The organism is Amycolatopsis sp. NPDC003676, from assembly GCF_053587275.1.
On sequence record NZ_JBSFNS010000057.1, the window covers coordinates 1 to 49,479 of the forward strand.

The 49,479-nt window shown below is 68.9% G+C and carries 37 protein-coding genes and 1 rRNA gene; 12 read left to right on the forward strand and 26 right to left on the reverse strand.

Features of this window, described 5'->3' with window-relative positions:
- The 4 genes from ACWDNU_RS27930 to ACWDNU_RS27945 all read right to left on the reverse strand — a co-directional run.
- Positions 1-178: ribosomal RNA gene (locus ACWDNU_RS27930) — 16S ribosomal RNA — on the reverse strand; the annotation flags it as partial.
- A 678-nt stretch (positions 179-856) separates the two neighbouring features.
- Positions 857-2,443: an amidase gene (locus ACWDNU_RS27935; RefSeq protein WP_449671081.1), complete on the reverse strand. Its 1,587-nt coding sequence runs from the start codon at positions 2,441-2,443 to the stop codon at positions 857-859.
- Between the two features lie 43 nt (positions 2,444-2,486).
- The gene (gene glnA / locus ACWDNU_RS27940) at positions 2,487-3,830 is read right to left on the reverse strand and encodes a type I glutamate--ammonia ligase (RefSeq protein ID WP_370940157.1); all 1,344 of its coding nucleotides are present in this window, start codon (positions 3,828-3,830) and stop codon (positions 2,487-2,489) included.
- Positions 3,831-3,894: 64 nt separating this feature from the next.
- Positions 3,895-5,175 (reverse strand): MFS transporter, encoded by a 1,281-nt coding sequence (locus ACWDNU_RS27945; RefSeq protein ID WP_370940158.1) that lies wholly within the window; start codon positions 5,173-5,175, stop codon positions 3,895-3,897.
- A 92-nt stretch (positions 5,176-5,267) separates the two neighbouring features.
- Between ACWDNU_RS27945 and ACWDNU_RS27950 the strand changes: the two genes are divergently transcribed.
- Positions 5,268-5,903, forward strand: a complete 636-nt coding sequence (locus tag ACWDNU_RS27950; protein WP_449671082.1) for an LppX_LprAFG lipoprotein — start codon at positions 5,268-5,270, stop codon at positions 5,901-5,903.
- On the opposite strand, the gene ACWDNU_RS27955 is transcribed toward ACWDNU_RS27950, so the two are convergent.
- Together ACWDNU_RS27955 and ACWDNU_RS27960 are read right to left on the reverse strand one after the other, a co-directional pair.
- The gene (locus ACWDNU_RS27955; protein WP_449671083.1) at positions 5,900-7,306 is read right to left on the reverse strand and encodes an alpha/beta hydrolase; all 1,407 of its coding nucleotides are present in this window, start codon (positions 7,304-7,306) and stop codon (positions 5,900-5,902) included. The genes ACWDNU_RS27950 and ACWDNU_RS27955 overlap by 4 nt on opposite strands.
- A gap of 2 nt (positions 7,307-7,308) precedes the next feature.
- Positions 7,309-8,931: an alpha/beta hydrolase gene (locus ACWDNU_RS27960; protein WP_449671084.1), complete on the reverse strand. Its 1,623-nt coding sequence runs from the start codon at positions 8,929-8,931 to the stop codon at positions 7,309-7,311.
- 100 nt (positions 8,932-9,031) lie between these two features.
- On the opposite strand from ACWDNU_RS27960, the gene secA2 reads away from it, so the two are divergent.
- The 3 genes from secA2 (at position 9,032) to ACWDNU_RS27975 (ending at position 14,212) form a co-directional block, all read left to right on the forward strand.
- Positions 9,032-11,371 carry an accessory Sec system translocase SecA2 gene (gene secA2, locus ACWDNU_RS27965; RefSeq protein ID WP_449671085.1) on the forward strand — a complete coding sequence of 780 codons (2,340 nt, stop codon included), beginning with the start codon at positions 9,032-9,034 and terminating at the stop codon, positions 11,369-11,371.
- A gap of 103 nt (positions 11,372-11,474) precedes the next feature.
- The gene (locus tag ACWDNU_RS27970; protein WP_354744692.1) at positions 11,475-13,196 is read left to right on the forward strand and encodes an NAD+ synthase; all 1,722 of its coding nucleotides are present in this window, start codon (positions 11,475-11,477) and stop codon (positions 13,194-13,196) included.
- A gap of 482 nt (positions 13,197-13,678) precedes the next feature.
- Positions 13,679-14,212, forward strand: a complete 534-nt coding sequence (locus tag ACWDNU_RS27975; RefSeq protein ID WP_449671086.1) for a methylated-DNA--[protein]-cysteine S-methyltransferase — start codon at positions 13,679-13,681, stop codon at positions 14,210-14,212.
- 738 nt (positions 14,213-14,950) lie between these two features.
- On the opposite strand, the gene ACWDNU_RS27980 is transcribed toward ACWDNU_RS27975, so the two are convergent.
- The 3 genes from ACWDNU_RS27980 to lysX form a co-directional block, all read right to left on the reverse strand.
- Positions 14,951-15,532 carry a DinB family protein gene (locus ACWDNU_RS27980; RefSeq protein ID WP_370940165.1) on the reverse strand — a complete coding sequence of 194 codons (582 nt, stop codon included), beginning with the start codon at positions 15,530-15,532 and terminating at the stop codon, positions 14,951-14,953.
- Positions 15,533-15,539: 7 nt separating this feature from the next.
- Entirely contained in the window at positions 15,540-16,148 is a 609-nt protein-coding gene (locus ACWDNU_RS27985; protein WP_370940166.1) for a hypothetical protein, read from the reverse strand.
- A 1,159-nt stretch (positions 16,149-17,307) separates the two neighbouring features.
- A complete protein-coding gene (gene lysX / locus ACWDNU_RS27990; protein WP_449671087.1) occupies positions 17,308-20,631 on the reverse strand; it encodes a bifunctional lysylphosphatidylglycerol synthetase/lysine--tRNA ligase LysX in 3,324 nt (1,107 codons plus the stop codon).
- 298 nt (positions 20,632-20,929) lie between these two features.
- Between lysX and panB the strand changes: the two genes are divergently transcribed.
- Positions 20,930-21,820 carry a 3-methyl-2-oxobutanoate hydroxymethyltransferase gene (panB, locus tag ACWDNU_RS27995; RefSeq protein ID WP_370940168.1) on the forward strand — a complete coding sequence of 297 codons (891 nt, stop codon included), beginning with the start codon at positions 20,930-20,932 and terminating at the stop codon, positions 21,818-21,820.
- Positions 21,821-21,867: 47 nt separating this feature from the next.
- On the opposite strand, the gene ACWDNU_RS28000 is transcribed toward panB, so the two are convergent.
- On the reverse strand, positions 21,868-22,806 hold the full coding sequence (locus ACWDNU_RS28000; RefSeq protein ID WP_449671088.1) for a cytochrome c oxidase assembly protein: 939 nt from the start codon (positions 22,804-22,806) through the stop codon (positions 21,868-21,870).
- A 16-nt stretch (positions 22,807-22,822) separates the two neighbouring features.
- Positions 22,823-23,770 carry an undecaprenyl-diphosphate phosphatase gene (locus ACWDNU_RS28005; protein ID WP_449671089.1) on the reverse strand — a complete coding sequence of 316 codons (948 nt, stop codon included), beginning with the start codon at positions 23,768-23,770 and terminating at the stop codon, positions 22,823-22,825.
- A 233-nt stretch (positions 23,771-24,003) separates the two neighbouring features.
- Between ACWDNU_RS28005 and ACWDNU_RS28010 the strand changes: the two genes are divergently transcribed.
- Together ACWDNU_RS28010 and pip are read left to right on the forward strand one after the other, a co-directional pair.
- Positions 24,004-24,978 carry a hypothetical protein gene (locus tag ACWDNU_RS28010; RefSeq protein ID WP_449671090.1) on the forward strand — a complete coding sequence of 325 codons (975 nt, stop codon included), beginning with the start codon at positions 24,004-24,006 and terminating at the stop codon, positions 24,976-24,978.
- 96 nt (positions 24,979-25,074) lie between these two features.
- Positions 25,075-26,016: a prolyl aminopeptidase gene (gene pip / locus ACWDNU_RS28015; RefSeq protein WP_370940172.1), complete on the forward strand. Its 942-nt coding sequence runs from the start codon at positions 25,075-25,077 to the stop codon at positions 26,014-26,016.
- Here the strand turns inward: pip and ACWDNU_RS28020 are convergent.
- The 6 genes from ACWDNU_RS28020 to ACWDNU_RS28045 all read right to left on the reverse strand — a co-directional run bounded on the left by ACWDNU_RS28020 (position 25,961) and on the right by ACWDNU_RS28045 (position 32,299).
- Positions 25,961-26,671, reverse strand: coding sequence for an alpha/beta fold hydrolase (locus tag ACWDNU_RS28020; RefSeq protein ID WP_449671091.1), 711 nt, complete (start codon positions 26,669-26,671; stop codon positions 25,961-25,963). The genes pip and ACWDNU_RS28020 overlap by 56 nt on opposite strands.
- Before the next feature lie 41 nt (positions 26,672-26,712).
- Entirely contained in the window at positions 26,713-27,516 is an 804-nt protein-coding gene (locus ACWDNU_RS28025; protein ID WP_370940174.1) for an ABC transporter permease, read from the reverse strand.
- Between the two features lie 15 nt (positions 27,517-27,531).
- Positions 27,532-28,413: an ABC transporter permease gene (locus ACWDNU_RS28030; protein WP_449671092.1), complete on the reverse strand. Its 882-nt coding sequence runs from the start codon at positions 28,411-28,413 to the stop codon at positions 27,532-27,534.
- Between the two features lie 126 nt (positions 28,414-28,539).
- Positions 28,540-29,748 carry an ABC transporter substrate-binding protein gene (locus ACWDNU_RS28035; RefSeq protein ID WP_344288425.1) on the reverse strand — a complete coding sequence of 403 codons (1,209 nt, stop codon included), beginning with the start codon at positions 29,746-29,748 and terminating at the stop codon, positions 28,540-28,542.
- A gap of 26 nt (positions 29,749-29,774) precedes the next feature.
- On the reverse strand, positions 29,775-30,851 hold the full coding sequence (locus ACWDNU_RS28040; RefSeq protein WP_370940176.1) for an ABC transporter ATP-binding protein: 1,077 nt from the start codon (positions 30,849-30,851) through the stop codon (positions 29,775-29,777).
- Positions 30,852-30,883: 32 nt separating this feature from the next.
- A complete protein-coding gene (locus ACWDNU_RS28045; RefSeq protein WP_449671093.1) occupies positions 30,884-32,299 on the reverse strand; it encodes a gamma-aminobutyraldehyde dehydrogenase in 1,416 nt (471 codons plus the stop codon).
- A gap of 113 nt (positions 32,300-32,412) precedes the next feature.
- Between ACWDNU_RS28045 and ACWDNU_RS28050 the strand changes: the two genes are divergently transcribed.
- Together ACWDNU_RS28050 and ACWDNU_RS28055 are read left to right on the forward strand one after the other, a co-directional pair.
- Positions 32,413-33,156, forward strand: a complete 744-nt coding sequence (locus ACWDNU_RS28050) for a FadR/GntR family transcriptional regulator (RefSeq protein ID WP_344288431.1) — start codon at positions 32,413-32,415, stop codon at positions 33,154-33,156.
- Positions 33,157-33,188: 32 nt separating this feature from the next.
- Positions 33,189-33,929 (forward strand): cache domain-containing protein, encoded by a 741-nt coding sequence (locus ACWDNU_RS28055; RefSeq protein WP_370940178.1) that lies wholly within the window; start codon positions 33,189-33,191, stop codon positions 33,927-33,929.
- On the opposite strand, the gene ACWDNU_RS28060 is transcribed toward ACWDNU_RS28055, so the two are convergent.
- Positions 33,919-35,340, reverse strand: coding sequence for a PucR family transcriptional regulator (locus ACWDNU_RS28060; RefSeq protein ID WP_449671094.1), 1,422 nt, complete (start codon positions 35,338-35,340; stop codon positions 33,919-33,921). The two genes, ACWDNU_RS28055 and ACWDNU_RS28060, sit on opposite strands and share 11 nt — an antisense overlap.
- Positions 35,341-35,493: 153 nt before the next feature.
- Between ACWDNU_RS28060 and gabT the strand changes: the two genes are divergently transcribed.
- Positions 35,494-36,849, forward strand: a complete 1,356-nt coding sequence (gene gabT, locus ACWDNU_RS28065; RefSeq protein WP_449671095.1) for a 4-aminobutyrate--2-oxoglutarate transaminase — start codon at positions 35,494-35,496, stop codon at positions 36,847-36,849.
- The gene (locus tag ACWDNU_RS28070) at positions 36,846-38,273 is read left to right on the forward strand and encodes an aldehyde dehydrogenase family protein (protein WP_370940181.1); all 1,428 of its coding nucleotides are present in this window, start codon (positions 36,846-36,848) and stop codon (positions 38,271-38,273) included. Before gabT ends, ACWDNU_RS28070 begins: the two co-directional genes overlap by 4 nt.
- Here ACWDNU_RS28070 and ACWDNU_RS28075 read toward each other — a convergent pair.
- Together ACWDNU_RS28075 and ACWDNU_RS28080 are read right to left on the reverse strand one after the other, a co-directional pair.
- Positions 38,254-39,018, reverse strand: coding sequence for a helical backbone metal receptor (locus tag ACWDNU_RS28075; protein ID WP_449671096.1), 765 nt, complete (start codon positions 39,016-39,018; stop codon positions 38,254-38,256). The two genes, ACWDNU_RS28070 and ACWDNU_RS28075, sit on opposite strands and share 20 nt — an antisense overlap.
- Positions 39,015-40,433 (reverse strand): RNB domain-containing ribonuclease, encoded by a 1,419-nt coding sequence (locus tag ACWDNU_RS28080; RefSeq protein ID WP_449671097.1) that lies wholly within the window; start codon positions 40,431-40,433, stop codon positions 39,015-39,017. The genes ACWDNU_RS28075 and ACWDNU_RS28080 overlap by 4 nt, the downstream gene beginning before the upstream one ends.
- Positions 40,434-40,546: 113 nt before the next feature.
- Here ACWDNU_RS28080 and ACWDNU_RS28085 point away from each other — a divergent pair, with 113 nt between their 5' ends.
- Complete coding sequence (locus ACWDNU_RS28085) at positions 40,547-41,506, forward strand: ATP-binding protein (protein WP_449671098.1); 960 nt, start codon at positions 40,547-40,549, stop codon at positions 41,504-41,506.
- Positions 41,507-41,665: 159 nt separating this feature from the next.
- Here ACWDNU_RS28085 and ACWDNU_RS28090 read toward each other — a convergent pair whose 3' ends face one another.
- The 6 genes from ACWDNU_RS28090 to ACWDNU_RS28115 all read right to left on the reverse strand — a co-directional run.
- Positions 41,666-41,863: a hypothetical protein gene (locus ACWDNU_RS28090; protein WP_370940185.1), complete on the reverse strand. Its 198-nt coding sequence runs from the start codon at positions 41,861-41,863 to the stop codon at positions 41,666-41,668.
- Between the two features lie 24 nt (positions 41,864-41,887).
- Positions 41,888-43,870 (reverse strand): hypothetical protein, encoded by a 1,983-nt coding sequence (locus ACWDNU_RS28095; RefSeq protein WP_449671099.1) that lies wholly within the window; start codon positions 43,868-43,870, stop codon positions 41,888-41,890.
- Between the two features lie 121 nt (positions 43,871-43,991).
- Positions 43,992-44,990 carry a C40 family peptidase gene (locus tag ACWDNU_RS28100; protein WP_370940559.1) on the reverse strand — a complete coding sequence of 333 codons (999 nt, stop codon included), beginning with the start codon at positions 44,988-44,990 and terminating at the stop codon, positions 43,992-43,994.
- A gap of 2 nt (positions 44,991-44,992) precedes the next feature.
- Positions 44,993-45,592 (reverse strand): hypothetical protein, encoded by a 600-nt coding sequence (locus ACWDNU_RS28105; RefSeq protein WP_370940187.1) that lies wholly within the window; start codon positions 45,590-45,592, stop codon positions 44,993-44,995.
- A 3-nt stretch (positions 45,593-45,595) separates the two neighbouring features.
- Positions 45,596-47,674, reverse strand: a complete 2,079-nt coding sequence (locus ACWDNU_RS28110) for a magnesium transporter (protein ID WP_449671100.1) — start codon at positions 47,672-47,674, stop codon at positions 45,596-45,598.
- Between the two features lie 46 nt (positions 47,675-47,720).
- Positions 47,721-49,479, reverse strand: a 1,759-nt coding sequence (locus tag ACWDNU_RS28115) for an ATP-binding protein (protein ID WP_449671101.1), incomplete at its 5' end; no start/stop codon positions are given.

A 49,479-nucleotide genomic window follows, 5' to 3' on the forward strand; every position in this document is an offset into this window, starting at 1 on the left:
GTCATATCCGGTATTAGACCCAGTTTCCCAGGCTTATCCCAGAGTACAGGGCAGATTACCCACGTGTTACTCACCCGTTCGCCACTCATCCCCGGCCGAAACCGGTTCAGCGTTCGACTTGCATGTGTTAAGCACGCCGCCAGCGTTCGTCCTGAGCCAGGATCAAACTCTCCAACAATGCTGTAAAGTTCGATCGAGACTACTTCTCAATCATTCTCAAAGGAAACCCCGACGAGGGGGTTTCATATTAAGCTCTACTGGCTTAGTTCACTAGCACACTGTTGAGTTCTCAAGCAACACACCCCGAACCAGCCCCGGAATCAACCAGGCCCAACTCGATGCGTTATTTCAAGCTTTTGGTCGAGCATGCCGGTACCTACAAGCTAGTCGTAGGGAGTCGGCGGCCGCTCGTGGGCCGACGCTGAACATTACCTGGTCCGTTTCGCGGTGTCAACCCGCTCGGCCCTGGCTCCTGGTCGGTGAGGCTTTCGGCCCCGCCGGCCCGGTGTTCCTGGCGACGAAGAGAAGATTACATGCCTTCCAACCACCCGAAAACAGGGGGGTCACTTAACGGCATCGACGCTGGTCAGCGCCTTGACAGCGGGCCGATTCGACCGGTTCGCGGGCGCTCGGGAGCGTCCGGAAGGGCTCCGGAGCGCCCTCGAGTGACCCAGGTCTCCGCCCGGACGCCCTCGAACCAGCCCAAGTCCACCCCTTCGCGCCCGCCCGCGCAACCCGATTACGCAGGTCAGCCGACTGCCCGGCCCGCTCGATCCCCAGCGAAACCTGCCAAAAACGAAAGCCGCCGGCCAGTGCAGTGCACTGACCGGCGGCCACAAACCGTCACCCCGAAGGCTTACCCAGGCAACCGGGGCAGGTACCGAGGCGGAACCCGAACCGGCGCGACCCGCGTGTAGTCCGCGGCCAGGGCGAGCATCTTCCCGTCCGTCCACTGTCCGCCCATGAACGAAATCCCCACCGGCAGCGGTCCGACCGAACCGGCCGGGACCGTGACAGCCGGGTACCCCGCCACCGCGGCCGGGGTCGACGACGGGATCACGTCGTTGTCGCCGACCTTGCAGTCCGTCTTCCAGGCCGGCGGGTTCGTCGGCGACGCGATGGCGTCCAGGTCGTACTTCGCGAGGGTCTCGTCGAGGGACCGGCGCGCCAGGTCGGTCAGCTCGGCCCGGTTCTTCAGGTAGGCCGGATCCTGCGGGCCGGGCGCGGCGAGCGCCTGCTCGAACAGTTCCTGACCAGCGAAGCAGGTGCGTTCCAGCGGGTCAGCGCGGTTGTACGCGATGAGGTCGGCCAGGTTCCGCGGGCCGGTGGGACGGGTGGCGAGGTAGGCATCGATGTCTCGGTGGAACTCGGTCAGCAGCGCCGGGAACTCCAGTTCCGAGAGCCGGTCCTGGTACGGCAGGTTGACCTCGACGACCGTCGCGCCGGCGCGTTCCAGCGAAGCCTTCGTCTTGCTGACCACGGCGTCCGTGTCCGGGCCGAGCACCGGCAGTCGCCACAGGCCGATCCGGGTGCCGTGCAGGACGCCGGGGCGGAGGAGTTTCGCGTAGTCGGTCGGCTGGGTCGACGGGTAGCGCAGAGTGGCCGGGTCGGACGGGTCGCGGCCCTGCAGCACCGAGAGCGTCAGCGCGGTGTCGACGACGTTGCGCGCGATGGGTCCCGCCGTGTCCTGCTCCGCGGAGATCGGCACGACGCCGGTGCGGCTGACGAGCCCGAGGCTCGGCTTGTGCCCGACGGTCGCGGTCATCCCGGCCGGGCACACGATCGACCCGTCGGTCTCGCTGCCGATCGCGACCTGCGCGAGCGACGCGGCGACGCCGGCCGCGGACCCGGCGGAGGAACCGCACGGGTTGTGGTCCAGGACGTACGGGTTGTTGGTCTGGCCGCCGACGCCGGACCAGCCGGAAGTCGGCTTCGCGGCGCGGAAGTTGGCCCATTCCGACAGGTTCGCCTTGCCGAGGATCACCGCGCCCGCGTCGCGCAGCCGGGTGATCAGCGTGGCGTCCTTGGCCGGACGGCTCCGCAGCGCGCGCGAACCGGCGGTGGTCTGCTGGTCGTGGGTGTCGACGTTGTCCTTGACCAGCACCGGGATCCCGTCGAGCGGACCGCGGGTGCGGCCGGTCCGGTGCCGGACGTCGCTGGCCGCGGCTTGCGCGAGCGCGGCCGGGTTGAGCGCGAGGACGGCGTTGACCTTCGGGTCCAGCACCCGGATCCGGGCGAGGTACGCGCTGGTCAGCCGGGTCGGAGTGAGCTGGCCGGCCGCCATCCGGTGCTGCAGGAACGGGATGTCGGCGCGGTCGAGGTCGAAGTGCAGGCCCGCCGCGTCGACCGCGGGTTCATCCTGCATCGCGACCGCCGGCGGCGCGGTGGCCAAGCCCGCCGCCGCGACCAGTGCGGCGAGTACGGCGGGCAGTCTTTTTCCCATGTTCCGATGCCTCCCCAACGTCGGAGCACGGCCCGGGGGCCCGTCAGAGCATCGGCAACAGGGTCCGGAGCTCGTACGGAGTGACCGCGCTCCGGTAGTTGTCCCACTCGACCCGCTTGTTGCGCAAGAAGAAGTCGTAAACGTGCTCGCCGAGCGCTTCCGGCAGCAACTCCGACTTCTCCATCTCGGCGAGCGCCTCGCCGAGGTTCTGCGGCAACTGCGAGTAACCGGCGGCGCGGCGTTCGGAGTCCGACAGCTGCCAGATGTTGTCCTCGGCGGGCGGCGGCAGCTCGTAGCCCTTTTCGATGCCCTTCAGCCCCGCGGCCAGTATCACCGAGTAGGCCAGGTACGGGTTGCACGCCGAATCGAGCGTCCGGATCTCCACGCGCCGCGACGACGCCTTGCCCGGCGAGTACATCGGCACGCGCACGAGCGCCGAGCGGTTCGCCCTCCCCCACGACACCGTCGTCGGGGCCTCGCTGCCGCTGATCAGCCGTTTGTAGGAATTGACCCACTGATTGGTGACCGCGGAGATTTCCTTGGCGTGGTGCAGGACCCCGGCGACGAACGCCTTGCCGGTCTCGGAGAGCTCGTGCGGGTCCTCGGCGTCGTAGAACGCGTTGCGATCGCCTTCGAACAGGCTGACGTGGGTGTGCATGCCGGAGCCGGGCTGGTCGGTGAACGGCTTCGGCATGAAGGTCGCGCGCACGCCCTGGGTCAGCGCGACCTCCTTGACGACGTAACGGAACGTCATCACGTTGTCGGCCATGGTCAGGGCGTCGGCGTAGCGAAGGTCAATTTCCTGCTGCCCCGGCGCGCCCTCGTGGTGGCTGAACTCGACCGAGATGCCCATCGCCTCGAGGGTTTCGATCGCGTGCCGGCGGAAGTGCGTCGCGGTGGCGTGGCTGGCTTGGTCGAAGTAGCCGCCGTTGTCGGCGGGCTCGGGCTCGCTGCCGTCGTCGGGGAGGTTGGCGAGCAGGAAGAACTCGATCTCCGGGTGCACGTAGCAGGTGAACCCGGCTTCGCTGGCCTTCGACAGCTGGCGGCGCAGCACGTGCCGCGGGTCGGCCCAGGACGGCGAACCGTCGGGCATCGCGATGTCGCAGAACATCCGCGCGGAGTACGGGCCGCCGTCGGGGGTCTCCCACGGCAGCACCTGGAACGTCGACGGGTCGGGCTTGGCGACCATGTCCGACTCGTAGACGCGCGCGAAGCCTTCGATGGCCGAGCCGTCGAACCCGATGCCCTCGCTGAACGCGCCCTCCAGTTCGGCGGGCGCGACCGCGACGGACTTCAGAAATCCCAGCACGTCGGTGAACCACAGGCGAACGAAACGGATGTCGCGCTCTTCCAAAGTGCGGAGCACGAATTCCTGCTGGCGATCCATGGCCGAACCCTAACCAGCACGTGTTAACGCCATGTTTCACGGGTCACCCACATCGGAGACGGGTTCACGCGAGTTGTGCGAGCTGGGGTTTCCTGGACCGGCTGATCGACAGGGACGCGACCGAGGCGACGACCGCGAGCCCGGCGGCGACGTACCAGGCGACCGCGTAGTCGCCGAGCTGGTCGCGCACCGCGCCCGCGGCGGACGCGGCGAACGCCGCGCCCAGCTGGTGGCAGGCGAAGACCCAGCCGAACACGATCGGACCGGCTTCCCCGAAGGAGCGGATGCAGAGCGCGACCGTCGGCGGGACGGTCGCCACCCAGTCGAGGCCGTAGAAGAGGATGAACGCCCACATGCTCGGCTGGACCGAGTCCGTGAACAGCTGCGGCAACAGGGCGAGCGAAACTCCCCGCAACGCGTAGTAGACGCCGAGCAGGATCCGTGGGTCGACCCGGTCGGTGAGCCATCCCGACGCGATCGTTCCCACCACGTCGAAGACACCGACCAGGGCGAGCAGGCTCGCCGCGGTCGTCTGCGGCATGCCGTGGTCGTGCGCGGCCGGGACGAAGTGCGTGCTGACCAACCCGTTCGTGGTCGCCCCGCAGATGGCGAAGCCGATAGCGAGCAGCCAGAACGTACGGGTGCGCGCGGCCTGGAACAGCACCGTCAGCCCTCGGCGGACAGTGCCGACCTTCGGCGCGGGGCGCTCCACTTCGGTGCCTTCGGGCGCTCCGTACGCGACAGCGCCGACGTCGGCAGGGTGATCGCGTACAGCCAGCAGCACGACCGGGACCACCGCGAGAGCCGCGATGGCGATGACCATGGACGCCGTGCGCCAGCCGTCGTCCACCGCGAGCGACGCGATCAACGGCAGGAAGATCAGCTGTCCGGTCGCTCCGGCGGCGGTCAGTACGCCGGTAACGACGCCGCGGTGGCGCACGAACCAGCGCGTCGCGACCATCGCGGCGAAGCTCATCGCCATCGAGCCGGTGCCGAGGCCGACGAGCACGCCCCAGCAGAGGATCAGCTGCCAGCTGGCGCTCATGAAGACCGTGCCGCCCGCGCCGAGAGCGACAACGCACAGTGCGGTAGCCGCGACGCGGCGAATGCCGAACCGCTCCATCAGCGCTGCGGCGAAGGGCGCGAAGAGGCCGTACAGGACGAGGTTGACTGAGACGGCGGAGCCGATCGTGGCGCGGGACCAACCGAACTCTTGGTGCAGCGGATCGATCAGGACACCCGGCGCGGCGCGGAAGCCGGCGGCGGCGAGGAGGGCGACGAACGCGGCCGCCGCGACGAACCAGGCGCGGTGCAGGCGGCGGGCAGGACGAGTCTCAACGGTCACGAGCAGTAAGTCTGGTGCGCCCGGAACTCTGTCGACAGTGGCCGGAAGGACACCATCCGAAAGGATCGGGCCAACCAAGTAGGCTCTCGGCCATGCTCAGCCGACGTGTCCTGCCGGCGCTGCTGCTCCTCGGGCTGGTCGGCGGTTGCACCGCGGCACCCCCCTTGCCCGCGGCGGACGGATTGCTCGCCGCCGCCAAGGAGAACTTCTCCAAGGTCGCCAGCCTGCACTTCTCGGTCGGCGTCAACGGCGTGCTGCCCGGCCTGCCGATGACCAAGCTCGTCGGAAACGCGACCCTCAAGAGCGGCGGCCAGGCGAGCGGCAGCGCGGAATTCACCGATCGGTCGTTCTCGTTCACCGTCTCCGGGCACACCGCGACCACCAAGGACACGAAGGGTCGCGAAACGAACGGCCCCACGCCCTTCACTGTCGGCCGGTTCCTCGGCCCGCACGGAGGCCTGATCCGTCTCCTCGGCTCGCTCCAGCAGCCGAAAACCGAAATCCGCGAGACGATCCAGCACGTCGACGGCTACCGCGTCGGCGGAACCGTGCCCCAGGCTGTCGCGGCGACGCTGATTCCGCAGATCCACGCGGACGTCAACGTGAAGATCTGGGTGACGGCGGCCGAGCCGCGCCGCTTCGCGCGGATGTGGCTGCAGGTGCCGCCAGCGACGGTCCGGGATAGCCCGGTGATGTACGAAGTCCTGCTGACGGATCAGCAGCCCTAGCAGTTGCCGTCTCGGGCGATGGCCGTGCTGAGGTACGTCGTTGCCGCCTTGTCGACGCAGGCGTTGCCTTTCAGGAACGCTGCGTGCTGTACGTCGTCGACAGTCAGCAGTGCGGCGTTGAGGTCTTTCGCGAGCGCTATGCCCTGGCGGTAGGGCGTAGCCGGGTCATGCGTGGTCGAGATGACGAGCGTCTTCGGCAGGCCGGGCGCGGACGGACTGTGCGGCCGTGAGGTCGGCGGTACGGGCCAGGTCGCGCAGGTGTCGAGTTCGTGCGCGTCGGGCGAGCTGCCGGTGAGGAACGGTGCGCCGGTAAGCATTTGGCTGTGCGCGGCGTCGATGACCGTGCGGTCGGTGACGCGGGCGTAGTCGACGCAGCGGACGGCGTAGTAGGCGTCGAAGGCTCCGCTGTAGTGGCCGTTCTCGTCGCGTTGGTAGTAGTCGTCGGCCATCTGAAGCAGCTTCGCGCCGCTACGCCTGGTCGCTAGTTCTTCCAGTGCTTGCTGCAAATTCGGCCACTGCGCGCGGGAGTAGAGCGCGGCTTCCGTCGCGGTGACGGTGTCGGCGAAGGACAGCGTGCGGCCGGGCAGTGCGGAGACCGGAGGGCGGGCGATTCGCTGGAAGGCGGCGGTCGCGTCGCCGATCAGTGGGCACCCAGGCCGCTTCGCGCACCACTGCGCGAAGCGGGTGAAGGCGTCCTGAAACCCGGCGGTCTGCGCGATCAGCGTCTGCGGCAAGTTCTGTGCGGGGTCGATGGCGCCGTCGAGGACCATGGCGCGCACCTTGTCCGGATACGCCTCTGCATACGCCGAACCGATCTGCGTGCCGTACGAGTAGCCGAGGTACGTGAGCTTCGCGTCGCCGAGGGCGACACGAAGCGCGTCGAGGTCGCGTACGACCTCTCGCGTGCCTACGTGAGCGAGAAACTCCCCGCCGGTCTTTTCAAGACAGCCAGCGCTCCCGGCATCTGACGTACGAGCGGCGTCCTGCTCGGCATCCGACTGGCAACGGATCCGAGGCTCGCTCGCGTGAACACCGCGAGGATCGAAGCCGACCAGGTCGAATTGCCGGGCAAGAGTTCCGGCAGGCTGCGCCAATGTGGCCGCCGCGGTCATCCCCGAACTGCCCGGCCCACCGGGGTTGAGCACGAGAGAGCCGATCCGGTGTGCCGGATCGGTGGCCCGATGCCGCAGCAAACCGATCGATACCGTTCGGCTCTGCGGGTTCGCGTAGTCGAGCGGCACCGTCAGCCGGGCACAGTCGACCGACTCGTCCGCGTACAGGCCCTTCTCGAAAGCAGTCTGCGCGTACGGCGCACACGGTCCCCAATCGAGCGCTGCCCGCTGGCTCGCGCAAGCCGTAGCGGCGAGCATCATCGCCACCACAACCGTCGCGAGCCAGCGCAACCTCAGTTGGCCTTACAGCGAGTGCCGTCGGGCGGCGTCGTGCCGTCGATCAGGTACTCCGCGCCCGCCTTGTCGACGCACGCGTTGCCCTGAAGGAACACCGTGTGCTGCGTCCCTTCGAAGGTCAGCAGCGAACCCTTCAGCGCCTTCGCGAGATTCACGCCCGCCTGGTACGGCGTCGCGGGGTCGTTCGTCGTCGAGATCGTCAGGGTCTTCGGCAGGCCCTCGACGTTCGGCTCGTGCGGCTTCGACGTGTTCGGCACCGGCCAGAACGCACACGCGTCGCGGGCGGAGCTGGCCTGGCGGCCGTCGTCGAGGAACGGTGCCGCCTTTACGTATTTCTCCTGGCCTTCGAGGATCTGCTTCGGATCGGTGACACGAGGGTCGTCGACGCAGCGGATCGCGATGAAGGCGTCCTGCGTGGTGCCGTAGCTGCCGTCCGGATTGCGCTCGTTGTAGATGTCGGCGAGCTTCTCCAACGTCGTGCCGCGCTGCAGCTTCAGCTCGTTCAGCCCGGTGTTCAGGTACTCCCAGAGATTTTGCTGGTAGAGGGACTGTATGGCACCAGTGGTCGCGTCGTCGTACGACAGCTTGCGGCCGTCGCCCACCGGCACCGGGAAGTCGATCAGCCGGCGCGTGAGGTCTTGAAACTGCTTCGTCGCTTCAGCCGGGTTGTTGCCGAGCGCGCAGTCCTGACGCGCCGCGCACCACTTCGCGAACTCGTTGAACGCTCCGCCGAAACCTTGGCCCTGTGCGACGAGTGAGTCTTCCGGGCTCTGCGTCGGGTCGACAGCGCCGTCGAGAACGAGCGCGCGCACGTTCTTCGGGAAGGTCTCCGCGTACGTGGACCCGATGCGCGTGCCGTACGAGTAGCCGAGGTACGTGAGCTTCTCGTCGCCTAGGACGCTTCGCAGCACATCCATGTCCTTAACGACGTCGCGCGTGCCGACGTGCGCGAGCATGTCGTCGCCATACTTCGTCCGCTGTGTGCACTTCGCGGCGAAGTCCTTCTGCTCCGCCTCCTGCTTCGCGACGCCAGCGGGAGAACCGTCGGTCTCGCTGTCGTCGGCGCGGTCGGCGTCGCGCTCGGGTCCGGTCAGGCATTTGATCTGCGGTTCGCTGGCCCCGATCCCCCGCGGGTCGAAGCCGACGAGGTCGAACCGGTCGCCCAGATCGGACTTCGACACCTGGTCCGTCAGGCCCGCCGCGGCGACCATGCCCGAAGCGCCCGGTCCGCCCGGGTTCACCACGAGCGAACCGATTTTCTGGCCCGGATCGCTCGCGCGGTGGCGCAGCACGCCGATGGTGATCGTCTGCCCGTCCGGTTTGTCGTAGTTCAACGGGACCGTGAGCCGTCCGCACTCGATTCCCTGCGCTTTGAAGGCGGATCGCGCGTCGTCCGAGGTCGCGTAGGGTGCACACGCGGACCAGGACACGCTCTGCCCGTAGAACCGCTCCAGTCCGGCGGGCACCGGGCCCACCGGCGCGTGCGATTCGACCGTCGGAGCTAGCGCGGCCTGGTCGGACTTCGACGAGCACGCCGCGAGCGTGGTCGCGAGCAGGCCGGCAGCCGCTAACGCGACGAACGGATGGACTTTCGGGCTGGCGCTGGGATGACGTGGCACGGTTTGATCGTGCCATCCGGGCGCGGAACTCGAACGCACCGTCGGCGCGTTGGGCAGTGCGGGGTGCGACCGGAGACACATCGACACGAGGAGACCAGGGGTGGCACTGATCAGCCGGGTGGGCAAGCGGCTCCGCCGGATCATCCAGCGGCCGGGCAGCGTCGAGCTGACCCGTTACGAAGCGCTGCTGCCCGCCGTCGAGAAGCTCGAACCGGAGCTGGAGAAGCTCGAGGACGCCGAGCTCACCGAGCGCGCGGGCAAGCTGCGGGACGCCATCGGCGGGGCCGCCTCGTTCACCGACAGCCAGCTGATCGAGATCTGCGCGCTCGGCCGCGAGGCCGCCCGGCGCAAGCTCGGCGAGCGGGCCTTCGACGTCCAGTTGCTCGGCACCATGGGCCTGCTCACCGGGCACGTCGTGCAGATGGAGACCGGTGAGGGCAAGACGCTCGCCGGCGCGCTGGCCGGGGCCGGGTACGCGCTGCGCGGCCGCCGGGTGCACGTGGTCACGGTCAACGACTACCTCGCCCGCCGCGACGCGGAGTGGATGGGCCCGGTGTACGACCTGCTCGGCGTCACCGTCGGCTGGGTCGAGCCGGCGCACTCGAAGGAGGAGCGCAAGGAGGCCTACGGCAAGGAGGTCACCTACGGCGCGGTCGCCGAGATCGGCTTCGACGTGCTGCGCGACCGCCTGGTCACCAACGCCGACGACCTCGTGCAGAAGGCCCCCGAGGTGGCGATCGTCGACGAGGCCGACTCGGTGCTGGTCGACGAGGCACGCGTGCCGCTGGTCATGGCCGGTTCGATCGACCACAACGACGCCGACGAGGAGGTCGCCAAGATCGTCCGGCGGCTGCGGCTCGGCCTGCACTACGAGACCGACTCCGAGGGCCGCAACGCGTGGCTGACCAGCGCCGGCGCGTCGGTCGTGGAGAAGTCGCTCGGCGGCGTCGACCTGTACGACGAGTCCGGTTCGGACCGGCTCGCCGCGGTGAACGTCGCCCTGCACGCGCACGCGCTGCTCACCCGCGACGTCGACTACCTGGTCCGCGACGGCAAGGTGCAGCTGATCAACGCCGCCCGCGGCCGCGTCGCCGAACTGCAGCGCTGGCCGGACGGCCTCCAGGCCGCGGTCGAGGCGAAGGAGCAGGTCACCGCCACCGACCGGGGCGAGATTCTCGACTCGATCACCGTGCAGGCGCTGCTCGCGCGCTACCCCGAGGTCGCGGGCATGACCGGTACCGCCGTCGCGGTCGCCGAGCAGCTGCGCGAGTTCTACAAGCTCGAGGTCGCGGTGATCCCGCCGAACACCCCGAACGTCCGCGAGGACCTGCCGGACCGGGTTTTCGCCTCGCCGTCGCAGAAACTGCGCGCGATCGAGGAGGAGATCCGCACGGTGCACGAAACCGGGCGGCCGATCCTCGTCGGCACCCAGGACGTCGCGGAGTCCGAGGAGCTGGCGGAAAAACTGGCGAAGGTCGACTTGCCGTGCGTCGTGCTGAACGCGCGCAACGACGCCGAAGAGGCTGCGATCATCGCCGAGGCGGGCAAGAAGGGCGCGGTCACCGTGTCCACGCAGATGGCCGGCCGCGGTACCGACATCCGGCTCGGCGGCAGCGACGGCGCGACCCGCGAAGAGGTCGCCGAGCTGGGCGGCCTGCACGTGATCGGCACCGCGCGGTATCCGTCGAGCCGTCTCGACGGGCAGCTGCGCGGGCGGTCCGGACGACAGGGCGACCCGGGCAGCGCGATCTTCTTCGCGAGCCTCAACGACGACCTCGTGCTGTCGAACGCGCCAGATCTGCCGGACGGCATCGACGCGGACACCGAGACCGGCGAGATCACCGACCCGGCCGCGCACCGGCAGCTCAACCACGCCCAGCGCGTGGCCGAGGGCGTCGACCTGGAGATCCACCGCAACACCTGGCGTTACACGCGGCTGATCGAGCGGCAGCGCGCCGAGCTGCTGGAACACCGCGACAAGGTGCTGCACACCGGGCTCGCGGCCGAGGAGCTGGAGAAGGCGCAGCCGGAGAAGTTCGCCGAGCTGAAGGAAAAGCTGGACGACTCCGACCGGCTCGAGCAGGTGTGCCGCGAGGTCCGGCTGTTCCACCTCGACCAGCTGTGGTCGGACCACCTGGCGTACCTCACCGACGTGCGCGAGAGCATCCACCTGCGCGCGCTGGCCCGCGAGACGCCGCTGGACGAGTTCCACCGCGCGGCGATCCCGGAATTCCACAAGATCATCGCCGAATCCGCCTCGCGCGCGGCGAAGACGCTCGAGGAAGCCGAGATCACCGACAACGGCCTCGACCTCGAGGACGTCGGCGTGCGGCGGGCGAACACGACGTGGACGTACCTGGTGCACGACAACCCGTTCGACTCGGACTTCGAGCAGACGGTCAAGAAGGTGCGCAGCATGATGCGGATGAAGAAGTCCTGATTCCTTCTTTCGAAGGGCCCCTCGCCGCGGGTGAGGGGCCCTTCGCCGTTCTCTGGCTCACCTCTGCGTAGTTTCTGTCGGTGCGGTGGGACAGAATGGCGGCATGCCGCAACTGCGCATCGCACTGGCCCAGGTCAACACCACCGTCGGCGACATCGACGGGAACACCGCGCTCACCGTCGAGTGGACCCGCAAGGCCGCCGAGGCGGGCGCGCACGTCGTCGTGTTCCCGGAGATGTCCCAGACCGGTTATCCGGTCGAGGACCTCACGCTCCGGCGCACGTTCGCCGACGCGTCCCGGCGCTCGGTGACCGAACTGGCGCGCCGGCTCGACGAGGCAGGCTGCGGCGACGTGCTCGCGTACGTCGGCTATCTCGACCACGACGAAATCGGCCCGCGCGACGCGGCGGCGGCGCTCTACCGCGGCGAGGTCGTCGCCCGGCAGTTCAAGCACCACCTGCCGAACTACGGGGTGTTCGACGAGCACCGGTACTTCAAACCGGGCACCGAACTCGAGGTGCTGCGGCTGCACGGCGTCGACATCGGCATGGTGATCTGCGAGGACATCTGGCAGGACGGCGGGCCGATCTCCGCGCTGGGCAAGGCCGGAGTCGACCTGGTGGTCGCGCCGAACGCGTCGCCGTACGAGCGCTCGAAGGACGAACAGCGGCTGCCGCTGATCGCCCGGCGCGCGGCCGAGGCGGGCGCGCCGCTGGTGTACACGAACCAGGTCGGCGGACAGGACGACCTGGTTTTCGACGGCGACTCGCTGGTGGTCGGCGCGGACGGGACTCTGCTCGCGCGGGCGCCGCAGTTCGTGGAGCACCTGCTGGTGCTGGACTTGGATCTGCCTGTTGCTAGTGCTGCTGCCACTGGCTCTTTCGACGGGCTGGAAGTGCACCGGCGGGTGTTGAATGACTCGCCGCTGGTTGAGTACTCGCCGCTGGTCGCCCCGACGATCAGCGAACCGCTGTCGGACGAGGCCGAGGTGTGGTCGGCGCTGGTCGTCGGGCTGCGCGATTACGTGCACAAGAACGGCTTCTCGTCGGTTACGTTCGGCTTCTCCGGCGGAATCGACTCGGCGGTCTGCGCGGCGCTGGCTGCGGACGCACTCGGCGGGGACAACGTGTACGGCGTTTCGATGCCGTCGAAGTACTCGTCGTCGCACTCGCGGGATGACGCTTCCGACTTGGCGGAGCGGATCGGTGCGCACTACCGGGTCGAGCCGATCGGCGACATGGTTGACGTGTATGTCAATCAGCTGCAGCTGACCGGGCTCGCGGAGGAGAACATCCAGGCGCGGGTGCGCGGGATGCTGCTGATGGCTTTGTCTAATTTGGACGGACACCTGGTGCTGGCGACCGGCAACAAGACCGAACTGGCCGTCGGCTATTCGACTATTTACGGTGACGCGGTCGGAGCTTTCGCGCCGATCAAGGACTTGTTCAAGACGCACGTGTGGCAGCTGGCGCGGTGGCGGAACGAGGAAGCGGCCAAGCGCGGGGAAACGCCGCCGATCCCGGAAAACTCGATCACGAAGCCGCCGTCGGCGGAGCTGCGGCCGGACCAGAAGGACTCGGATTCGCTGCCGGATTACGAGTTGCTGGACGACGTCCTGGACGATTACGTCGAGAACGACCGCGGGTATGCGGATCTGATCGAGGCGGGCTTTGATCCGGAGACCATCGACCGGGTCGTGCGGCTGGTCGACCGAGCCGAGTACAAGCGGCGGCAGTACCCGCCGGGCACGAAGATCACGTTCAAGGCCTTCGGCCGGGACCGGCGGCTTCCGATGACGAACGGGTGGCGGGAACGGAAGTCCTGACCGGGATTTCCGACCCCCGGGCATCGGAGCCGGGCGACGGAACGGTGTGCTGACCGAGATTTGCGACGCCGCCGGGCATCGGAGCCGGGGGACGGAGCGAAGTGCTGACCGGGACTTCCGGTGCCGCCGGGCGACGGAGCCAGGCGACGGAACGGCGTGCTGACCGGGATTTCCGGCTTCGCTTCGGAGGCGGGTGCCCGGCGTGACTGGCTGGCAGCCGGACGCTGGAACCTGGTGTGCCGTCGGCCGAGTCCTGAGGCCCGGCTATCCGGGCCTCTTGCTGCAACCCGGTTCCAGCGTCCGGCCGAGGTCTCCAGGCTCGATACGCTGGCTTCGGCTCGACCGGCGGAAGCTTCGGGTGCCGTTCGCCATTGCCATTGCCAGACGCGCTCGGCTGGGTTGCTCAGGGCGATGGTCGCGAGTGCAGGGTCGTGTCGTTTTCTCGCCAGTTTCTGTCGGTGCCGGGTCGTACGCTGGGCGGCATGACGGTTGGGTACACGGTGTTCGACACCCCGATCGGGGCGTGCGGCCTCGCCTGGCGGGACGGTGCGGTGATCGGAACCGCACTGCCGGGAAGCACGGCTGAGCGGACGCGCGCGCATCTCGCGACGCGCTTCCCGGATGCGGCGGAATCGCCGGTGCCAGACGAACTTCGCGCGGTGGTGGAGGATGTCGTCGCACTGCTGTCGGGAGAGGCTCGCGATCTGCGTGCGGCACCGTTGGATTACCGGGACGTGCCGGACTTCAACCGGCGCGCGTACGACGTCGCGCGGGCTATTCCGCCGGGGAAAGTCCTGACGTACGGGGATATCGCGCATCAGCTGGGCGCGCCAGGCTCCGCACAGGCCGTCGGGCAGGCGATGGGGAACAACCCTTTTCCGATCATCGTGCCGTGCCACCGGGTTTTGGGAGCAGGCAAGAACACCGGCGGCTTCTCAGCACCGGGCGGGGTCGAGACGAAGCGGCGGATGTTGGTGATCGAAGGGGCTTTTCCGGAGGAACCGACGCTGTTCTGACGGGGTCGGCGCGAGAACTGGCCTGCCTTGAGGATCGGTAGAAGGCTTGCCCGGCCGCCGTGCGAAAGCCGCTTGGTCGGGCTGGAGCTTTGGCGCACTCGGCCGGAATCCAGCCGCACCCCCAGTGCGGCAGGTTCCCCACCGAGTGCACCCGCTTGCCGAAGCTCGCAGCCAGTCGAAGCCGCCCGGTCGACGACTCTGGCCCCGCGCCAACGAGCCAACGAGCCGACGTCCGCGACTAGTCCGGCACGATCCGGCACGGTCCGACCCGCCTGACTCAGTCATCTCAGCCAGCCGAAAGCCCACTCCCCCTGGCTCAGTCATCTCAGCCAACCGAAAGCCGCTCCCCCCTGGCTCAGTCATTTCGGCCAGCCGAAAGCCGCTCCCCCTGGCTCGTCCGTCGCCAGCCAGCCACCGACCCGTCCAGGACAGCCCCGTCGCCAGCCAGGCCAGTGAGCTGACCAGCGCAGCCGAGCGAGGCAATCCCCTCGGAGGTGACCACCGCAGCCGAGCGAAGCAGTCCGCTCGAATGAATCACTCGTCCCCGTTGGCCGACCGACCCAACCGTTACGGTCAGCGGCATCCAGTCCCACAGCCGACTGACCGGGAACCAAGCCGCCTGGACTAACTCGGCCGCTGCGACTGACCGGCGATCCACCCTTGAGCCCGCCAACCCAACCCCGCTCGGATTGGCTCGGCCATCGCGGCTGGCTGGGCGAACGTTCAGCGAAACTCAGCTCATTCCGCCGGTTTCCACGGCTTCAGCCAGTCCGTCTCCGGCCAGCCCTCCGCCGCGGCTTGCAGGGGCATGGCGGTGGCGCCGTCCAGGGATTCGCGGACGATGTCGGCGTGACCGGCGTGGCGGGCGGTTTCCTCGATCAGGTGCAGGAGCACCCAGCGGACGGACCAGGCCGACACATCGTCCGGGAACCAGGGCACGTCCTTCGGGACCGGGACTTCCTGGTTCAGGTCCTCGATCCCGGCGATGACCTCTTCGGTGCGGGCGGCCACCTGGTCGTAGGCCGCGATGGCCGACTCCAGCGTCTCGTCCGGGCCGAGGCGGTAGTTTTCCTGGTAGGTCGCCATGCTTTCGGCGAAGGGCTTCGGCGGGATGCGCAGCACATGGTCGATCCAGCCGCTTTCGGTGGACGACACGTGTTTCAGCAGCCCGCCCACGCTCAGGGCGCTCGCGCTGGGCACGGCGCGCGCCTGGTCGTCGGTCAGGCCGTACGCGGCGGTCTTCACCGCTTGCCGCTGCTGAGCCAGGAAACCGAGCAAACCGCCGCGTTCGTCGGGGGTCGGGGAGACTTTGCCAGCCATGGTGGCCTCACTTCCGGTGTCTGTTGCTCCGCAGCATCGCACCCGCCACCGACAATTTTCGGCCGCGGACCGGGACCGGGGTCTGCATGACGTACGCGCCGCCGATCACGACCTGCGCCGCGTGCACCACCAGCTGAACCCGGGTGAACACGCCCTCCAGATGCCCGGCCAGCGTCGACGCCACCACCAGCCCCCACGCGACCAGCACGACCACCAGGCAACCCACCGCACAAGCTCGCCAACCGGACGGCCACCAGAAGATCAGGCTGAACGCGCCGACGGCGACGGCCGCGCTCAGCAGGTTCGGCGTCACCACCGTCTCCGGGACGCCCGCGCACACCATCAGCACGATCCCGAACACCGACACCGAAACTGATGTCAGCCGGCCGCTCCAGTGCGCCGGCGCGAGCCGCATCAGGGCGGGTCCGGTGAGGAAAAAGGCCACGCCGCCGATGCCCGCCGCGACTTGGAAGACCGGCTGCGCGTAGAACAAATCCCAGACCGGCTGTTCGGTCGGCGACACCCCGGTCTGCATGAAGAACTCCAGCAGCCACGCGGAATATCCCGCCAAACCCAGTCCGAGCAGGACTATCAAAGCCACCCGCGCAGCACGCACTTGCCCACCCTAAGCGAATCTCTGCGACGAAGTGCCGGATGGTGTCACACCCGTGACTTACCGGAGGTTCCGGACACCATCCGCTACCACGAACTCACGCACCGAATCCTTGGGGAGGTTACCGGATCATGGTTGACGGGCCGCCAATACCCGCCTCGAACGTGAAGGACGTTCAGGACTTGGCCGGGGATCGCGGAGACGAGGGCGGGAGCAGGGAGGGGACACCGCGGGGCGGCTCGGCGTGGTGGGAGGACAGGGGCGGAGAGGCCGGACGGCTGCCGGGCTTGAGGCGGCTGGCCGCGGAAGGCACCGGGACCGCGGCTGGTCACCGGGGAAGACAGGGGCGGCGAAGCCGGACGACTGCGGGGCTTGAGGCGGCTGGCCGCGGAAGGCACCGGGACGGCGGCTGGTCACCGGGGAGGACAGGGGCGGCGAAGCCGGACGACTGCGGGATTTGAGATGGCTGGCCGCGGAAGGCACCGGGACAGCGGCTGGTCACCGGGGAGGACAGGGGCGGCGAAGCCGGACGACTGCGGGGCTTGAGATGGCTGGCCGCGGAAGGCACCGGGACAGCGGCTGGTCACCGGGGAGGACAGGGGCGGCGAAGCCGGACGACTGCGGGGCTTGAGGCGGCTGGCCGCGGAAGGCACCGGGACGGCTGGTCACGGGGATGGACTGGGCGGCTGGCCGAGGGCGATGATCTCCACGTGGTGTGCCAGGCCACGGGTCGTGTGCGAATGGCAGTCGCGTGTCTCCAGCTGCCGACATCGGCGGGGCCGACGGCAGCGGCGAGGCGACTACGACCACGAATTCTTCGGGTGGCTGGCCGGGCACTACGTCTGCAGTCGCTGACACCGGTGGCCAAGGGCGGACCGCTGGGGCATGTCGGCGAGTGCCGGCATCTGCGAGCCAGCGGAAGCAGGAGTTCTGGCGACTGCGGATTTCGGCGAACAGTGGCGCGGTGTCTTCAACTGCCGACACGGCTCACGGCTGCAAAGCACTGCATCAGCCCCCGTCCAACTCCGTGCGAGAGCGAGTCGGAGTCAAGCAGACCAAGCCCGCCAGACGTCAGCTCCGCCTGGCGGGGAGATCCGGAGCAGTGGCCGTCTCCCCCGACGTGGTGCCGAGGCAGAAAGCCCCGGCACCACCGAATCCGGCCTCACCCCTGCGGACGGACGAACGGGAAAAGCACCGTCTGCCGAATGGACGTTCCGCTCAGCATCATCAGCAGCCGGTCCACCCCGAGCCCCAGACCGCCGGTCGGCGGCATTCCGTGTTCCAGAGCGAGCAGGAAGTCCTCGTCCAGCTCCATCGCCTCGACATCGCCGCTCGCCGCGCGCAACGACTGTGCCTCCAAGCGGCGACGCTGCTCTAGCGGGTCGGTCAGCTCCGTGTACGCAGTCCCGACTTCCGAGCCGAACGCGATTAGGTCCCAGCGTTCGGCCAGGAGCGGGTCCGTGCGGTGCTGGCGGGTCAGCGGGGAGACCTCGGTCGGGTAGTCCGTGTAGAAGGTCGGCAGGACCGTCGAGCCCTCCACCAGGTGCTCGTGCGCCTTCAGGACCAGGTCGCCCGCGCTGGCTTCCTCGGGCACCGGGACTCCGGCGGCGGCGCACAGCTTCCGCAAAGTGGCGATGGGCGTGTGGGAGTCGATTTCCTCGCCTAGAGCGTCCGACACGGCCTTATGCACGGGGATCACCGGCCAGTCGCCGGAGATGTCGTGTTCGACGACGCGGCCGTTGGCGTCGGGGCGTCGCACGATCTGTGCGCCGTACGCGGCTTCGGCGGCGTGCTGGATCAGGTCGCGCATCAGGTGGCGCATGGCGTTGTAGTCCGCGTACGCCTGGTACGCCTCCAGCATCGTGAATTCCGGGTTGTGGGTCGCGTCCACGCCCTCGTTCCGGAAGTTCCGGTTCAGCTCGAAGACCCGCTCGACGCCGGCCACGCACAGGCGCTTCAGGTAAAGCTCCGGAGCGATCCGCAGATACATCCGCATGTCGTACGCGTTGATGTGCGTGACGAACGGCCGTGCGTTGGCGCCGCCGTGGATGGTCTGCAGCATCGGGGTTTCGACTTCGAGGAAGTCGCCTTGGTGGAGGCGTTCGCGGACGGCACGGACGACCGTCGAGCGCAGGCGGAGCATGTTCGCGGAGTCAGGGTTGACCGCAAGGTCCAGGTAACGCTGGCGTACTCGCGTCTCCGGGTCGGTGAGGCCCTTTCGCTTGTCCGGCAACGGATGCAGGCACTTCGCGGTGACGGTCCACTCGTCCACGAGCACGGACAGCTCGCCCCGGCGGGACGTGATTACCTCGCCGCTCACGCCGACGTGGTCGCCCAGGTCTACGCCGGTTCGCCACCCGGTCAGGTCGAGGACCTTCGCGTCGAGCATCAGCTGCAGTTCGCCGGAGAAGTCCTTGATCCGCGCGAAACACAGGCCGCCGAGGGTGCGCAGGGCGAGCACTCGCCCGGCTACCCGGACGCGTTTTCCGGTGTGGGAATCGGGTTCCAGTCCGGAAAACGTGTGCACGATGTCGCCGAGGTGGTCTTCGCGGGAGAAGCCGACGGGGTACGGATCCACCCCGAGCTCCCGCAGTTTGTCCACTTTGGCCACTCGCACGCGCACCTGTTCCGGACGCCGCTTGGGCCGCGGCACGACCTGCGCCGCTTCCTCGTCGATGCGCCGGACCTGCGCGACGAAGTCCTCCCCCACGTTCTCCAGCCGCAGCGAACGCGCGCGTCCGGTGGGCACGAAGCCCTCCAGCGCGCCCGCGACGATGCCGACCCGCGGGAGCCGCCGCGCCGAGGAGTAGCAGAGGAACCGCGGTTCCCACTCCGGGCCGTACTTGGCGTTGGACCGGTACAGCGATTCCAGCTGGAAGAACCGCGACGCGAGGCCGAGCACCGCGCGCCACGCGCGCAGCACCGGCCCGGCGCCGATGCGCTCGCCTTCGGAGAACACCGCGCGGAACATCGCGAAGTTCAGCGAGATCCGCTGCGCGCCGACGTGCTGCGCGGCCGCGACGACCTCGGCGACCATGAACTCGTTGAGCCCGTTTTCGGCGTCCCGGTCACGGCGCATCAAGTCGAGCGAGAGGCCCCGTCGGCCCCACGGCACGAACGACAGCAGGCCGCGCAGTTCGCCGCGCGCGTCGTACGCCTCGACCATCACGCTGCGACCGTCGCTCGGGTCGCCGAGACGGCCGAGCGCCATCGAGAAGCCGCGCTCGGTCTCGTCGACGCGCCACTGCTGCGCGCGTGCCAGCAGCTGCACCATCTCGTCTTCGGGGATCTCGCTGTGCCGACGGACCTGCGCGGTGTACCCGGCGCGCTGAATCCGCTTCACCGCCTGTCGCACGGACTTTCGCTCAGGCCCGGTAAGCGAGAACTCTCGGACGTCGAGGACCGCTTCGTCGCCGATCTGCAGCGCGCGCAGCCCTGCCGCGGCGTACACCTTCGCGCCCTTCTCGCTCGCACCGAGTACGCCTGGCGTCCAGCCGTACGTACGCGCTTCGTGGAGCCACGCCTGCACCGCGTCCGGCCACGCGTCGGGGTCGCCGATCGGGTCCGCGCTCGCCACTGTGGTGCCGGCGAGCACGCGGTACGTCACCGCGGCGCGGCCGTTGGGCGCGAACATGACGCTCTTGTCGCGACGCGTGGCGAAGTAACCGAGAGAGTCGTCTTCGCCGAACTCGCCCAGCAGACGGCGCAGCTGCAGTTCTTCGTCGTCTGTCCGAATGCGACGGCTGCGTACGCCGCGGAAGAGCGTGTACAGCGCGGCAGTGGACACGAAGGTCGCGCCGAGGTCGAGGACGACGTCGATCCACGCCGGGCCTTCGCCGACGCCGATGCGGCGCAACTGCAAGTTCTCGCCGGTCGCGTGGTTGACCACCCAGGCGAACCGCTCCCACGCGTCGCCAAGGCTGCCCGGGAATACCTCGGTGAGTGCCCAGCCGCACACGATCACCGCGAGGAACCCGATGAACAGCACGGAAAGGCCGTTCCACCAGGCACCGGGGGCGAGCCGGGCGGGGAACGCGGGCCGCAGCGACAGCAGGAACACGATCAGCAGGATCGAGATGGCGTCGGCCACCGCGAGCGCGCCCACCTGCGTCGGGATGTGCCGCATCTGCCGGGCGGTGAGAGTCAGCAGGTCGGGAGCCCACAGCAGCAGCGCCTGCAGGACCAGCGTGGTGACCAGGCCCGCGACCTGGAACAGCACGAGCACGTACAGCGCGGCCTTCTTGCGCCTGCGCAGCGCCGCGCCGAGCACGACCAGCAGCAGCACGATCACCAGGCTCGAACTGGTCGGCACGCTCACCGCGCCGAACGCCATGTCGATGCCGTTCAGCAGGTGCCCGTGCCGTCCGCCGGCGAGCAGCAGCACGATCGAAAAGATCGCCGCGAGCTGGACGACAGTGGCCACGAGACCGCCGGCGCGCGCCTTCCAGCCAAGGCTGCGCGGGCGGGCGCTCACTGGGGTTCCCATTGGATCCTTTCCGTGCGGCTCCGCCGCTCCGTTGAGGGAGGTGGTGGGGCGGTAGCCGGGCTTTCTTGCGGCGCAGCCGCTCCGTCGAGGGAGGCGCCGGACTTTCTCACCACCGGGCGCATATCGGTCCGGTGCCTATCAAGACGTCACAGGAGGCAAAACGGTTGTCGCTACCCGGCCGTGTGAAGCTGGTCGCACGACCTTGGGGCCCTTCCGCGCGCGTGTCAGGCTGTGTCCGGTACTGACTCCACGACCCGGGGACCTCCGCGAGGCCTCGAGGGAAGGACGGTCGACGACGATGTCTGCCCAGTCTGCCCAACCCGATGGCGCCGCCGGCGAGGTGGCCGCCCCTTACGGAACCGGACCCGCGAGCGGCGCCGGTCCGGCGAAGCCGCGAAAAGTCCGGATCCACCATCTGCGCGAGCTGAAGGACCGCGGCGAACCGTGGCCGATGCTCACCGCGTACGACATGTATACCGCCGAGCTTTTCGACGAAGCAGGCATCCCCGTGCTGCTGGTCGGCGACTCCGCGGCGAACAACGTGTTCGGTTACGACACGTCGCTCCCGGTCACGGTCGACGAGCTGCTCCCGCTGGTCCGCTCGGTCACCAGGGCGGCCAAACGCGCGCTCGTGGTGGCCGATCTGCCGTTCGGCTCCTACCAGCTGTCGCCGGAGCAGGCGCTGGCCACGTCCGTTCGGTTCATGAAGGAAGGCCGCGCGCACGCCGTCAAGCTTGAGGGCGGGCACCGGTTCGCGCCGCACGTCGAGGCGCTCACCTCGGCCGGGATCCCGGTCATGGGCCACATCGGCTTCACCCCGCAGAGCGAGCACAACCTCGGCGGCTACCGGGTGCAGGGGCGCGGCGAAGCGGCGGAGAAGCTGCTCGCCGACGCGCTGGCCCTGCAGGAAGCCGGCGCGTTCGCGGTCGTGATGGAGATGGTGCCCGCCGAGGCGGCCAAGCGCGTCACGCACGAGCTGCAGATCCCGACGGTCGGCATCGGAGCCGGTCCGGACTGCGACGCCCAGGTGCTGGTCTGGCAGGACATGGCCGGGCTGCGCCGCGGCAAGGCGCCGCGGTTCGTGAAGCGGTACGCCGATGTCGCCGGGGTGCTGCAGAGCGCCGCGACGGCGTTCGCCGAGGACGTCCGGCGCGGCGAGTTCCCCGCACCTGAACACGCGTTCCACTGAGCTGCTGCCTCGTGAGTGCTGTTCGCGGTTAGAACCGTGATCAGCACTCACGAGCGGCGGAACCGTTCGGCGAGTTCCGGATCGTTTTCCCACCACAATCCCTTCGCCGGTGCTTCGCCTGCCGCTGCCTCCTCGTCCAGTTTCCGGTCGAGCCGTTTCGCCCGTTTTTCGTCGTCGCGGGCCCACCTGATGAAGAGCGCGCCGACGAACGGCAGCCCGGCGACGTCTCCGCCGATCCACAGCACGCCGGCACCGATGATCTGGTCCGTGCGCCGGTCCGGTCCCCAGTCGCGGTGCACCGCGTCGTAGTGCGCGGGCGCGAGCAGCGGGCCAAGCCACAGCACGAGGCCGAGCGCGCCGTCGAAGACCACTTCGGTGAACGAGATCCACACGGACACCAGGTGCGAGCCGTTGCGCGGCGTCGGGTCGAGCTGCACGCGGCTGTAGAAGTACAGGAAGCCAGCCAGCACGAGCGCCACGCGCACGAGGCCGCCGACGACCGCTGAGTCGAGCGAAAGCTCGTACAGCGGCGTGAGGTAGATGAGCAGGAACGGCGCGATCAGCACCACGGTGACGCACAGCGGGAACGTGATGAACTGCGCGAAGCTGCCACGGCCGTGCGTACGCAACCACGTGGCGACCCTGGGCGGCACGGTGCGCATCAGGAGCGTCACTGGCGCGCCTAACGCGAGCAGCAACGGAGTGACCATCAGCAGGACGGTGTTCTGCGTCGCGCGGACCCAGAACAGCGTCGTGTCGTACACGCCCAGGAACGAGCATGTGACGAGGATGAGCGTGGCCAGCCCGGAGAGGAACGCTGTGGTCCGGCCCGCTGACCACTCCTGACGGCGTGCCGCCACGACGTAGCCGACGCCGAGCGCGAGCGCGACGACCACGGCCGGGACGTCCAAGGTCCAGGCCGTGAACAACGTCGATCCGCTCAGCGGCGGCAGGTCAGGCACGATTTCGATGCGTTCAGTGTGCACCCGGCGAAATTGCGCCCTACGCCGCCCCTGACACCGCGAAGAAGATCAGACTGCCGATTCCGGCGACCGCGCAGTAGATGGCGAAGGGGGTCAAGGTGCGCGTTTCAAAGTATTTCGTCAGAAAACGGACAGAAATGTAGGACGCCACGAACGCCACCACGCTGCCGACCAGAGCCGGGCCGAGCGACGGCTTGTTCTCCGGCGTGAACAGCGACGGCATCTTCAACGCGCCCGCGGCGAGGATCACCGGCGTCGCGAGCAGCCAGGCAAACCGGGCGGCGTCCTCGTGGTCGAGACCGCGGCGCAGACCGGCCACCATGGTGATGCCGGAGCGGCTGATCCCGGGCAGCAGAGCCAAAATCTGCGCCGAACCGATGAGCACGGCTTCCTTCACGCTCAGCTTCGACAGCCGGACGTCGGTCGCCTCGTCGACGGTCACCGCGCGCATCACCATCGTCTCCTCGGCGCTGAAGTCGATGGTCTCCTCCTCGCGCGCGACCGCCGTCTTGGGCTTCCGGGAGAACTTCTCCGCGGCGTAGAGCACCCCGCCGTTGAGCGCGAGGAAGATCGCCGACGGCACCGGCTTGCCGAGCACGTCGCGCAGCAGGCTTTCCAGCAGCAGCCCGGCGATCCCGACCGGGATCGTCGCGAGGATGAGCAGCCATGCGAGCCGCTGATCGGCCGTGCGGACCTCGCGGCGGCGGATCGATGTCCACAGGCCGGTGACGATGCGCACCCAGTCGCGGCGGAAGAAGAGGATCAGCGCGATCGCGGTGGCGACGTGCATCGCCACCAGCACCGCGAGATACGGCGAGTCCTTCCCGATGCTCAGGTCGCGGCCCCAGCTTCCGCCGACGAGCGCCGGCAACAGGACGCTGTGTCCGAGACTGGACACCGGAAACAATTCCGACACGCCTTGCAAAGCGCCGACGACAATGGACTCGAGGTAGCTGACCGCGGACATTCACGGGCCTTTCTCGCCGCAGTTCGGGCATTCCGCGGAAAAGCTACCGAGGACCGGGTTAACTCCGAGCAAGCCGGGCGGGAACAGTCGCAGGCGACACTTTCCGGCCATCCTTTGTTCATTCTGTTCACATCCATGAACATCAATCATGTACTTGACCAGTGTTCTCTCGATGTCATAGCGTGAGCGCACGCCGCATCCGAAGTCATCGAGCCTCGACGAGGAGGGTTGGAATGCGTGTCCGCGATCGGGTTCTGGCAGCAACTGCCGGAGCCGCAGCACTGCTCGCACTCGCCACACCCGCGGCGTCCGCCGGGACCGTCCCGGTCAAGAACTCCGCCGAGCTGAAGACGGCGCTGGCCTCGGCCAAGCCGGGCACCACGATCCAGCTGGCCGCGAACACCACCTACACCGGCAATTTCAAGGCCGCCGCCAACGGCACCGACTCCGGCCGGATCACCCTGACCGGCCCGCGCAGCGCGGTCGTGCAGGCGTCCGGCGGCCGCACCATCGAACTGACCGGCAGCTACTGGACGCTCTCCGGCTTCACCGTCACCGGCGGCCAGAAAGGCGTGATGGCGCTCGGCGTCAACCACACGCTGGTGGACGGGCTCAAGGTGACCGGCATCGGCAACGAGGGCATCCACTTCCAGCACGGCAGCAGCGACAACGTCGTGCAGAACTCCGAAATCTCCGACACCGGCAAGGAAAACGGCGGTTTCGGCGAAGGCATCTACTTCGGCTCGGCCACCAGCAACTGGCCGAACGGGCAGCCCGACCACAGCGACCGCAACAAGGCGATCGGCAACAAGATCGGGCCCAACGTGCGCGCGGAGTCGATCGACGTCAAGGAAGGCACCACCGGCGGCGAACTGCGCGGCAACACCTTCGACGGCACCGGCCAGAGCGGCGAGAACTACGCCGACAGCTGGGTCGACGTGAAGGGCAACGGATACCTGGTCACCGGCAACAAGGGCAGCAAGGTCTTCGTGCACGACGCGACCTACGGGTCGTTCGAGGTCCACGTGCAGGTCGACGGCTGGGGCCAGAACAACACCTTCTCGGACAACACCGCGGACGTGCAGGCGCCCTCGGCCTACGGTTTCTACGTGGTCAAGGCGGCCACCGGGAACAAGGTCTGCGCCAGCAACAAAGTGGCCAACGCCGGGAAGGGCTTCGCGAACGTAGCCGCGACACCAGGCTGCTGACCGCGATCACAGACGGGGGCCCGCTCAGCCCGGCGGCGGGGGCGGGCCCCCACCCTCCTTTCGGGGAGCCGGAAGCCTTCGGGAAGAGTGTCCGGCATGGACGAGCTTTACCCGCCGATCCCGGTGCGCGCCGACGGAATGCTGGACGTCGGCGACGGGCACCGGATCTACTGCCAGGAAGCCGGGAACCCGCAGGGGAAACCGGTGGTGGTGCTGCACGGCGGGCCGGGAAGCGGCGTCTCCCCGATGACCCGGCGGCACTTCGATCCCGAGGCGTACCGGATCATCCTGTTCGACCAGCGCGGCGCGGGTCGCAGCACGCCCAACGCGGGCGACGACGACTTGTCGGCGAACACGTTGTGGCACTTGGTGTCCGACATGGAGTTGCTGCGCGAACGGCTGAACATCGAGCGGTGGCAGTTATTCGGCGGGTCGTGGGGTTCGACGCTTGCGCTGGCTTACGCGGAAACCCATCCGTCGCGGGTGTCCGAGATGGTGTTGCGCGGGATTTTCACTGTGCGGCAGCGGGAACTGGACTGGCTTTACCGGGGCGGTGCGGCGAATCTCTTCCCAGTGGAGTGGGACGCTTTCCTGGAGCCGCTGGACAACACGGAAGACCCGCTCGCCGGGTATGCCGAGCTGTTGCACTCCCCTGATCCCGCGGTCCGCGAGCGGGCTGCGATCGCTTGGAGCGTCTGGGAAGGCGCGACGGTGGCGTTGCTGCCGCAGAAGTCCTTTGTGGAGCAATACGCGAATCCGCGGTTCGCACTGGCGTTCGCTCGCCTCGCGGTGCACTACTTCCAGCACGGCGCGTGGCTGGAAGAGGGCCAGTTGATCAGGGATGCCGGGAACCTCGCCGGGATCCCCGGAGTCTTGGTACAAGGACGTTACGACGCGGTGTGCCCGCCGATCACGGCGCACCAGTTGCATCGGGCTTGGCCTGGGTCCGAGTTGAAGCTGGTCGAGAGTGCCGGGCACGCGGTCAGCGATCCCGGCGTGATTCCCGCGCTGCGCGAGGCGACGGACCGGTTTCGGTAGCCAGGCCGGCGCGGATCAGGCCGGCGACCTCCTCCGGCGCTTCGAAGTGCACATCGTGTCCGGTGTCCGTCTCCCGCAAGGAAAGCAGCGGAGTGTCCGCGGCCGCGGCATCGAGCAGTTCGCCGAATTCCTTGCGGTACTGGGCGAACGCGACACCGACATCCTCGGGGAGCATCATCTCGGCGTCCGGCCGCATCGAGGAGACGACCACCAACGGGCACCGCGTGGCCCGGTAAGTCGCGATCAGGTCGAGTTCGTCGAACGCCGCGATCAGCGCGCCCAGATCAGGATCCTCGGACAGCCGGACCTGTTCGTCGACGAAGCCGCGCAGTATCGGGCCGGTGGGATTCGTGTGCCCGTCGAGGTTGACCGCGAGCGGGCATTCGGGATGCTCGGCGGCCCACAGCGCCGCCAGCATGCCGCCGAGCGAGTGTCCGACCACCGCGGGCCGGTCGAGGCCGAAGTGCCGGACGACGTCGGCGAGATCAGCCAACGCTGTCCGCCAGTTCCAGGGACCCGGCCGGAAGGTGTACGCGACGATCCGGAACTCGGGCAGGAGCGGGACTAGGTGGTCCCAGTCGTGCCTTGTCCGGCCCCCGCCACCGTGCAGCAGGACGACCGGCGCGCCAGTGCCGCCATGATCACGCAGATCCATGGCGGCACTGTGCAAGCTGTCTGCCCGTTGTGGCAATCGGATTAGATCCGGCCGCCGCTGGAGCTGTCGCCGCCGGAAAGCCGCTGTGCCAGGTAAACCGGCACCGTCGACACGATGATCAGCACCGCCGCCACCACGTTGACCACCGGGGCCTGGTTCGGGCGGAACAGGTTGTTGTAGATCCAGATCGGCAGCGTTTCCATGCCCGTGCCGAGCGTGAACGTCGTCACGATGATCTCGTCGAACGACAACGCGAACGCGAGCAAACCGCCTGCCAGCAAAGCGGATCGCAGCATCGGGAAGGTCACCAGGCGGAACGTCGTCATGCCGTCCGCGCCGAGGTCCATCGACGCTTCTTCCAGGTTCCCGCCCATCCGGCGCAACCGGGCGACCACGTTGTTGAACACCACCACGATGCAGAACGTGGCGTGCGCGACGATCGCCGTCATCAGGCCGAGGTCAAGGCCGAAGATCGTCCGGAACGCGTTGTTCAGCGCGATACCGGTGACGATGCCGGGCAGCGCGATCGGCAGGATCACCAGCAGCGACAACGAGTTGCGCCCGAAGAACCGGTACTTCTGCAACGCGAACGCGGCCATCGTGCCGAGCACCAACGCGATCGCGGTCGCCGAAAGCCCGGCGATGACGCTGGTCCACAAGGCGTGCAGGGCGCCCTCGTTGGTGATCGCCCGGCCCCACCATTCGAGAGTGAAGCTCTTGGGCGGCCAGCCGAACGTGGTGTCGGCGTTGACCGAGTTCAGCAGGACCACCAGCAGCGGGAAATAGATCACCGCGAATCCGGCGCCGAGTGCGGTCCACAACAGCACCCGGGCGGGTTTCGACATCCGCACGGCGGTCTCCTAGAGGTTGTCCAGCGCACCGGTGCGACGCACCGCGGCCAGGTAGACGAGCATGATCACGACCGGAACCGTCGCGACGGTCGCGGCGAACGGCAGGTTGTTGGCCGCGCCGATGTTGTCGTACACGACGTTGCCGAGCATCTGCGAAGTGCCGCCGACGATCTTCACCGCGATGTAGTCGCCGAGCGACAGCGAGAAGGTGAAGATCGAACCGGCGACGATCGCCGGGAACGTCAGCGGCAGGATCACCGAACGGAACGTGCGGAACGATTTCGCGCCGAGGTCGCCGGAAGCGTCCACCAGGGACGTCGGAAGCTTTTCCAGGCCCGCGTAGATCGGCAGGATCATGTACGGCAGCCAGAGGTAGGACAGCGTGATCACGGTCGCGGTGACGCCGTAACCCGGCCCGGACAGGCCGAGCGGGTCCAGCAGCCAGTTCAGCACTCCGTTGCCGGACAACAGAGTCCGCCACGCGTACGCCTTCACCAGGTAGCTCGCCCACAGCGGCGTCATCACCATGATCACCAGCAAGCGCTGCGCCCGCGGCGACGCGAGCTTGGCCATGGCGAAGGCCATCGGGAACGCGATCACCGCGTCGATCACGGTCACCAGCAACGCGATGCCGACGGTGCGGAACGTGATCGTGCGATAAACGGAATCACTGAAAAGAGTGACGAAGTTGTCGAAGGACCAGTCGGTGACCACCTTGCCGGTGAAGACGTCGGTGGACCAGAAGGCCGTGATGAAGAGGGCGGCGAGCGCGCCGAGGTAGGCCAGGCCGAGCCAGAGCATCGGCGCGGTGAGGAGAAGTCCGAGGCGCAGCTTGGGTTTGCGGTGGAAGAAAGCCGAGATGCGGTGACTCGGCGGGCTCACGGCGGTCATGTCTTAGCGCTTTCGGGTGCGGAAGGGAGAAAAGCCGGGGGCTGCGGGAACATTGGGGAGGGCCCGCAACCCCCGGCGGACTCACGGATGCCGGCGCGGTGGGAACCGGCATCCGCGAGGGTCACATCAACCCTTGATCTCGGTCCAGGCCCGGGTCCAGTCGCCGTAGTCCTTGCACTTGACGTCCGTGCGGCCGTCGAGGCACTGCGGGATCGGCGTGGTCCAGTACTGGATCTTGGCGGCGTACGCGGCGTCGTTGGCGTGGTAGGTGTCGCACAGCGACTTGTCCTTGAACTCCGCACAGGCCTTGGAGTTCGCCGGGGCCTCACCGAAGTATTCGGCGACCTGGGCGTTCACCTTGGGGCTCGTGATGTAGTCCATCCACTTGTACGCACACGTCTTGTGCTGCGACTTCGCGGACACCATCCAGGTGTCCGACCAGCCGGTCGCACCTTCGCTCGGCACCGTGGCCGCGATCGGCGCGCCCTCGCTCTTCGCGAGGTTCACCGTCACCTGCCAGGCCGTGCCGATCACGCCGTCGCCGCTCTTGAGCGACTGCGTTTCCTTGAGGTAGTCCGACCAGTACTCCTCGACCAGCGGGCGCTGCTTCTTCAGCAGGTCCGTGGCCGCCTTGAACTGCTTGTCGTCCAAGGCATACGGGTTCTTGATGCCCAGGTCAGGCTGGTGCGCCATCAGGTACAGCGCGGCGTCGGCGATGTAGATCGGCGAGTCGTACGCGATGACCTTGCCCTTGAACTGCGACTTCTCGTCGAACATCGGCGACCACGACTTCGGCTCCGGCTGCACCTTGTCGGTGCGGTAGGCCAGGACGTTCGCGCCCCAGCCGTGCGGGATGCCGTAGGCGACGTTGTTGACGCTGTTCCACGACTTGTTCTTGAGGAACGGGTAAATGTCGTTGTAGTTCGGGACGAGCGCGGTGTTGACCGGCTCGACGTCGCCCGAGGCGACCAGGCGCAGCGAGGCGTCGCCGGACGCCGAAACCACGTCGTACTGCCCGGTCTTCATCAGCGTCACGGCCTCGTCCGAGGTGCCGAACGGCTTGACGTTGACCTTGCAGCCGGTCTGCTGCTCGAACGGCGTGACCCAGTTGACCTTCGCGTCGTTCGAGCCGTTTTCCGCGTAACCGGGCCACGCGAGCACGTTCAGCTGGCCTTCCGGCTGGCCGAGTTGCGTCAGCGCGTTCAGCTTCGGCGGAGTGAAGCCCTGTGCGCCTGGCGCCGACCCCGCTTTGGAGTCGGAGCCCGAGGTGCCGCAGGCAGCGAGCAGGAGGCTCACGCCGCACAGCCCTGCGAGCAGCGTCTTCCTGTTCTTCATAGCGAGAGAAACCTTCCCGTGAGGAACTAGCCGGCTTCGGGGACCCGGAAACTGTGTTCGCGGCGCCAGCGCAGGCGGACGCGACCGTCGGCGAACTCGGTCGGCTCGCTGGTGTTCTGGCGGACAACGGACAATTGGCCCCCGGCATCGAGCGCGACAGCGTAGCGCACCGTCGAACCGGCATAAACGACATCCGTGACCGAACCGGTCGCAGAAGTCTCTCCGGGACCGGCCGGAGACGCAAGGTCTCCGTCGATGCGGATCTTCTCCGGCCGGATGCTGTAGACGCCCGGCCTGCCGATCACCGCCTCGGCGCTACGGCCGCTGAGCAGGTTCGACGTGCCGACAAACCCTGCTACGAAAGCACTTGCCGGGCGTTCGTAAATCTCGACCGGAGTACCGACCTGTTCGATGCGGCCCGCGTTGAACACGGCGATCCGGTCGCTCATGGTGAGCGCCTCGTCCTGGTCGTGGGTGACGAAGACGAAGGTGATGCCGACCTCGCGCTGGATCTGCTTGAGCTCGACCTGCATGGTTTGGCGCAGCTTCAGGTCAAGTGCGCCAAGGGGTTCATCCAAAAGCAACACTTTCGGGTGATTTACGAGAGCGCGGGCGAGCGCGACGCGCTGTCGCTGTCCACCGGACATCTGCGACGGCTTCCGGTCGCCGAAGTCCTCCAGCCGCACCGTGCGCAGCGCTTCCTTCGCCCGGTCCCGGCGTTCGGCTTTCCCGACCCGCTTGACTTTCAGGCCGTACTCCACGTTCTGCTGCACCGTCATGTGCGGGAAGAGCGCGTAGTCCTGGAAAACCGTGTTGACGTCGCGGTCGAACGGAGCCAGCTGGCTCACGTCCTTGCCTTCGAGTTCGATCGTGCCCGCGGTGGGCAGTTCGAATCCGGCGATCATCCGCAGCACGGTGGTCTTGCCGGAACCGGACGGGCCGAGCATCGAGAAGAACTCGCCGGGCGGGATGTCGAGGTCGACCCCGTCCACGGCACGCACCTTGTCGAAGTGCTTTTCCAGTCCGGTGAGCCGGATCGCCGGCTGCGCGGACTGCGGACGCCTTCCCGGCGGCCGGGTCTCGGCGGGGGCTTGATGGGGCATGACGGGCCTTCCCATGGATCTGGTCACGACGGCTACAGCGCACTCATCACGTGCTTGACGCGGGTGTAGTCCTCGAGGCCGTACAGCGAGAGGTCCTTGCCGTAGCCGGACCGCTTGAACCCGCCGTGCGGCATCTCGGCCACGAGCGGAATGTGCGTGTTGATCCACACGCAGCCGAAGTCGAGTTTCGCCGAGAACTTCATGGCGCGCTGGTGGTCCTTGGTCCACACCGAGGAAGCGAGGCCGTAGGGAACCCCGTTGGCGTGCTTGAGCGCTTCGTCGTCCTCAGTGAACCGCTGGACGGTGATGACCGGGCCGAAGACCTCGTTCTGGATGATCTCGTCGTCCTGCTTGACGCCGGAAACCACGGTGGCCTCGTAGAAATAGCCCTCGTTGCCGGAACGCCGTCCTCCACAGTGGACAGTCGCGTGTTCCGGGAGCCGTTCGATGAAGCCGGAGACTTTTTCCAGCTGTGCCTCGTTGTTGAGCGGGCCGAAGGCGACGTCGTCGCCCGTGCCGGTCTTGTTCGCCTCGGCCTGGCGGGTGAGCGCGTTGACGAAAGTGTCGTGCACGTCGTCGTGCACCAGCACGCGCGTGGCGGCCGTGCAGTCCTGGCCCGCGTTGAAATACCCGGCCGCGGCAATGGCTTCGGCGGCGGCTTCGAGATCCGCGTCCGGGAACACGATCACCGGGGCCTTGCCGCCCAGTTCGAGGTGCACGCGCTTGACGTCGTGCGCCGCCGAACCGGCGACCTCGATGCCCGCTCGCACCGAGCCGGTGATCGACACCATCGCCGGAATGTCGTGCTCTACCAACGCACGTCCGGTGTCGCGGTCGCCGCAGATCACGTTGAACACGCCCGCGGGCAGGTGCTCGCCGCAGATCTCGGCGAGCAGCAGCGTGGAAGCGGGCGTGGTGTCGGACGGCTTGAGCACGATGGTGTTGCCAGCGGCGAGCGCCGGCGCGATCTTCCAGATCGCCATCATCAGCGGGTAGTTCCAGGGCGTCACCTGCGCGCAGACACCGACCGGCTCGCGGCGGATGAACGACGTGTGGCCTTCCATGTACTCGCCGGCCGACCGGCCTTCGAGCACGCGCGCGGCACCGGCGAAGAAGCGCACCTGGTCGATGACCGCGGGCAGCTCCTCCTCCATGGTCAGCGCGAACGGCTTGCCGGTGTCCTGCGCTTCGACGCGGATGATCTCCTCGCCGCGCGCCTCGAGCGCGTCGGCGATCTTCAGCAGTGCGAGCTGCCGCTGCGCGGGGGTGGTCTCGCGCCAGCTTTCGAACGCTTCCGCGGCGACCTTCAGTGCGCGGTCCACGTCCTCGGCGCCGGCCACCGGCGCGGTGCAGTACGCACGGCCGGTAACCGGGTCGACGATTTCCGCGACCTTTCCGGACAGCGAGTCGACGTAGGTCCCGCCGACGTAGTGCTTCAACTCCTGCACGCGTGCGCCTCCTGACTCTCCGTGGCAGGATGAAACATATAACTCCATATTTCAAATGACAAGGCCCTGGGGCAGGATTGGCTCCAACGGATGCCGAGACGGGTGGACCAACGATGCGCAAGGAGATGTCGAACAGCGCACGACTGGCGATGTTCGCCCCGCTGGAACAGGTGGGGCGCGCGGAGGCGGTCGCGGCGCGGCTCTTCGACGCCATCACGCTCGGTCTCCTCGACGACGCCGAACAGTTGCCGAGCGAGGCCGAACTCGCCGCGCAGTTCCGGGTCTCCACGGTCACCGTGCGCGAGGCGCTCGCGGTGCTGCGGCAGCAGGGCCTTGTCGAAACGCGGCGCGGACGCGGCGGCGGCAGTTTCGTGCGCACCCCGGACTGGCCCGCGCAGAGTTCGTGGGCCGAACGCCTGCGATTGGTCTCAATGGCTGAACTTCGCGACTTCGGCGACCACTACCTCGCCGTCGCGGGTTCGGCCGCGAAACTCGCCGCCGAACGCAGCACCCCCGAAGATCTCGAACGGTTGCGGCTCACCGCGGAAGACCTCCTCGGCGCGAGCGGCCCCGACGCGACCCGCGCGGAGCGGCACTTCCACCTCGAAGTCGCCGCCGCCGCACAGTCCCCGCGGCTCACCAACCAGGAAGTTCAGCTGCAGAGCGAACACGGCGTATTGCTCTGGGCGCCCCTCGGCGACAAGGAAACCTGCCGTGGGTCTTACGCTGAGCACCAGGCGATCGTCACCGCGATCGCCTCGGCCGACGGCGATCGGGCGCGCGCCTTGACCGAAGAACACCTTCTCGGCGCGCTTGATCGGCTCGCAGATCTGCACCTGACCCTCGAAACGCCGTAAGCTCCGATGACCCGCATCACGAGGTGAGCATCGTGACCGACACCCACACGCTGACCGGCGAAGAGGTAGTGACCCAGGTTTCCGCCCTCGTCGAGGAGATTTTCGCGCGCCTGAAACCAGTTCTGGCCGCCGCCGAAACGCTGCTCGGCGAAAGCGCCGACCTGTCCGCCGAAGCGCTGCACACGATCCGGCCGCAGGTCATCGAGGCGCTCGGCGGCCTCGTGGTCGGCGCGGGCTTCGTGAGCGCGCCGAATGTCTTGGCTGATCAGGAACTCGGCTTCGAGTGGTGGACCTCGTGCCGCACCGACGACGGCGCGCCGGAACAGCTGTTCATCAGCCTCGATCCGGAGAGCCCTAATTTCCTTGACTACACGCGGCAATCGTGGTTCACCGTCCCGCGCGACAGCGGGCGGCGGCACGTCAACGGGCCGTACGTGGACTATCTCTGCACGGACGAATACACGCTGACCTTCACCGTGCCTGTCACGCGCGGTGAGGAATTCGCCGGAGTCGTTGGTGCGGACGTGTATGTGCGCGAGTTCGAGCGCACGGTGAGTCGCCGGCTTCGCGCGCTCGGCCGGACCGCCGCGTTGCTCAACGCGCAGGGCCGCGTGATCGTGTCGAACAGCGTGCGGAAGGCGACCGGGTCGCTGGTGCGCGAGATCGACGTGCCTGCCTGGTGGGCATCCGGCGCGGAACCGTATACGGCACCGGGCGGGATGACGTTGCGGCGCTGCGGGGATTCGCCGATCACGCTGCTGGTCACGACCTGACCTGCAGGGCGAACCACAGTTCGGCGCGGACGCCTGGTGCGTCGAGGTCCCGGCCCAGCAGTTCGGCCGCTTTGGTGACCCGGTTGCGCAAGGTGTGCCGGTGCACGCCGAGCTTCGTCGCGGCGAGGTCCCAGTGGCCGTGGTGTTCGAGCCAGCAGCGCAGGGATGCCTCCAGGTCGCCGCGGCCGGTGCGGTCGAACTCCCGCACCGGCGCGAGGAGCTGGTCGGAAAACGCTTGCGCGGCTTGGTGATCGACCAGGCCGAGCAGCCCGGCCCCGGCGTGGTCGGCGTATCGCAGCATCGGCACGCGCTGGATCCGTGCCGCCTCGGCCGCTTCTTCCGCCTGCCTCAGCGCGGTCGGGAATTCCGTCGCCGCGGATAGTCCACTGTGGAATTCTCCGGTCTCGGCGACGATCGCGCTCACCTCGTCGTTCTCCGCCAGCACGATCAGCTTGTCCCCGCGATGCGCGGCGAACACCTGCCCGGCAAGGGTTTCCAGGCGTTCGTACAGCGTGTTCCGAGCCGCTTTGCTCCCCTTTACGGCCAGCACCGTCCACGGTTCCGCTGGAAGATCCGGTACGACCTCGCGGGCCAGCTCGTTGTGCCCGGCCGCGAGCAGCTCCAGCACCCCGGTGTGCAGTTGGGAGAGTGCAAGCCGCTGTGCTCGATCCTGTTCCAGGGCAAGGGAAAGCAGCGAGACCGCCGTGTTGACGATGTGCTGTCCGGTACTGTCCAACGGTTCCGCGGTACCGACCGCCAGCGCACCCCGCGTGTGCAGAGTCTGGATGACGACCTCGTCGTCGCCATGAGACACCACGCGCGTGCCCGCGCGAAGGCCGGTGACGTCCAGCTCGACACTGCGCGCCTTGGCCGAGGACGCCTCGCGCACGCGTCCGGCGGAGTCGTACAGCACGGCCCAACCGTCGATGAGCCGCGCGAGCCGCCGCACCACTCCCCCGGCGCCACTGCGCCCGACGGCGGTCCTCGTCAGCTCCTGTTGGGCGCGGCCGATTCGCACCGTCGCGGCGTACTCGTCAGCTGCGACCGACCGGGACACCGCGCGCGTGATCGCGATGAACGGCGTCTTCCGCGGCACCTCCAGCACCGGCAACCCGACCTCGTCGGCGACCGCGACCAACGCGTCCGGCACCTTCGCGTGGCTCAGGCCGACGCCGAAGCCGAGCCCGGCGACATTCGCGTCAACGAGCCGTCGGATGTACGCCGCGTAGGTCGCGCTGTAGAGCGTCAGGCCGGTCGTGAGCAGCAGTTCCCCGCCTTCGAGAAAGCTCTGCGGGTCGGTCAGCTCGGTCGGGTGCACCCAGCCGATCGGGCGGTCCAGCCCGGCCTCGCCCGCGACCACGCGCAGGCCGAGCGCGGGTTCGGCGGCGAGGGTGCGCAGGGTGAGTGCCATAACGGCCAAGTGTAGCCGCCGAATTGGACAGAACGGCCAGCTGACTGCGGGCGGCGCAGGCCCCATCCTGAGGGGCGAACCACTCAAAGCTCGTGAGTGCCTATCGCGGTTCTAACCGGGATCAGCACTCACGACCCGCGACGTAGGAGCGCCGTGACCACCAGCACCGCCGCCGAGCCGCAGGCTCCGGCACCCCGGCAGCGCAGGCTGCAGACCGAGATCCCCGGGCCCGTCTCCCGCGCGCTGCAGGAGCGCCGCGCGAACGCGGTCGCCGCCGGGGTCGCGTCCACGCTGCCCGCCTACATCACCTCCGCCAGCGGCGGCCTGCTCACCGACGCCGACGGCAACGTGCTGATCGACTTCGGTTCCGGGATCGCGGTGACGAGCGTCGGGCACTCCGCGCCCGAGGTGGTCGACCGGGTGCGCGAGCAGGCTTCCTTGTTCACCCACACCTGCTTCATGGTGACCCCGTACGAGGGTTACGTGGAGGTCTGCGAAGCGCTGGCCGAGCTGACGCCGGGCGACCACGCGAAGAAGTCGGTGCTGTTCAACTCCGGTGCCGAAGCCGTCGAGAACGCGGTGAAGATCGCTCGCACCGCCACCGGCCGCCAGGCCGTCGTGGTGTTCGACCACGCCTACCACGGCCGCACCAACCTGACCATGGGCATGACCGCGAAATCGGTGCCCTACAAGCACGGCTTCGGCCCGTTCGCGCCCGAGGTGTACCGCGTGCCGGGCTCGTACCCGTACCGCGACGGGCTGGCCGGCCCGGAGGCCGCGCGGCAGGCGATCGACCGGATCGAGAAGCAGATCGGCGGCGACCAGGTCGCCGCCGTCGTGCTCGAACCGATCCAGGGCGAGGGCGGGTTCATCGAGCCCGCGCCCGGCTTCCTGCCCGCGATTTCCTCGTGGTGCAAGGCGAACGGCGTCGTGTTCGTCGCCGACGAGGTGCAGACCGGCTTCTGCCGCACCGGAAACTGGTTCGCCTCGGAGCACGAGGACGTCGTCCCCGACCTGGTGTGCACGGCCAAGGGCATCGCCGGCGGTCTGCCGCTCGCCGCGGTGACCGGGCGCGCGGAGCTGCTCGACGCGGTCGGCCCGGGCGGGCTCGGCGGCACTTACGGCGGCAACCCGATCGCCTGCGCCGCCGCGCTGGGCGCGATCGAGACCATGCGGGGCGACGGCCTGACCGGTTCCGCGAAGCGCATCGAAGAACTGGTGCTGCCGCGACTTCGGGCGCTGGCCACGGAAACCGGCGTGATCGGCGACGTCCGCGGGCGTGGCGCGATGCTGGCTGCCGAGTTCGTCAAGCCGGGCACGAACGAGCCGGACGCCGACCTCACGAAGCGCATTGCCGCCGCCTGTCACGCGCAGGGCGTCGTGGTGCTGACCTGCGGCACCTACGGCAACATCGTCCGGCTGCTTCCCCCGCTGTCCCTGTCCAACGAGTTGCTCGACGAAGGCCTGGCCGTTCTCGAGTACGCGATCCGCACGGAGGCCCGCAAGTGACTTTCCCGTTCTGGGTGGCCGGAAAGCCGGTAACCAGCAGCGAAACGACCGTCGTCCGGCATTCGTTCGACGGTTCCGAAGCCGGTTCGCACTACCTGCCCGGACCGTCCGATGTGGAGACCGCGGTCCAGGCCGCGGCGGACGTCGCCGACGAGTACGCGACGCTGCCAGCGCACGTCCGCGCGGGCGCGCTGGACCACATCTCGCGGCGGCTTTCCGAGCGGGCGGAGGAGATCGCGCAGCTGATCACCGCCGAATCGGGCAAGCCGCTGAAGTGGTCGCGCGGCGAGATCGGCCGTGCGGTGTCGACGTTCCGCTGGGCGTCCGAGGAGGCCCGCCGGTTCTCCGGCGACCTGCAGCGCCTCGACACCGACCCCGGCGGCACCGGACGGCTCGCGCTCGTCCGGCGCGTGCCGCGCGGTCCGGTGCTGGGCATCACGCCGTTCAACTTCCCGCTGAACCTGGTGGCGCACAAGGTCGCCCCGGCGATCGCGGTCGGCGCGCCGATCGTGCTCAAGCCAGCCCCGGCGACGCCGCTGACCGCACTGCTGCTCGGCGAAATCCTTGCCGAGACCGATCTTCCGGCGGGCAGCTGGTCGATTCTGCCGCTGGGCAACGAAGCGACCGCCGAACTGGTCAAGGACCCGCGGCTGCCGGTCGTGTCGTTCACCGGTTCGGTGCCGGTCGGCTGGGCCATCCGCGACAGCGTGCCGCGCAAGCACGTCGCACTGGAGCTCGGCGGCAACGGCGCGGTTCTTGTCTGTCCGGATTGGACTGACCTGGACTTCGCCGCGCAGCGGATCGCGACGTTCGCCATGTACCAGGCCGGACAGTCATGCATCTCGGTGCAGCGGGTGTACGCGCACACCGACGTCTACGACGAGCTGCAGGCGAAGGTTCTCGAGCAGGTTGCCGCGCTGCGCACCGGAAACCCGCGCGAAGACGGCGTCGACGTCGGCCCGCTGGTCAACGAGGCGGCCGCTTCGCGGGTCGAATCCTGGGTCACCGACGCGGTGGTCGCCGGTGCCAAACTGCTGGCCGGTGGTGGCCGCAAGGGCGCGACGGTGGAGCCGACCGTGCTCGCCGAAGCTCCCGAGGACGCATCGGTGATGGCGGACGAGGTGTTCGGCCCGGTGGTCTCGCTGGTTCGCGTGTCCTCTGTGGACGATGGTGTCGAGCGGATCAACGCGTCCCGCTTCGGTTTGCAGACCGGCGTTTTCACCCGCGACCTGCCGACGGCGTTCGACGTGTCCGCGCGGCTCAAGGTGGGCGGTGTGCTGGTCGGCGACGTGCCGAGCTTCCGCGCCGACCAGATGCCGTACGGCGGGGTGAAGGACTCCGGCGTCGGCCGGGAAGGCCCGGCCGCGGCGATGGCGGACTTCACCGAGGAGCGCGTGACTGTCCTTACTGGACTGACTCTCTGAGCGCCGCGTAGGCGTCCACGAGGGACGGTCCGTACCACGTGAGGTAGCGCCCGGAAATCAGCACCGGGCGCATCTCCGGGAAGAAGCCGGGGCCGTCGTCCTGGGTGAATTCGTACGGCTCGTCGGGCAGTACGACCAGGTCGGCCCCGGTCTTCTGGAGTTCTTCCAGCGACGGCCGGGGATAGCGCTCGGAGTGTCCTGAGTAGACGTTCTCGATGCCGACCCGGCGCAGCACGTCGCCGGCGAAGGTGTCGCGCCCCAGCACGATCCACGGCTTGCGCCACACCGGAATCACCGCCCGATACCGCACCGGCTCCACCTCGCGCCACAGCTCGTCCGCGGTGTCGAGCCATTCCGGTTCGTCAATGCCGTAGACCTGGCCGAAAATCCGCCGCAACGAGCCCAGCGCGGCAGGCACGGACTCCGCCGCGGCCATGACGAACACCGGAATCCCGTTGGCGCGCAGGGTTTCCACGTCCTCCGGCCGGTTCTCCTCGGAATTCGCCAGCACCAGATCCGGCTTGAGCGCCAGCACCCGGTCGAGCTTCGGATACTTCGACCCGCCGACCCGTTCCACGTCCAGCTCGGGCGGATGCGTGCAGTAATCCGTCGCCCCGATCAGCCGCCCGGGCGCGCTGACCTCCACTGCCTCGGTCAGCGAAGGCACCAGCGACACCACTCGCCGCGGCGGGCCCTCGATCGGCACCGGCTCGCCGAGATCATCGACCAGTTCCGCGTTCCTCATACCCGTTCGAACGACACCTTCCGCTGCTCGACGTCCACTTCGGTCAGCCGCACCGCGATCCGCTCGCCCTCCGGGAACTTCTCGCCGGAGCACTTCGCCATCACCGGCGGATTCTCGACCAGGATCTCCGCGCGCGTCTCCTCCGCACGCAGCACCACCGCGGTGAACTCGTGACCCACATGTTCAGCGAGTACCCACGCCTCGACCTGATCTATGCACGCCCGCTCCACCCGCGCGGCGAGACTGTCCGAAGCGGACATCTGCGCCGGTACTTCAGACAACGCCTCGCGGACCCAATCCGGCACGTCGCGCCCCGCCGTCACCGCTAAACACACCTCCGTGCCGAACCGGTCAACCAGCCGTCGAATCGGTGCCGTGACATGCGCGTACGCCCCGCCGATCCCGGCGTGTGTCGTAACCGCGGGCAATTCCCCGGCGAAGGCCGTGTAACCCGCGCCCCGCAAGAGCCTGGTGGTGTCCGCGTACAACGCCATCGACGCGGGCTGCCCCGGGTCCAAAGTAGACAGGAACTCGGACACCGTCAGCTCGACCGGCCAAGCCAACCCGGTTGCCGCCGCGGACCGGCGCAGCCATTCCACCGCGTCCGGCTCCGGAGAAGGCAGCGTCCGCAGCACGCCGATCCCGGCGTCGATCATGATTCGCGCCGCGGCCATCCCGGTGAGCAACGAGATCTCGGCGTTCCATGCGTCGACCACCGTCCGCGGTCGGCGCGCGAGAATCCAGCCGCCGTCGATGTCGCCGCTGATTTCTTGCTCCGGCAACTGCAACTCGACCGCGCCGCGCTGCACCGCGAGACCGCGCCGCAACCGGCCAAGCTCCGGCAACGCCGCCACCGACGGATGCGGCCGCCCGGCGTCAAGGGACGACTGAACCCCTTCGTAGTCAAGCTGCTCGGTCGAACGCACCAACGCCCGCCGCACCCGGGTCGCGACGATTTCCCCGGCCTCGTCAACGTCGATGGTCCACAGCACCGCGGGCCGGATCTCGCCCGGCAGCAGACTGGCCGCGCCCTCGGACAGCACCGGCGGATGCAGCGGAACGTTGCCGTCCGGGAGGTACAACGTCTGCCCGCGCCGCCGTGCCTCGTGATCCAGCGCTCCGCCCGGCGGCACGAACGCCGCCAGGTCCGCGATCGCGTACTGCACCCGGAACCCGCTGCGGCGTCGTTCGATCACCATCGCCTGGTCGAGGTCCTTGGACCCGGGCGGATCGATCGTGACGAACGGCAGGTCGGTGGCGTCCTCGCGGCCGCCCGCCGACGCGAGCGGATCGAGCACCGCCGTTTCGGCCTCCGCGAGCACCGCGGGCCCGAACGACTCCGGCAGCGCGAACTCCGCCCGGAGACGACCGAAGTCCCCTCCCGACGCTGGCGTCCTCAGCACGAGTGGCGGCACGGTCCAACACTATCCCGCCGAACCGCCGATGATCGCCCGTTCGGGCGCGGGCCGGTCGGGTGTAGCCTGCCTGGCATTGATAACCGTCTTCATTTTCAGAAGGGGTCAGATCGGTGAAGATCGCGTTCGTCGGCAAGGGCGGCAGCGGGAAAACCACGCTCTCGTCGCTGTTCGTCTCGTACTTGGCCGGTGCGGCCAAACCGGTGCTGGCCATCGACGCCGACATCAACCAGCACCTCGCGGTGGCCCTAGGCGCGACCGAAGAGCAGGCGCTGGCGTGGCCGACGCTCGGCGAGAACATGCCGCTGATCAAGGACTACCTGCGCGGCGACAACCCGCGAATCGCCTCCGCCGACGCGATGATCAAAACCACCCCGCCCGGCCGCGGCTCGCGGCTCGTGCGCCCCTTCGAGGACAACCCCATCTTCGACACCTGCTTCCGCCCGCTGGGCGACGTCCGGCTGGGCGTCACCGGCAAATTCGACGAGGATGACCTGGGTGTCGCCTGCTACCACTCAAAGGTCGGTGCGGCGGAACTGCTGCTGAACCACCTGGTGGACGGCACGGACGAGTACGTCGTGATGGACATGACCGCCGGTGCCGACGCGTTCGCCTCAGGCCTGTTCACGCGCTTCGACGTGACCTTCCTGGTGTGCGAACCGACCCTCCGCAGCGTGGGTGTTTACCGTCAGTACGCGGATCACGCGCGGGACTTCGGGGTTCACCTGGTCGCGGTCGGGAACAAGGTCACCGACAGCGACGACGTCGATTTTCTGACCACGCAGCTTGGTTCGGCGCTGCTGGGCTGGATGACGACTTCCGGCCATGTCCGGGCCGCCGAGCGCGGAACGACCCGGCCGATCGGTGAGCTGGAGCCGCGGAACCTGGCGACGCTGGCCGCGATGCAGGACCTGGTGGACGCGACGCCACGGGATTGGGCGCGGTACCAGCGGCAAGGGGTGGAATTCCACCTGCGGAACGCTCGGGCTTGGGGAAACGGACGCGCCGGGGCGGATCTGGAGGAGCAGGTGGACCCGGAGTTCGTCCTGGATCCGGCTCTCGTGGCGGGATAGCTGACGGGTTGCCTGCCTAGGGGGGTCGAGGCGGCCGACCGGACTGACCTGTCCGGTCGGCCGCTTTCTGCTACCCCGCAGCGCCGTCCCATGCGCGATCGGCCGCGCCGGGCTCGCGGGCGAGGTCGAACGTCCGACGCAGCTCAGAGCGTCAAACGATCACTCGCCGTCCCAAGAACGGTCGGCGGCATCGGCCTGGCGGGTGCGCTCACGCGCGATGTCGAGCGCCCGGCGGGCCGTGGCCTCGTCCGGGTACGGGCCGAGGAGGTCGACTCCTCGGCTGCGTTCCAGGTGCTCGACTTCGTGGGTCCGGGTGTTGTAGTACCAGCCCTGGTCCGGGTTCGGGTCGTCAGACATGGGTTCAGCCTGACACTTGCCCGCTCACTTGCGCCAGCGGAACGGGACCTCGGTGGGCTGCCCGGTGGGCCCGAAATCGGACGGGCCGTCGTCCTCGTGGTCGGGGTGCTCGTCGAACCACCCGCGGTTGTCCGGAACCGGGATGCCGCGCGGCGGGGTGGCCGCGTCGTCCGCCGGGGAGGAGGCGCCGTAGTCCGGCTTCGGCACCGGCGGGACGGCTGATTCCTTGCCCGGAAAGACCGGCGGCTCCTCCCGATACGTCCGCGACGGCTGCGGCGGCCCGGACGGACCGGTCTCCTGCCCGGGGAAAACCGGCAGCGGTCGCCCATCCGGCCCGGTCTCGGCGGGACGTCGGCGGCCGCTGGGCTGCGGCAGCTGGAACGGGGTGCCCACGGCGGGAGGGGTCGGCTGCGCGGGTCCGGAGGGGTTTGCCTGCGGCTGCGCTGGGGATTGCTGCGCGGGCGGAGCCGGTGGGGCGCTGGGTGCGGGCGGAAGCGGTTGCTGCGCAGGCGGGTTCGCTGGCGGAGGCGGTGGCGAGACAGGCTGCTGCACCGGCGCGGCCTGTTGCGGTGCAGGTGCGGGCGCGGTCTGTTGCGGGGCAGGTGCGGGCGGGGCCTGTTGCTGCGTTGCTGGTGCAGTCGGCGGAAGCGGTTGCGCCGGAGGCTGCTGTGCGGGCGAAGCCGGTTGCGCGCTTGGCGCGGGCGGCTGCTCCGCGACCGGCGCGGCAGGAGGTGCCGCCGGAACCTGTTGTGGCGTCCCGGAAAGAGGCGCGTGCGGAGCGACGTACGGCGGCTGACCCCCTCCCGGCTGAGAAGACTGGCCGTGCACTGGATTTCCCTGCGACGGCAACGGTTCCGCAGGACGCGCGGGCTGCCGAGGCTCGTGGACGTACGGCTTCGGCTGCCACGACTGCCTCGCCTGCAACTGCGGATCGACCGGCTGAGCGGGAGCCGGAGCCGTGGGCGTCGCGGAGATCGGATTCGCCGGTGCCGGAACGGCTGGCGGCGCCTTTTCCACTGCGGGCTGGGCGGAATCCACGGTGCCTGAGTCGCGCGGAGGAATCGGCTCTTCGACAGACGTGCCCGAGTCAGTTGCGGGCACCGGATCAGGCTGGGGCGACTCTGCCGCAGGGGCCGGGCTGGCGGTCTCCGGAACCTGGTCAGCGGGCGCGACCGGCACCGGCGGTTCCGCCATCGCAGCGGGCGGGACCGGAGCAGGCGGTTCCGCCACAGCAGCTGACGGGACCCGCGCAGGCGGTTCTGGCGTCGCAACGGGCGGGATCGGCGCAGGCGGTTCCGGTGCCTTGACCTGGCCATTCGTCACCGGCTCAGGATTCGCTGCCGGCCCAGCACCAGCGGCCGAGCGAGGCTCCTCCGGCGGACGAGGCATCTGACCAGCGTTGACCGGCCCAGCTGCCCCCTCCTCAGGCCCGTGGGGAACTGACCGCCACACCGGTGCCGGTCCGATGTTCATCGGCACCGGCGCGGGCAACGGCCCCACCGGTCGCTCCGTCCCCGAAGGCGGCGGGCCGGCCGCGGCCGGGCGCGGGATCGGGTCCAGGCAGGACACCAGCACAGTCGTCCGGTCCGGGTCCTGGACCTTCCGGCCGCTGCGTTCCCGGTAGACCATCTCCCCCTCGGCGTCCATCTCCACGAGGTACCCAGCCTCGGCCAGCTGCTCCTCGTCGAGATCGACCAACCGCTCGTAGCGGGACGGAACAACCCGGTACACCGGCCACGACAACCGGGCGTGCTCCGCGTGGAACTGGGCCAGCAAAGCCGCCATTTGCTGTTGCCACGGCAGCGACATGCCCTCCGCCAGGGAGCGCGGCAGGACGACGTACCCGCCGTCCACGCCGGGCATTCCCTGGTTCAGCAGGTCCGCCAGCGGGGTGCTGGACGCGGGGTGCGCGGACTGGCGCGGCGGCTGCGGTGCGCCGAACAGCGCCGCCGGGTCCTGGGGCTCGCTTTGGCCTGACTTGCCTCGCTTGCCGAATTTCCGTGCCACGTGTGCCATCCTCTGCCAGCGCGCGGCCACGTGCTCGTGGACAGGCCGCGACTTCGGGGTGAATCCGGACCCGCGGTGCTGGGCGCCCGCGGGTCAAGAGCCGGTGCCTCCCGCACCCATGCTAGACGCCGGGGCGCACCGCCTGCGGCACCACTTGACGCTCGTCGAACGAGAACGGGCGGATGTGCACCGGGACGCCGGTCTGCTGGGCCTCGACGATCTTGCCGTCTCCCAGGTACATCGCGACGTGGTGGATGGTCGTCGGGTCGGCCGGATCGGTGGCGAGGAAAATCAGGTCGCCGGGCTGCGCTTCGCGCACCGGCAGCATCGCGCCGGCCTTGTATTGGTCCTTCGAAACGCGCGGCAGGATCACGCCCGCCGACTCGTAGGCGCGCAGCATCAGGCCGGAACAGTCGTAGGAGTCCGGGCCGGTCGCGCCCCAGATGTAGGGCTTGCCCTGCTCGCCGAGCGCGAACTTGATCGCCTGCGCGGCGGCCTGGCTCGGCGGCAGCGCGGCGCCCATGCCCTGCCCGCAGCCGACCACGTCCGCGATCTGGCCCATGTTCTGCACCAGCGTGGCCGCCATGGCCTCCCAGCGGTGGTAGCGATCCGGGAAGCCGGACCGCTCGACGCGCTGCGCGGCGTCGCCGGGGCGCAGGTTTTCCCAGTCCGGGACGCCGAGCAGGACGTCGAAGAATTTGTTGATCGCGTAGTTCGGGTCGGTGACCTGGGCCGCGCTGCCCCAGTTCATCGACGGACGCATCTGGAAGATGCCGAGCGAGTCGCGGTCGCCGTAATTCACGTTGTGCAGCCGCGATTCGGTCATCCCGGCCTGGATCGCGACCTGCCACGCGCGCGGCGCGAGGCTGCGCTGCTTGCCGATCGCGATGATGAGCGAAACCGTGCCGCGCGACTCCTGGTCGAGTTCGGCGGCGTCCGAACCGCCCTGCTCGGGCTGGCCGGGCTGGGTCGGGCCGATCGCGGCGTCGCACGAGGTCAGCGCGATGCCGCCGGCCGCCGCCTGCTGCTGGTCGTTCACGACTTTCGTCACGACGTTGGTGGTGAGCACCGTGGCGAAAACGGCGGCGATCAGCACCGAGACGAGAATGGCCAGCTTCACGGTCAGCTCGCCTGGTCGTAGTCCGACACTCGCCATCCCGCGTTGGATTTGACCACGGTGATGCTGAGTTTCGGACCGTCGGTGGGGACCACGACCTTGACCGAACTGGAATAGGACTGCGCGACCACCGGATCGCCGGTGACCTTGGTGGCGGGGATGTTCGCGGGGTCCACAGTGGACATGACGGGGAGGTACTCGTCGGTGGTGAGCCCGCGCATCCCGTTGAGCCAGTCGGCGTTCGAGATGCCCGCCGGATGGCGGACCCAGGCGTTCGCCCACTGCCGCGCGACGTTCACCGCCTCCGGGCTCGGCGGCGCGGACGTCGGGGTGACCAGCGGCTGCGACAGCCGGGTCGGGAGGGTTTCAGTGCTCGGCACCGGGGCCGCGACGCCGGTGTGCGGCCCGGCCGACGAGTTCGGCGGAGCCGCTCCCGGCTGCGCGGACGCCGGTTTGCCCAGCACCTTCGGCAGGCCGATGCCCAGCGCGGTGATCACCAGCGCGAGGAACACCAGCGTGCCCACGAGGTGCCGGGGCGAACGAAGCGGGAAACCCCACAGACGACGGTAGACCGCGGTCCGGCCGCGGTTGGTGCGGATCGGCATCGGTCACCGCCCCATGACCTGGTCGGTGTCGCGGACCTCGATGCCGCGCGACGGGCGGTACAGCACGAACACCGGTTTCCCGGCCACGACCTCGGGATCGACCCGGCGCGGCTGGGCCCGGATGCCTTGAGCCGGCACGGTGAACCCGGGCTGGTCCGGGGCCGGGGCGGAGTACCCGCGGTCCGGCGCGGCCATCCGGGACGGCACGACCACCGGTTCCGGCTCGTCGCTCCACCGCCGGTCGGCGACCGGCGACGTGTCGACCTGGCGGCTTTCCTTCACCGGCCAGCGCGCGCCCGCCATGACGTAGTCGCCGGGCGCACCGGCAACCGGGTGGTACTGGCCGAACACCGGCGCGCCGCCCCCGCCGCCCGCGGGCAGCGCGCCCGCTGCGGACTGCGCGGGACCGACCGCGCCCGGCCACGGAGCACCGGACCAGGCCGCGGCGGGCCGGGCGGCCCGGGAACCGTTGTCGAGCCGCTGCGAGCTGGCGAACACCGCCGCCTCGGGCCGGTACCGGCCGCCGCCGACGGTCGCGCCGATCGGGCCGCGCTGTTCGCCGTCGACGACGTCGTCGGTGTCGCGGACGTTCTGCCAGAACTCGTCCTGCGGCGTCGGCCCGTTCTTCCGGCGGAAGCGAGAGAACAGCCCGCCGCCCGGCGACGGCACCGCCGCGCCGACCATGCTGACCGACATCTCGACCATCTGCCACAACCGCCGCACCGGCCGTCCGACCAGGAACAACAGCACCGTGATGAGCCCGGCGAGGACCATCTTGGTGAGCAGGTTGAGCCCGTCGCCCGCGGCGAAGATCGCCTGCAGCAGCAGCGCGTGCACGCCGGCCAGCACCGACAGCACGACTAGGTTGAACGCGATGCCGCCGGCGACCTTGAGCACGCGGCGCAGGATCTCCGGGTTCAGCAGCGCGACCAGACCGATCAGCGGCGCGGTGAGCGCGAACAGGCGGATCAGCACCTGCGCGAGCAGCACGGACGCCTTGGCCAGCAACTGGAAGAGCGAGTAGACGAGGCTCTGGCCCAAGGCGAGGAAACCCGCGCCGGTGCGGCCGCCGGACTCGCCGGTGAAGTAGCCGGTGGCAGGGCCGAGTTTGGTGGAGATGTCTTTGAAGGCGGCCTTTTTGGCGTCGACGACATTCTGCTTGCCGTCGTCGCCGTTCACCAGCTGATCGCGGGTGAACGCCTGCGCGTCCAAAAGCGGCTTGCCGTATTGCTGGGCTTGCGGGGCGGTGGGCGAACCGAACTCGCCGCGCAGCCAGTTGTCGTAGACGACCTGGTTGTGCAGGTCCGTGGGCAGGATGTCGCGGACGATCCGGTCCTGCGACGAGTCGACGAATCCCGCCTGGATGTTGGTGGTGGTCTGGACGATCGCTTTGTCGATCGGATCGAAATATCTCAGCATCGCCAGCGACGAAGCGGCCAGCCAGACGCCCGCCATCGCGTAGAGCGCCCGTTTGCTGACCCCGGCGAGGTCACCGCGCCAGATGTTGCGGAACAACATGATCGACAAGATGAGCGCGACCAGGCCGAACAGCTGCGCGTAGATGTTGTTGTACACCTTCTCCGCGCCCGACTTCACCGCGTTGTAGATCGGGTTCAGCAATCCGCCCTCGAGGACGGTGTAGTGCAGCGAGTTCGTGGCGCCGACGATGTTCTTGCCGACGTTGAACAGCTGGTTCCCGGCCCAGGTGTCGATGGTCGAACTGGGGGACGCGATCGCGGAAAGCGCGGTGCAGTTGGTCTGATAGGTGTTCCAGACCGTTCCCGCGTAGCTGTAGTCGATGTAGGCGCTGCCGGGTTCGCCGTGCCCCTCGGGCGGGTCGAGCGCGCCGACCATGCCCGCGCCCGGGCGCTCCGGGTTAGGCGATTCCCCGCACGCCGCCGCATTGGCGGCAGGCGCGAACAGCACCGTCTGCAGCCCGATCACCGCCACCACGGCCAGCAACGCCGCGCGTCGGCTAGGCCGACCGCCGCCCGGCTTCGGGCCCTCCTTGACGCGTTTGCGCAGCGCGTGCCAGCCGGCGGCGAACGCGAGGACGAACGCCAGCGTGAAGACGGTGTTCACGCAGGCCTCCTCACGGCCGGCGCGGGCCGGCCCGGATCACCGGGGTTCATGCGGCATCCCTGCCGGTGCCGCCGCCCTTGCCGCCGGCGCGGGCGTGCCGGTCCTCCTGCCGTCCGTTGCGCACTGCACCCTCCACCTCGCCGGTCTCGGACGCGAGCGGGTCCGGCGAGCCCAGCAGCTGCTCGTCGGCAAGACCGACCTCGAGTTCCGCTTGGAGTTCGAAGTCGTGTTCCAGCTCGTCGTCCTCCGGTGGGGCGGGGACATACGGCTTGGCCTCGTCCTCGTGGGGTACCACGAGTTCGCTGCCGGGTTTCGTGCGCGCGTCGGGCGAGCCCGGGGTGGTGTCCATGACCGCGCGCAGCGGGTCGAGATGCGGGCCGGAGAAGTCGACGCGGATGCGCTCCACGCCGCCGGCGCCGTCGCCGAAGATGAACTGCCGGGGCTCCATGTCGCGTTCCAGCCCGCGCTGGGCTCCCGGGCGACGGCCAAGAGCGGCGACGACCTGCTCGTAGCCCACGCCGACCGGCACCTTCAGCAGCCGCAGCGCGTCGGCCTGGGCGTCGTCGTCGTCGAGCCTGCCGACGAACACCGAGTCCAGCAGCGCCACGAAACCCTGGATCTTCAGGAAGTCCGCCGGGATCTGCGACGACAGCAGCACCCGGACGTTCCATTTCCGCGAGTCACGCGCGAACCGGTTCATCAGCACGCGTCCGGTCGGCACCTCGGAGAGGAAGAACGCCTCGTCGATCCAGACGCCCTTGCGCAGTTCCTTCGGCTTCTCGTACACCGACCGCTGGGTCAGCCACGCCGCGAGGTTCAGCATTTCCACGCCGAGCGATTCTGCGTCGGTCCAGTACTCGCGCGGGACGCCGTCCTTGGGCAGGGTCAGGCCCGCCATGGTCAGCACGGTCATCCGGTCGTCGCGGGTCTCGGAGTACGGGTCCGCGTCGGTTTCCGGGATCAGCAGCGCCATCCGCTCGCGCATTTCGTCGAGGAAGTCCGCGACCACGACCGCGTGCTCGTGGTGCTCGCTCGAATCCCGCCGCAGCGCGTCGATGACCTGGCCCGGGTCCGCGTCGAACCGGCCGCCGACCGCACGCACCGCGCGCAGCAGCACGATCCGGGTCTGCGCCATCCGGGACACCTCGTACGGCAGCACGCCGGTGAGCACGTCGAGCACCAGCCGCCGCCGGGTCGCTCCGGCCAGCGCCTTTTCGCGCCGCCACGAGCGTTCCGGGTCTTCCTCGTCCATGAAGTGCTCGATCAGCGGATCGGCGACCACGCGGTACGGGTTGAGGATGCCCGGCTGGGCGTTGAGCAGATTGATCGGCCGCGCGTACGGCCGGATCTCCGGCAGGTCGCACAGCCGCGACAGCGGGCCGGACGGGTCGAGGATCGTCCAGTGCGCCCCGGCCCGCAGCGTCTTGTAGACGATGCCGCCGCCGAGGAACGACTTGCCGCCGCCCAGTCCGGCGACCATCGCGGTGAGGCCCGAACCGTCGCGGATTTCCTGCGCCATCCACGGGTCCCAGGCCACCGGCCGCCGCGTCGCGGTGACCGTTTCGCCGAGCAGGATCCCGCGCCGGTCGCCGACCTCCGCGGTCGCGGTGGGCACCGCGGACGCCGTCCACACCACCGAACCGCGGCGCATGTACGCGCCCGAGGCCAGCGGCTCGCCCGGGATGAACTCCCGGGCCATCGCGTACTGCGCTTCCGGGTGCTCGATGGCGATCTTCGGCTTGTACAGGTCGAGCAACTGCTGGGCCAGCCGCAGCGCGTCGCGCTCGGTCGGGCCGGATACCGCG

Excerpts from the sequence above, each read along its gene's own strand:
- ACWDNU_RS27950 (WP_449671082.1), top strand. The coding sequence starts at position 5,268 with ATGCTCAGCCGACGTGTCCTGCCGGCGCTGCTGCTCCTCGGGCTGGTC.
- ACWDNU_RS28075 (WP_449671096.1), bottom strand. The coding sequence starts at position 39,018 with ATGAGGAACGCGGAACTGGTCGATGATCTCGGCGAGCCGGTGCCGATC.
- ACWDNU_RS28105 (WP_370940187.1), bottom strand. The coding sequence starts at position 45,592 with ATGCCGATCCGCACCAACCGCGGCCGGACCGCGGTCTACCGTCGTCTG.
- pip (WP_370940172.1), top strand. The coding sequence starts at position 25,075 with ATGGACGAGCTTTACCCGCCGATCCCGGTGCGCGCCGACGGAATGCTG.
- ACWDNU_RS28040 (WP_370940176.1), bottom strand. The coding sequence starts at position 30,851 with ATGCCCCATCAAGCCCCCGCCGAGACCCGGCCGCCGGGAAGGCGTCCG.
- ACWDNU_RS28050 (WP_344288431.1), top strand. The coding sequence starts at position 32,413 with ATGCGCAAGGAGATGTCGAACAGCGCACGACTGGCGATGTTCGCCCCG.
- ACWDNU_RS28030 (WP_449671092.1), bottom strand. The coding sequence starts at position 28,413 with ATGACCGCCGTGAGCCCGCCGAGTCACCGCATCTCGGCTTTCTTCCAC.
- ACWDNU_RS28035 (WP_344288425.1), bottom strand. The coding sequence starts at position 29,748 with ATGAAGAACAGGAAGACGCTGCTCGCAGGGCTGTGCGGCGTGAGCCTC.
- lysX (WP_449671087.1), bottom strand. The coding sequence starts at position 20,631 with ATGGGAACCCCAGTGAGCGCCCGCCCGCGCAGCCTTGGCTGGAAGGCG.
- ACWDNU_RS28005 (WP_449671089.1), bottom strand. The coding sequence starts at position 23,770 with ATGTCCGCGGTCAGCTACCTCGAGTCCATTGTCGTCGGCGCTTTGCAA.
- ACWDNU_RS27980 (WP_370940165.1), bottom strand. The coding sequence starts at position 15,532 with ATGGCTGGCAAAGTCTCCCCGACCCCCGACGAACGCGGCGGTTTGCTC.
- ACWDNU_RS27935 (WP_449671081.1), bottom strand. The coding sequence starts at position 2,443 with ATGGGAAAAAGACTGCCCGCCGTACTCGCCGCACTGGTCGCGGCGGCG.
- ACWDNU_RS28010 (WP_449671090.1), top strand. The coding sequence starts at position 24,004 with ATGCGTGTCCGCGATCGGGTTCTGGCAGCAACTGCCGGAGCCGCAGCA.
- panB (WP_370940168.1), top strand. The coding sequence starts at position 20,930 with ATGTCTGCCCAGTCTGCCCAACCCGATGGCGCCGCCGGCGAGGTGGCC.
- ACWDNU_RS28025 (WP_370940174.1), bottom strand. The coding sequence starts at position 27,516 with ATGTCGAAACCCGCCCGGGTGCTGTTGTGGACCGCACTCGGCGCCGGA.
- ACWDNU_RS27970 (WP_354744692.1), top strand. The coding sequence starts at position 11,475 with ATGCCGCAACTGCGCATCGCACTGGCCCAGGTCAACACCACCGTCGGC.
- ACWDNU_RS28020 (WP_449671091.1), bottom strand. The coding sequence starts at position 26,671 with ATGGATCTGCGTGATCATGGCGGCACTGGCGCGCCGGTCGTCCTGCTG.
- ACWDNU_RS28090 (WP_370940185.1), bottom strand. The coding sequence starts at position 41,863 with ATGTCTGACGACCCGAACCCGGACCAGGGCTGGTACTACAACACCCGG.
- glnA (WP_370940157.1), bottom strand. The coding sequence starts at position 3,830 with ATGGATCGCCAGCAGGAATTCGTGCTCCGCACTTTGGAAGAGCGCGAC.
- ACWDNU_RS28060 (WP_449671094.1), bottom strand. The coding sequence starts at position 35,340 with ATGGCACTCACCCTGCGCACCCTCGCCGCCGAACCCGCGCTCGGCCTG.
- ACWDNU_RS27975 (WP_449671086.1), top strand. The coding sequence starts at position 13,679 with ATGACGGTTGGGTACACGGTGTTCGACACCCCGATCGGGGCGTGCGGC.